Below are 42,111 nucleotides of genomic sequence, written 5' to 3'. Positions count from 1 at the left end.
CCACCCCTCCTCCCGTATGGGGGGCACCACCGCTCCCCAGGCGAAGATGAGCCCGAACGGCAGCGGAAGCAGCAGACCTGCCACCACTGTGCGCGCTGCCGGTCGCCTGGGCGCCGCTCTGGCGGCCCCCGCCTGGGGGTGGTTCAGCTCGCGCCCGTCAGTTCCGCCGCACGCCGCAGGTGCAGCGCATCCAGCGCAGCCAGGACTTCAGGTTGGCTCCAGAGCTCGTGCCCGGCCCGGGCGGCAGAGATTCGCCTGACCAGCCGCTGGGCTTCTGAAGGCTGCCAGCCGACCGCCGCCAGCGTCTTCTCCAGCTGAATTGTGTGCTCGGCCAGATGTCCCGCGAATCTCGCCAGGCGGAAGCGGACATCCACGTCGAAACCTACCCACACGGTGGGCCTGTGCAGGAGCGTCTCAGCGCCAGTGATCGCCGCCGCCGTCTCCCGCCGTTCTGCAGCCAGGCGCTCGATCCAGGCCAGGACGCCGCCCTGCTGCTCCGCTTCACTCACTTGCGACTCAAGCTTCTGATAAAGCGGCTGGTCGTCCCCCCTCTCCAACGCGTAGGCAGTCTGAGCCCGATAGCGCCGCTCCACGAGCAGGAGATGGGCAAGAGCCTGGCGCAGCGTCCATTCCTGCCCGCCCGGCTGGGCGTCCAGCAGCTGGTCAGGCACGCCTGCCAGAAGACCGCGCAGCTCGCCGAAGGCCCGCTGGCCTTCCGTGATCAGCCGCTGCGCCTGGCCGCGCAGCTGCACCTCAGCGGCCAGCTCGGCCTCATGCGACAGCAGCAGCGCGTCCCGACCACGCAGTTCTTCACCCTCTTGCTCACGCCAGGTCCAGGGAGCCTCGCACCGCTCAGCGCTGACCTGAGCCAACTGCAGGAGCGCGGTGACGAACTGGTGGCTCATGGCCAGAGCTTAGTGCGCGTCGAGAGATGGAGGCCAAGCTGCCCACACGTCGATGGTGATCCTGACGAAGGGTCCAGCCGGTGCCTGCGCTGCGTACTGCGGGTACTTGGCTTGGAGCAATTGCAGCGCGCTAGCCTGCTCCGGCCCCGCTTCGAGGACCGTGGCGCGGCCCTGGATGCGAACCCACCAGAGGCGGTCCCAGTCGGCCTCATAGTGGTCGACGAGCAGGCTGACGCGGGGGTCCCTGAGCAGGTTGGCGAGGCGGCGGAGCTGCCGAGTCCGCTTCGGCTTCTGATCGACTGCCCAATAGATTCGAGCTTGAGCGAGCACGAAGCAGAGCGGCACGACATGGGCTGAGCCGTCGGGATTGAGGGTGGCCAGCCGGCCCACCGGCGCAGCCAGGACCTCCGCCTCGCGCTGCCTTTCGCGCATGAGGAAGCAGGCTACGACCGGAAAGGCGACAGGGCGCGTTCTCTAGACAGGATGCATGGATGGCGCTGATCTGGATAGCCGTCGCTCTGGTGCTGGCGGTGTCGGAGGTGGCGACGGTGGCGCTGTTTGCCGGCTTCCTCGCGCTGGGTGCTTTCGCAGCGGCCGTTGCCGCCTATCTCGGCGCCGGAGTCCCGCTCCAGGTGGGGGTCTTCGGCGCGGTCTCGATGCTCGGCATCATCGCCGTGCGGCCCGGGCTGCTGCGCTATTTGAAGCGCCGCAGCGAGCCTTCCCAGCAGTCCGGCGCCTGGGGCATGGTGGGGCAGACTGCGCTGGTGATTGACGCCATCAAAGGCCCTGATGAGCGCGGTCACGTGGAGATAGCCGGGGAGAGCTGGCCGGCTCTGGCTGTCGACGGCTCCGCAGTTGCCGAGGGTCGAAGAGTGTTGATAGTGGACATTCACCGGACCACACTGGTGGTGGATCCGAAGGTTAGAGGTTGAACCAATGAACCTAGTTCTTGCCGTCATAGTCGGACTGGCGCTGCTCTTCGTGGTGGTGGCGATCATCCGCACGATCCGGGTGATCCAGCAGGGCTACGTGGGGGTCGTGAAACGCCTCGGCCAGCTGCATTCCGTGCGCAATCCCGGCGTCGCCTTTCTCGTCCCCTTCGTTGACGTCATGGAGTTGGTGGACGTGCGGGAGGTGCCCCGCACGGGCGACCGTCAGGACGTGATCAGCAAGGACAACGTGTCGCTCCAGGTCAACGCCACGATCTTCAGCCAGGTGGTCGATCCCCGGCTGGCGCTGTTCGGCGTCAGCAACTACTTCGTGGCGGTTGATCAGCTCGCCCGAGCGTCGCTGCGCGCGGTCTTGGGTGAGATGAGCCTGGACGACGCCTTGAGCCAGCGGGAGGCGATCAACGCCCGCCTCCAGGAGCGGATGGAGCGCGAGACCGACAAGTGGGGCGTCAGGATCAATCGGGTCGAGATCATCGACATCGTGCCGCCTGCGCCAGTGCTGCAGGCGATGGCACTGCAGAAGCAGGCAGATCAGGAAAAGCGGGCGGCCATCCTGCAGTCGGAGGGCCAGCAAACGTCGGCCATCAATGTCGCCGAAGGCCAGAAGCAGTCGCAGATCAAGCAGGCGGAAGGCCAGAAGACGGCGGCCATCCTTTACGCCGAAGGTCAGCGCCAGGCGCAGATCCTGGAGGCTGAGGGCCGGGCGCAGGCGGTCAGCACCGTCTACTCCGCCATCAAGGCCGGCGCCCCCACGCCCGAGCTGCTGGCGGTGCTGCAGCTGGACACGCTCTCCCGCTTTGCCAACAGCCCCAACGCGAAGATTGTGGTACCGGTGGAGACCGCCGGACTGCTGGGGGCGGCCCAGGCACTGCGCAGCGTGCTCGACGGCGTCCCAGCAGCCGGCGCCGGCAGGTGAGACCCGGCAGCAGGCGGTAGCCGAGCTGGCGGCTAGCTAGGGCGTCGCCGGCAGGACGTCGAGCTGCTCGAAGCCCGACGCGGACCGGGTGGCTCCGGGACGCCAGCGGACCTCGTGCGAGAACACAGGGCCTTGGAACGCGAATGAGTGGTACTCGCCGTTTTCGCCACAGGGATCGATCCCGGTGGCGCCAATCTCCTCGAGGAAGCGCTCATCGATGATGCGGCCCAGCCAGGCAGCATCCAGCCGGCTCAGGTCCACGCAGGTGATGACTGCGCGGCCGCCGCTCTCGACGAATTCTCGGACCAGCTCCATCGGCGACCGGCCCCAGATGGGCTCTACGTGCTTCAACCCGGCGGCCGTCACGCGCTCCTCGTACCAGGCGCGAACGTCGGCCAGGTGGATGTCACCCAGCACGACGCCGGCGAAGCCCTCCTGCCGACACTGATCGAGCTGTTGGAGCAGCCGTCCCTCCATCTCTGACCAGCTGCTGCCGATCCCGCGCAGCTCGATCCCCATAGCGTCCGCTTGGGCCTGCAGCATCGCGATTCGCGTCGCATGGAACCGGACCCGGCCGGTCGCGGCGTCGTGGAAGTTGAGCAGACGATCGACCGCGATGCCTGAGCTGGTCGCTCGATCCAGGGCCAGGGCGCTGTCCTTACCGCCCGACCACATCAGGACATAGCGGTCCGCCACACGGTAAGAATGACCGGCGCCTTTGTGGTCTGCTTGATGCGATGAGGATCGTATCCCTGCTGCCGAGCGCAACCGAGGCGCTTTTCGCCCTGGGCCTCGGCGACCAGCTGGTGGCGGTGACTCACGAGTGCGACCACCCACCGGCGGCGGCGGCGCTGCCGGTGGTGACTCGGCCCAGCCTCCACCTGGAGGCGGAGGACAGCGGCGGCATCGAGATGGCTGTGTCACTGGCCGCAACGGAGGGGCGCTCCCTCTACGAGATCGACACCGAAGCCATTCGGGCGTTGCAACCCGACCTGGTGGTGGCGCAGGATGTCTGCCGCGTCTGCGCGGTGTCGGCCGCTGAGGTCGCGCCAGACCTGGAGGACATCTGGTTGCTCCGCCAGCACCCGCATTCGCTGGAGGACGTCCTGGGCGACATCGAGCGCTTGGCAGTCGCCTGTGGCAGCGACCCAAAGCCGCTGCTGGGCCGCCTCCGCGCCCGCCTGGAGGCCGCCTCGGAGACTGCGCGGCGACTGCCAAGGGTTCGTGGGGTCTTCCTGGAATGGCTCGATCCGCCCTACCTGGCCGGCCACTGGACCCCTGACCTGCTGGCGCTGGCCGGCATCGAAGACCCTCTGGCTCGCCCCGGCGTGCCCTCAATCGCTGGCTCTTGGACCGAGGTGGCCGCCAGCCGGCCCGAGGTCCTGATCCTGGCGCCCTGCGGGTTCAATCGCGATCGAGCGGCCACGGAGGCCGCCAGGCTCCGCCCTCAGATCGACTCAGTGGGTGCCGCCCGCGTGGTAGTCCTCGACGGCTCCGCGTACTTCAACCGGCCTGGGCCTCGACTCGTCGATTCGCTGGAGGTGCTGGTCGCCAATCGCTGAGGAAGTGGCCGGACAGCACAGTCGCCTGGGCCACCAGCCGGCTTCACGCTCCGAACGAGGTCCACAGTCGATTCCGGCCGGACGACTCGGGCGACGAGACGTCAAAGCCGGCGGAGCCGGACTTCGCTGACTGAATGGTCGGGCTGTTGGCGCAGCACGAGCCGGGCGCGGTCGCGCGTCGGCACTATGTTCTCGCGCAAGTTAGGGCCGTTGATGTCCGCCCAGACCTGCCGCGCAAAGTTGACAGCCTCTTCCTCCGAGAGGGCGGCGAACTGGCGGAAGAAGGAGCTGGGATCCCTGAACGCGGTCTCGCGCAGCTTCAAGAAGCGCTCGGTGAACCAGGCGAGGATGTCCTCCTCTTCGGCGTCGACGTAGATGGAGAAGTCGAAGAAGTCCGAAACGAAGGGGGCGCTACTGCGCTCCGCCCCCGGCGTCTGCAGCACATTGAGGCCTTCCAGCAGCACTATGTCAGGCTGATTCAAAACCGTCTCCTCGCCGGGCAGGATGTCGTAGATGAGGTGCGAGTAGACAGGCGCCCGCACCTCCGCCGCTCCCGACTTCAGATCCGAGAGAAAGCCGAGCAGGCGGCGCAGATCGTAGCTCTCGGGAAAGCCCTTGCGGTTCATCAGGCCGCGCGCTTCGAGCACCCGGTTGGGGAAGAGGAAGCCATCGGTGGTGACCAAGTCCACCTTGGGGTGGTTCGGCCAGCGCGCCAGCAGCGCCCGCAGGATGCGGGCGAAGGTGCTCTTGCCGACGGCGACGCTGCCGCCGATGCCTATCACATAGGGCACCGGTGTGGCGGGCTGGCCGAGGAAGAGATCAGCCACTACGTGGAGGCTCTGCGCGGCGCCCACGTAGAGGTTGAGCAGCCTGGATAGAGGCAGGTAGACGTCGCGCACCTCGTCCAGCGAGACATAGTCGTTCACTCCCCGGAGCTGGACCAGGTCTTGGTCGGTGAGGGTCAGAGGGGTTGCCGCGCGCAGCCGCGCCCACTCCTCCCGCGTGAAGCACACATAGGGTGAAGAGTCGGAGGGCGGCTCACGCATGGGCACCCGCAAGCTAATCAGATTTCAGGCACCCGACGCCAAAAGCCGGTGCAGCGGGCCCAGTCGGCCCGCTCTACCTTCGGAGGTGCGCCGCTTAGGTTGAACAGCGCACAAGATCCCGCGACAGCAGCGGCTCATCGGGGGCGCATCTTCCGAGCACCATAAACCAGCTCGGTGGGGGTGCGGCCGGCGTCGCGGCGGCCGGTGTGGGCGCGCTCGAAGTTGTAGTAGCGCAGGTACTGCTCCAAGTCTCGTTTGAGGGCGGTGTAGCGCGCCACCAACGGAGCGGGCGAAGGTCGGTCGCCAGCACTCTTCCAGGATTGAACTCAGAGCCGGACGGCCTCGACCTGGAGGGCGTGGTTCGCGAGGTGCTGCGCCGGCTGAGCCCAAGGTCTTGATCCACGCCGTGCTCGACACCGGAGCCCGCTCGACCGGCCCTTCGGGGCGCCTGATCGCCAGGCGCTGGACCGCGGCTTTCGAGAGAGGTCTCAAGCGGACAGCGGCGGGCCGAGGAAGGTGATCCCATATTTGGCCGCCATAGCCCCCAAGACGTCTTCGTCAGGAGGGCCGGCCAGGGAGGCGAAGTACTGCTCCTGCTCCTCGAAGAACCTCTCCACATCCGGTGGCAGGAACACCCCGAATGCCCACGCGGGCGTGGTGGACAGGTTGGAGAACGAGTGAGGACGCTCTCTCGGCATCCAGACGAAAGCCCCTGGGCCCGCCTCGAACCGCCGCCCGTCAACGTCGAACGTCAATGTGCCCTCGATGACATAGATCGCCTCATCCTCGTTCTTGTGAACATGACGCGGCGGCCCGGGGACCTTGGGGCCCATCTTCGCGTCACCGAAGAGGGCCTGACCACCGGTTCTGTCACCACCGGCCAGGACTTTGAAGGGCCCCGTTCGTGGGCCAGGCTCGACGACGAAGGGCTCGCTGAGGGTCATCTCTTCACTCCTTGGTTGTCGCACGAGGGTGGGGAGGACACCATTCCCCCTTCCCTTACCTTCAGGTATCCTGAAGTTCATGCATCCTTACCTTATGGGAATATAGGAGCATTGTCAAGCATGTGCGAGCCGCGCGAGCTTCAGCCTCCGGAGCACAACACAACCGCACTCCTGGGCCAGGCTTACAGCCGCCTCGGCCACCGGATCGTCGAAGGAGTGGTGGCGGCCGGCTACCCGCAGCGGCCGGCCCACTCGGGTGTCTTCGCCCACATAGACATGGCTGGTACGCGATTGACCGACCTCGCCGCCCGCGCCAACATGACGCCTCAGGCGATGGGCGAGCTCGTCGACGATCTGGAGCAGCGGGGCTACCTCAGCCGGCACCCGGACCCCGCCGACCGCCGAGCCAAGCTGATCGTCCTCAGTGAGACCGGTCGGGGCTGCATGCAGGCTGCCTTCGACACGATCGGCCGCCTCGAAGGCGACCTCGAAGCGCTCCTCGGCGCTCGCGCGCTGAACCAGCTTCGGCGCTCGTTGCAACGCATCCTCGCGGAGCCCTGGGAACGCCCGGCGAGAGGCCGCGCCCTGGGCGGCGAGCCGTGAGCCGGAGCTCATTCATGGCCGCGGCTGCATAGTGCGACCTCCGACGACGCGTGGGCCGGGGCCTTTGTCGGTGCTAACCGCGGTCAGCTTCCAGCCCGCCTCGGCGAGCTCGCGGGCGACTCGACGAACCAGCCGTCAAGCACCCAAAGGATGGGCCGCCGCTCTTACGTCTGGGAGGACCCCAGTTGTCTACAGATCCTGTGAGCCGTTCAGCTTAGGTGGCGGCCGGCGGGGCAGCCTCGGCCGCGGTAGAGGACTGGAGGGCTGACTTCACCCGCTGGGCCAGGCCGTCGGGGTCGAGGCCGTGCTGAGAGAGGATCGCCGCCTGCTTGCCATGGGCCAGGAACCCATCTGGGAGCGCAGCCACGCGCACCTTGCCAGCCAGCCCGTGGGGGGCCAGCGCCTCCAGCACACCGGCGCCGAAGCCTCCCGTGCCCAGGTTGTCCTCGACGGTGACCAGCAGTGGATAGCGTTGGGCCCATTCACTGATGAGTCGGGGATCCATCGGCTTCAGCCAGCGTGAGTTCACCACTCCGCAGGAGATGCCCTCGACTGCCAGCTGGTCAGCAGCCACAGTCGCGACCTCCACCATTCGGCCCGTCGCCAGCAGGCAGGCGTCACTCCCCCGCCGCAGCTCCTCCCAGCGGCCGACCGGAATCGGCTCGACCGGCAGGTCGGGAGTCGCTGGCACCGTCCCGCGCGGATAGCGGATGGCGATCGGCCCATCCGCCGCCAGCGCGGTGGCGAGCAGCGCGCACAGCTCAGTGGCGTCGGACGCCGCCGCCACCTTGAGGTTGGGGATGAGGCGCAGGTAGGAGAGATCAAAGATGCCGTGGTGCGAGGAGCCGTCAGGCCCGGTGACGCCTGCGCGGTCCAGGATGAAGACGACAGGCAGCTTGTGCATCGCCACGTCGGTGATCATCTGATCGAACGCCCGCTGCAGGAAAGTCGAGTAGATGCACACCACAGGCCGCATGCCGGCCAGGGCCAGGCCGGCGGCAAAGGTAACCGCGTGCTGCTCGCAGATGCCGACGTCGAAGAAGCGCTCGGGGAACTCCAGCGCAAACGGGAGCAGGCCGGTGGACGAGCCCATGGCGGCCGTGATGGCCACCACTTTGGGATCGCGCGCCGCTGCCGCCAGGAGGGCCTCGCCGAAGACGTCGGTGTAGGTGAGCTCGGTGCTGCGTGGGCGGCCGGTGAGCGGGTCGCTCTGGGCGCTGACTGCGTGGAGGCGGTCGATCTCGTCCTCGGCCGCGGGTCCGTAGCCCCTGCCCTTCTCGGTCACGGCGTGAAGAACCGTCGGCGCGCGCAGCCGCTTGGCCCGGCGAAGAAGGTCTTCCAGCGCCCGAATGTCGTGGCCGTCGACAGGCCCGGCGTACTTGAGCCCCAGGCTGTCGAACACAGTGTTGGGTTGGAGCAGCTGCTTCATCGACTCCTTCAGCCGGAAGGCCGCCTGATCGGCTCGCGAGCCCACGGCTGGCAGCTGCTTCAGGGCGTGGCTGACCTCTCCCTTGAGGCGCTCATAGCGGGGGTCGATCTGCAGCTGAGCCAGATGCCGGGCCAGACCGCCCACAGTGGGCGCGTAGGAACGGCCGTTGTCGTTCAGCACCAGCACCAGGTTGGGCGGCTGCAGATGCGCTATCTGGTTCAGCGCCTCCCAGGCCATGCCGCCGGTCAGGGCCCCGTCGCCGATGACCGCCACTACGTGGCCGGGCGTTCCGGACTGCAAGCGGGCCTGGGCCAAGCCCAGGGCGTAGGAGAGCGAGGTGGAGGCGTGGCTGTTCTCGATGACGTCGTGCGGTGACTCAGCCCGGCTGGGGTATCCGGAGAGGCCGCCGGGCTGGCGCAGGGTGTCGAACGCCGCCGCCCGCCCGGTGAGGAGCTTGTGCACGTAAGCCTGGTGGCCGGTGTCCCAGACGATCGCGTCAGCCGGGCTGTGGAAGACTCGATGCAGGGCGATTGTCAGCTCGACCACGCCGAGGTTCGGCGAAAGGTGGCCGCCTGTGCGGGCGACCTTCTCGATCAGAAAGCTCCTGATCTCCGCCGCCAGCGACTCGAGTTCGGGCGGCTTCAGTCGGCGCAGGTCGGCCGGTGAGGTGAGCGACTCCAGCACTGCCTAACCTAACTGTCGCCGGCGGCCAGGAGTTCCGCCAGCTTCACGACCAGCCGGGCGCCGCTGCCCAGCGGGCCTCGAGGGATGCTCGTCAGCTCGTCGTTGTCGTTCCAGCTGCTGGCGGCTATGTCGAGATGGACCCAGGGCCGATTCTCCACGAACTGCTCCAGGAACATGCCTGCGCAGATGGCGCCGGCCTCGCCATAGCCGGAGTTTCGCAGGTCGGCTATCCGGCTTCGCAGCAGCCCCCTGTACTCCGGGTAGAGCGGCAGCCGCCAGGCGCGGTCGCCGGCCAGCTCGGCGGCCCGCTCGGTCAGGCTCCAGAGCTGGTCGTCGTTGCTCATGGCGACAGTGCCAGCGTGCCCGAGCGCGACGCCTGCAGCACCTGTCAGTGTGGCCAGGTCAACCAAATGGGTGGCGCCGCGGCGGAGGGCGAGCGTCAGGGCGTCAGCCAGGACCAGGCGGCCCTCGGCGTCGGTGTTGGTGATCTCGACCGACTTGCCGCCGGCGCCGACCACCACGTCACCGGGCCGCTGGGCCGCCGGGCCTGTCATGTTCTCGGTCGCCGCGACCACCGCCATAACGTCCAGCGGCAGGCGGCGCGCGGCAATGACGTCCAACGCGGAGAGCACCACTGCGGCTCCCGCCATATCGGCCTTCATGTCCTCCATGCCCGTCGCCGTCTTGAGCGAAAGGCCGCCCGAGTCGAAAGTGATTCCCTTGCCAACCAGCGCCAGGCGCGGACCGCTGCCGCCCGCTCCGCGATGTTCCAACCGCAGTAAACGGGGCGGCTGGGCCGAACCGGCGGCCACACCGAGCAGGAGCCGGTAACCACCGGCGCGGAGCTCGTCGGGGCCAAGCACCTCCAGGTCCAGTCCATGCCTGCCGGCGACCTCGCGCCCAATGCCGGCCAGCGCTTCCGGCGTCAGCTCGTTGGGCGGCAGGTTCTGCCATTCGCGGACTCGGTTGGTCGCCTCGCCCATCTGCAAGGCTGCGGCCACATCGTCTTCTCGACCGGCTCCGAAGCCGGTCACCTGGAGCTCGTCCAGGCTGGTTGCGCGGCTGCCTGTCTGCCGGCTGCGGCGCTCCCAGGCGCCCATGACGCAGCCTTCAACCACCGCACCCAGTTGGCCGGCGCTGAGCGGTGGCGCGCAGACCACGCCGAGCCGGCGGTAACCATAATTGCGGGCCGCCCGCACCATCTCATGGTGGGCGTACCGCAGTCGCTGGCCGTCCAAGTCGGACCCCGAGCCGACGCCGTAGAGCAGCAGCCGGCGGGCGCTGATCCGTCCGCCGGTGGGCAAGGGCAGCACCTCGTTCGGGCGCCCTCGATGCTCGCCCGCGCCGAGAACCTCCGAGATCAGCCCCCCGAGGAGCCGGTCCAGCTCCAGCGCGGCGCCGCCGAGCGGCTGGCCGCCCGCAAGGGGCATTGCCACCGCGTCCACTCCGAGCTGCTGGGCGGGGACGTCTAGGGCCAGCGCTCTCATCGGCCAACCAGGCTACAGGCTGGCCCGGCCAGCCTGTCCGACTAAGGCTGGCTGATCACCGTGTCGCCGATCTGAACCCAGTCGTACAGCTTGTTGATGGCGTAGCTGGGGACGTGCACGCAGCCGTGGCTGGAGTAGCCAGCGTTCTGTGAGCCGGGGCCGTACGCCGAGTCAGGCTCCCAGGGTGCGTCGTGCAGGAAGGTCCCGTCGGAGACGAACTCCATGACGTGGGGCACCATCGTCGTCGGGTACCAGTAGGGGCTGCCCTTGGGCCAGGGGGAGATCATCTTGTAGTTGGTGGTCTTGTAGAAAACATGGAAAGTGCCCTGGTCGGTTGGCAGCGCCGGTCGACCGCTGGTGATGGGAATCGACATGAACAGGCAGCCGTTGTCGTAGGCGTCAAGATGCTGCGTCGCCAGGTGGATGATGATCACGTGGCCGGCGCTCAGGTCGGCCAGGCAGCCGCCCGTGGCGGCCGGCGGCGGCGGGGTGTCGGCGGCCTTGATCTTCTTCTGTAGCGAGGCGCTCTGAGCGTCGATGCTCGCCCCTACCGCCGCTGCCTGCTGCCCGGCCTGATCGGGCGGCAGGTCCTTCAACGCGTCGTAGGCGGCGACTGCCTTCTGGGCGTCGTCGACAGCGATGTTCTTGGCCTTGGCTTTGACGATCAGCGCTGCCAGCGCATCACGCTTGGTGTGCAGGTCGGCCAAAGTCTGTCGGCCTCCCAGGCTGGCAGTTTCGGCGTCGAGCTCCTGGCCGACCGCGGCTGGACGCTGGCCGATCTGGTCGGCCGGCAGCGCGGCCAGGGCGTCGTAATCGGCCACCGCTTTTTGGGCAGCGTCAACCTGCAGGCCGCGGCCCTTCGCCTTCTCAATGGCGGCGGCGAGGGCGTCGCGCTTGGGCTGCAGGTCGCTCACGCTCTTGCGGGCGGCCGTGGCGAAGTTGGCCTTGTCGCGCAGCTCGGAGGCGAGCTGGACCAGAGCCGCCGGGCTGGCCGCTCCGTCGATGCGCTGCTGGTAGGAAGCCTTGGTGGCGGCCTGGAGGTTGGGGTCCGCCTGGGCCAGGGCCTGCAGCGACGCCGCGGCTAGCGGCCGGTCCTGCGCGATCGTGCGGTCCCAAATTGCGCGTGCGTCCCGGGCCACCGCGTCTATCTGGGCACTGGGGCTGCCGTAGGGGAGCCAGCCGGCGGGGACAGGCCCGAAGCGGGCCTGCTCGATCCCGTGCAGCTTGTCACGAAGAGGGCTGAGAGCCTCCGCCGGCACGCCGCCCTGCTGCTCCTGGTCCAGCTGGTGCTGGGTGGCGGCGACCTTGACCTGAAAGCCAGTCTCCGCGGCGTGGGCGGTTACGCCGCCGGCGGCGAACACGACTGCCACCACGCCCACCAGGAGCGCGAATCGCCTCAAATGATAGGTCCCCCGTGGAGGCCATTCGAGCAGCCAGGCCCGGACCGCCCGCAGGCGGATGGAAGCGCTGGTCCGAGGACCCCCGCGCACATGGTACGGATTACCTATGCCGGCTGGCAAGTCGCGGGTGCTGTAAATCGTCCCAGTTGCCTTGCGCCGGCTGGGTGGCTATGGGCTCTGGCTTTCCAACCTCTCCGCGACAAGCTCGAGCACGTGGGCGACGCGCAACTCCAGGCCGCGCTTCTTGGCAGCGGCGGCGATGTGCATGAGGCAGCCAGGGTTGTCCGAGGCGAGCACAGTGCAGCCGGTCTTGGCCACTGCGTCCAGCTTCCACTCGGCCAGGCGGTCGGCGACCTGGGGCCAGTCCATCATGAAGGTGCCGCCGAAGCCACAGCAGTTGGCGATGTCGGGAAGACCGATGACCTCGTATCCGGCCAGCTCCAGCACCCGGCGCGGCTCCTCAACCAAGCCGAGCTGGCGCTTGCTCTGACAGGAATCGTGGTAGGCGACCTGCAGCCTTTCTTCAGGCGAGCTGGCGACCAGCTCCGGTCGCTCCTCCAGCAGCTGCAGCACGAAGCGCGTGGAGTCGCGCATCCGCTCGGCCACCTGCTCCGCCTGGGGCGATCTTTCGCCCCACTCACCCGCGTCCATGGTGAAGGCGCCATAGCAGGAGGCGGAGGGGGTGATGATCGGTCCCTCGGACTCTGCCAGAGCCCGTGTCAGCTGCCGGTCGAGCCGGCTGCCCTTGACGAAGTCACCCGCATTGGCGCAGATGAGTCCGCAGCACCACTGCTTCTTCGGGAACTCGACCCGGTAGCCGGCCGCTCGCAGGATGCGGTTCAGCGCCAGCCCCGCTTCCGGCAGAACGCGGTCGACCAGGCAGGAGGCGAAGATGGTGGCCGGCGCCGCTGCTTCGGGGCCGCCCGGAAGAAGGCGGCGACGCAGCGGCGGGCTGGCCAGCTGGACAGGGCCGGCCGGCACCAGATGGCTGAGCGGCGCCGCCAGCCCGATCGACGCCTGACCCAGGGCACCGGCCGCCCAGGTGGTGAGGAGCGCGCGCTTGGTCATCGTTTTCCGATGCGTGTGGCGGCGATGCTCCAGGATCTGGCGCGGCAGGGGGATGTCGACAGGGCAGATCTCCTGGCAGGCGTTGCACTGGGTGCAGAGCGACTGCGGCAGCTCGTCAGCTTCCAGGCCGTGATGAAAGGGGGTGAGCACCAGTCCGATCGGCCCGTTGTAGATGTGGCCGAACTGGTGGCCGCCGACTGCCATGAAGCTGGGGCAGGCGTTGGAGCAGGCGCCGCAGCGGACACACGTCAGCGCCGTCGCGAACAGAGGGTCCGCCAGCATCTCGCTGCGGCCGTTGTCGATGACAACGCAATGCATCTCGTGGGGACCATGGGCGCCGGTCTGGAGGATGCCGCCGATGTCGGCGGAGCGGGAGGGACCTGTCACCCAGTTGACGTAGCTCGTCATCTTCTGACCGGTCCCCGAACGGGGCAGCATGCGGAGCATGGCGACCGCGTCGTCCAAGCTGGCGGTCAGCTTGTCAAGGCCGAAAACCGCTATGTGAACGCGAGGCAGCGTGATGGTGAGATCGGCGTTGCCCTCGTTGGTGACGATCATCACGGTGCCGGTCTCCGCGATGGCCGCGTTGGCACCGGAGATGCCGACTGCCGCGTCGATGAACTTCTGCCGCAGCAGCGTCCGGGCCTCCCTCAGGATGGCCGCCTTGTCAGGCTCGGTGCCCAGCTCGTCCGCCCAGTCCTGCACAGTCAGGTGCAGCGCGGGAGCGATGAGGTGGGAGGGGTGCTGGTGGAGCCGCTGGACTATGAACTCACCCAGGTCTGTCTCCACCACCTCCATGCCCAGCGCTTCCAGGTGTTGGTTGAGCTGGATCTCTTCTGTCGCCATCGACTTGGACTTGGTGACGATCCCGGCTCCGGCCGCCTGGCAGATGCGGGCGATGGTCGCGCGCGCCTCCGCCGCGTCGCGGGCTCGATGGTAGACGCCGCCGACCGCCTCCAGGTTCTCCCGAAACTCGCGCGCCAGCTCCTCCAACCGGGGCAGGTTGGCGCGGCGGCGCGCCTTGAGATCGGCCCGCCCAGCCTCGAAGTCCTGGGAGAGGAAGCCGACGTCCCGCCGGTCGCGCATCCGGGGCAGGGAGCCGGTCAGCGCCTCCTGCAGACGCGGGTTCTCCAGCGCTTGCTCCACCCGCTGCCGGAAATGCCGCCGGCTCTCGCGCTTGTAGGTCGACCGGCCGACGTCGCTAGCCAACTGGGGAGCCGATCTGGGCGAGGCGTTCGTTCAGTTCCGCCACCGTCGAGGCAGGTGGCAGGCAGCGGCTACCGACGCAAACCACCGCGCCTTCCGCCTCACCTGATGCGAGCATCGCGTAGGGGTAGGCGTTGAGAGCTGCCCGAGCCAACTCCGGGCGGGAAGTGCTGACCTTGACAACCTCCCGGCCAAGACGGTCAAGGGCCCGCGCGAACACTGCGGACATCAGGCCGTACTGGCGGGAGAGCGCGGCAACCGACTCCAGCGCCTGGCGCGCAAGGTCGCCTTCGCCCATCTCCGCCAACGCCAGGGCAGCAATCGCGTTCTCGCCCAGTGGCTTCTGGCGCTGCGCCAGGCGGGCTGTGCTGTCGACAGCCGCGTGGTCAAAGTAGCCGCCCAGCTCGGCGTCGGCGTAACGCGCCCGCAGGACCTGAAGCAGCTGGCTCGCGCGCTCCGCCTGACTGGCCCGCACGCAGGCGAGCAGGCCCCAGACTTGGTCGCCCAGCTGGCCGCCCACCCCGTCGGTGTGCAGGAGGCCGCCGGCAGGGTCGCTGAAACGCTGGAAAACGGTGTCGAGCACCTGCAGCGCGCGCTCCCGCAACCGCGGTCGGTCGAGGCGCGCGTCAGCATCCAGGTAGGCGACCGCGAGCGCGCAGTTCCAGGCGACGTAGACCCGGTGGTCGACGTAGGGAGGCCGCAGCTCCTGGCGGCCCGCCGCATCCCGGGCGTAGTAGTCCTCGTCGGCGTCCTGGCTGCCGGCGTAGAGACCGGTCTGCTCGTCGCGCAGCACAGCCTCCAGGTAGCGGACGGCGTCGTCCAGGATCTCGGCCTGGCCGGTCAGCGCCAGCGCGGAGAGGAGGCCCGTGTGGTCCTCCAGCATCTTCTCGAAGTGGGGCACCGACCAATCTCGCGTCGTCGAGTAGCGAAAGAAGCCGCCCTCCACGTGGTCGTAGGTGCCGCCACCGGCCATCTGCGCCAGGGTGTGGCGGGCCATCGCCAGCAGCCCCGGCTCGGCCCGCAGCAGCGACTGCTCCGCGAGCAGCGCGAGGGCGTCGGTCTGGGGGAACTTGGGCGCGTCGCCGAAGCCGCCGTACTCCGGATCGTAGGCCTGTTCCACGTTGCCCAGGATCCGGTCGACCAGCCCAGGCTGCAGCTTGCCGGCGCTGGTCGCCGCCGCCTGCTGCGCTTTTTCGCGACCCCTGATCACCTGCGCATCGATCTCGGCCCGGTTGTCCCGGTAATAGCCGGAGAGCTTGCTCAGAGCTGAAGTCATCTGCTCCGGCGGTAGATAGGTCGCGCCGGTCAGGATGTCACCCTCCGGCGTGAGGAAGGCGGTGGTCGGCCAGCCGCCCATGTTGTAGCGCTGGTTCACATCGGGCCTGACGTCGTTGTCGACGCGGATTGGGACGTACTCACGATTGATGAGGCCGATGACGCGGTCATCGGAATAGCTGGTCTCGTCCATCACGTGGCACCAGTGGCACCAGACGGCTGAGATGGAGAGCAGCACAGGTTTGTCCGCTCGCTGGGCCTCCCGAAACGCCTCCTCACTCCACGGTCGCCACTCGATCTCTGCGGCGCGGTTGGGTCGCGGCGAGAAGTGAAACTCCATGGCCCTCTGGCTAGAGCCTACCGGTGCCACTCTCCGACCGCCATTGCCGCCAAAGCGGGTTGACGGGGCCGTGCCCGGCACCTATCTCGAGCGCATTCTCCACCGCGCCTTGGATGTACTCCTTGGCCTCCCGCGCAGCCGCGAGCGGGGAGCTTCCCAGCGCCAGGCGGGCGGCTACGGCGGCGGCGAAAGCGCAGCCGCTGCCGTGCGTGTTTGCCGTCGATACGCGGCGGCCGGGCAGCTCGACGAGCTGTTCTCCATCGCAGTAGAGGTCGAGCGCATCCTGCGCATGACCGCCTTTCAGCACGACCGCCCGGCAGCCGAGCCGGAGCAGGTCGCAAGCGGCCAGCCGTCGATCGGCCACGTCCTGCCCCAGCGGCCGGCCCAGCAACACCTCGGCCTCGGGGAGATTTGGTGTGAGCACCATAGTGAGGGGGATGAGCAGCTTTGTGAGCGCGGCGACCGCGTCGTCCTGGAGCAGCTTCGAGCCGCCCTTGGCCACCATGACCGGATCGACCACCAGTGGCTGCAGAGACCTCTGCGCCAGCTCCCCCGCCACCAGCTCGATGATCGCGGCGCTGGCCAGCATGCCGGTCTTGACGGTGGCCGGCCGCAGGTCTTCCGCCACCGCCATCAGTTGGCTTCGAATCAGGTCAAGCCCGACCTCCTCGTAGCCGGCCACGCCTTTGGTGTTCTGGGCGGTGACAGCCGTGATGACGCTGGTGCCATGCAGACCGAAGGCTGCGAAGGTCTTGAGGTCGGCCTGGATGCCGGCGCCGCCGCCTGAGTCGGAGCCGGCGATGGTCAGGGCTATGAGCGCCTTCAAGCCTGCACCGCTCGGCGCCCGACCCAGAAGCACGCTGCTGCCACGGCCACGCTGACGGCGCCGGAGAGATCGGCCCCGTGCAGCGCTGAGATCACCTGGTAGTTGAAGGCTTGGGCGCCGGGGTAGATGTTGCCGTAGTTCACGAAGCCGAAGCTGACGGCGGTGCCGAGCGCCCAGGCGCCCACGGCGAGAGCCGGGCGCGGGCGGCCCAGGTTCAGGCCCAGCAATACGATCGCCGCCCAGGCCGGCGCCCACAGGTAGGTGAGGGTCAGGAACTGCTGATAGGCGTTGTGAAAGTCGCTCACTGTGACGGCGTAGGCCGCCAGCGCCGCTCCCAACAGTCCGCAGCCAAGCGCTGTCTGCCAGCGGGGCAGCCTGAGCCCCAACGTCTGGGTGACGAGCCCCGCGGTGTAGACGTCGAGGTAGTTGGAGAGCAGCTCACCGGCCACAACCAGCAGGAAGAAGAGCAGAGCCAGCCAGGCCGGCGCGTGTTTGCTGATCACTGCGAGCACGCCGCCGTTCGGGTCTGCCGCCAGCTTGGCGTCGATGCCCGGCAGCAGGAGACCCAATAGGCCGAGCAAAACCATCGGCACGGCGACTCCCACCACCGGCCACCAGGTGAGGCCGCGCGAAGGTATGTCCGGGCGGAGGTAGCGGGAGTAGTCGCTGGCGAACGGATACCAGGAGGCGACCAGCGCGAAGCAGGTCATGAAGCCGAGCACGAAGGCGCCCGGATAAGCGGCGCCGGACACGGTCGGGCCAGCAGTGAACTTGAACTGGGGTGCTAGCGCGATGACCAGCACCAGAACGAGACCGCCGAACACCAGCGCTCCCCACTTCTCCAGGACTCGGATCGTGCCGTGGCCGTAGATGGCGACCACCACCGAGAGTCCGGCGATGAAGAGCACCAGCGGCAGGGTGAGCTTCTGGGCCAGCTCGCCGATGCCGGCGACCTGGAGCAGCTGGGCGCCGGCTTGGGCCGCGATCACCGTGTCGACGGCAAACCAGCCGACCGCCAGAAAGAGCGTGAGCAGGGCCGCCAGCTTCATGCCGGCCCTGCCGAAGATGCGCTCGGTGAAGGCGACCTGGGGCAGGCCCGAGCGAGCGCCGCTGTGGCTCAGGAGGCCCAAGAGCACTGCGCCCGAGACGGTTCCCAGCACCAGGGCCAGCAGGCCGTCCCAGACGCCCAGGCCAAAACTGGCGGTCAGATAGCTGGCGGTAAGGACGCTGACGAAGTCGAAGAAGGCGCCTGCCCAGATGAAGGCCAGATCCCGAGAGCCGCCCCGACGCTCTGAGCGGGGGATCGGATCGATGCCGTGCTCCTCGACCTGGAGGAAGCCGTCGCGGGCTCCAACTGTTTCGATCGTCGCCATCTTTTTCCCTCCGCCGGCATTACCCGGATCAGGTATTGCGGTCGGACTTCTCAGGAGAAGTCCCTCTCAGCCCTGGCGAGCTCCCGCTGGTCGGCGCTGATTCTACCGGCGGCCAAGCGCGCGCCGATAGCTCGACTAGACTGGGCGCCGTGACCGAAAAGCTGACCGACAAGCTGTTCAAGAACCGCTATGTGGAAGACAGCGGCCACCCTCACATCGAGATCGCCAATCAGGACGTTTGTCGGGACAAGTGCTCAGGCAAGTACTGCAACTATTTCTGTCCGGCCGGCGTCTATGAGTGGGACGAAGAGAAGCAGCAGACGATAGTCAGCTTCGGCAACTGCATCGAGTGCGGCGCCTGTGCGATCGGCTGTCCGTACGACAACATCCTCTGCCAGACGCCCCGCGGCGGTTATGGGGTGCAGTTCCAGCTCGGTTAGCGCCTGCGGGGCGACGGGGAATCGCTGTCAGGACTGGGTGGTTGGAATAAGCGTGACCGAAGATTTCGACCTCGCCATCGTTGGCGGTGGCCCGGCAGGGCTCGCCGCCGGCCTCTATGCGGCCCGCATGAACCTCCGCACAGTGCTGCTGGATCGCGGCCCGCTGGGCGGTCAGCTTCTCAACACTGAGCTGATCGAGGACTACCCAGGCTTCGAGTCGATCCTCGGCCATGAGCTGGCGGCCAAGATGGGTGAGCACGCGCGCAAGTTCGGTCTGGACCTGCGCGAGTTCCAGCAGGTCACCGAAGTCGATGTGGAAGGTGAGCGCAAGATCGTCCGCCTGGAGGATGGCGGCCAGGTTCGAGCGCCCGCGTTGATCCTGGCCTCCGGCGGTCTGCCCCGCAAGCTCGAGGTCCCGGGCGAGGCGGAGTTCGCCGGCCGCGGCGTCTCCTACTGCGCGGTCTGCGACGGCGCCTTCTTCAAGGGCCAGGAACTGGCGGTGGTGGGCGGCGGCGACGCGGCGCTGGAGGAGGCTGACTTTCTCACCCGCTACGCCTCCAAGGTGTATGTCATCCACCGCCGGTCTGAATTCCGCGCTCAGCCAGTACTGCAGGACCGCGCCCGCTCGAATCCCAAGATCGAGTTCATCCTGGAAGCTCAGCTGCAGGAGATCATCGGCGAGGCCCAGGTGACCGGGGTGCGCTACCTCCAGAACGGCGAGCGCAAGGAACTGCCGGTTGGCGGCGTGTTCATCTTCGTAGGCTTTCTGCCCAACTCAGATCTCCTGAGACCGCACGCCGAGCACGATGAGATCGGCTACTTCATCACCAACCGGGATCTGGAGACCTCGATCCCGGGCATCTGGGCGGTGGGCGACGTGCGCGCCCAGCTCACCAAGCAGATCGCCACGGCAGTGGGTGACGGGACCACCGCCGCCGTCGGCGCGTCCCAGTACCTGGACCGCCTCCGGGACCGCGCCACCGCGACCGCCTGACGCGCCTGGGGCTGGCCGGCTACACGCCTATGGGCCCGGGGCCAATGAGCGCAGGTGCCGGAACGTGTAGATGCCTGTCGCGTGGCCGCTGGCGAAGCCGAGCTGCAGCGCGTAGTGGCCGACCAGCTCCACACTGCTCAGCCGCATCTCATCTGCTGGTAGGTCCTGGATCCGGTCGAGACGGCCGGGCAGCCCCGCCTCGCCCCGGCAGTCGGCGCAGGGGCAGGCCCAGCGCAGCGCGGCCCCCGCGTAGGCGCTGCGGGCCCCGTCCTCCCAGCTGATCTCCAGCCGGTTGTCAGCCCGGATTAGATCGACGCTGACGGGATACGGATCAGGTGAGTTCAGGCCCAGAAGCCTAGAACTAGCGGACGTTGAGGACGGGCAGCTTGCGGAAGGACTGAACTGATGTGCGGGCCGCGATCTGGGAGGCCATCGCACTGAAAGCTCGGGCACCCACCGAATCCGGCTGGGCGACCACGATCGGAGCGCCGCGGTCGGCCTCCTCGCGAATCTGGCCGTCGAGTGGGATGGAGCCCAGATAGGGCACGCTCAACCGCTCCGCCGCCCGTTCGGCCCCGCCGTGACCGAAGGGGTGATGCTCATGGCCGCAGCTGGGGCAGACGTACCAGCTCATGTTTTCGATCAGGCCGAGTGGGGCCACGTTGAGCGTGCGGAACATCTGCAGCGCCTTCACGGCTATGTCGAGAGCCAGGTCCTGCGGTGTCGCCACTATGGCGACGCCGCTCAAGGGGATGCGCTGCGCCACAGTGAGGGAGGCGTCGCCGGTGCCTGGCGGAAGGTCGATGATCAGGTAGTCGAGCTGGCCCCAGTGCACATCGGACATGAACTGCTCGATGGCGCGCGAGACCATCGGCCCGCGCCAGACCATCGCCTTGTCCGAGCCCGCGAGGACGCCCATCGACATCAGCTTCAGCCCCCAGGCCTCGAGCGGCTTCAGCTTCTGCTGCATTTCTCCGTCGGGCCCGAGAACCTGCACGAGTTGGGGCTGCTCCAGGGCGCCGGTCAGCCCGGGAACCGAGGGACCGTAGATGTCCGCGTCCAGCAGCCCCACCGCGGCCCCTGACTTGGCGAGGGCCGCGGCCAGGTTCACAGCGACCGTGGACTTGCCGACGCCGCCCTTTCCGCTGGCCACGGCTATCGTCTGCTTCACGCCGGGCAAGAGCTGCTGCCCCTGCCGGTCCCGAACCGGGGAGCGGACGTTGGCGGTCATCTTGACGCCGACTCCTGACACGCCCGGCAGAGCGCCGACTCGTTCTTCAGCCATGGTCTTGAAGCGGTCGCGCACCGGGCAGGCGGGAGTCGTGAGTTCAAAGACGAAGTCGACCCGACCTGAGTCCTGGATCTGGAGATCCTTGATCATCCCCAGCGTCACCACGTCCCGACCGAGATCCGGGTCGATGATGGTGGCTAGAGCTGATAGGACCTGTTGCTGGCTGGGGATGGGCATACGCCTCTCGATTGTAGGAAGGGCCTGTCAGGTGGCCGCCGCGGTTGCCTCCTGAGCAGCCGTGTCCGAGCCAGTCTGCGGTCAGGCGAGCTTGACCACTTTCCGCTTCAGCTCCGCGGTGCCGGCCTGCAAGGTGAGGATGCCCAGCGTGCGCTCCTGGCTGAAGCTCGCGGTGGGAGTGGCGACGTTGATGAAGCGGGTGCGCCCTGCCATCTCGTCTCGCCAGCGGTGAGTATGGCCGTGGATGACGATGTCACACTCCTCCACCCAGGCATCACCAGGCTTGGGCGGGCGGTGCACCATGCCCAGCTCCAATCCTTCCAGGCGGCGCCTGACGATCATGGGGAAACGCGGATCGTCGGGCGCATTGCCGTTGACGACTTCCAGCGGCTTGGCGAGCGCCCGCAGGCCTTCGAGAATCCGCTCCTCCTGCCAGTCACCGACATGCCAGATCTCGTCGACGTCCTGAAACTGCCTGGCCACGAAGCCGAGCAGCCGATCCACGCTGTACCTTCCCTGGGTGTCCCCGATCAGCCCCAAGCGGACCATGACTGACGAGCTTAGCGATCTCCAGGCTGCCTGCTCAACCTGCCGGATCTGCGCCGATCAGGGCCTCGTCGCCGAGGCGAAACCAATCTTCGAGGGCCGGCGCGATGCGGAGTTCTTCCTCATCGGCCAGGCGCCCGGTCCTGTGGAGCACGGTCTGCATCGGCCCTTCATGGGTCGCGCTGGCCGGGAGCTGGAGCGCTGGATGCTGCGCGCCCGCTTCAGCTCCGGCGAGGAGTTCCGCCGGCACACCTATATCGCCGCCATCATGCGTTGCTTCCCCGGCCCCAACGCCTCCGGCAGCGGCGACCGGCCACCTCCCGCGGCAGCCATCCGCAACTGTTCCCATTGGCTCGAGGCGGAGCTGAAGCTGGTCCGCCCGCGAGCTGTGCTCTTGGTCGGGCAGCTGGCGGCTGGGCGCTTTCTGGGACCTGCGCCTCTGGACGAAAGGGTCGGTCAGGCGTTTGGCTCCAATCCTGTGCTGCTGCCGCTGCCGCATCCCTCTGGAACCTCGCGCTGGCTTAACGACCCCGCCAACCGCGAGCGTCTGACAAGAGCGCTCGACACGTTGTCCCGCTTGCGAGAGCGCTGCATCGGCGGCTGATGCCCCACTTCTTCGCCGAGCGCGACGGCGACCAGGTGAGCATCAGTGGAGCCGACGCTCGGCACCTGGCAACCTCGCTTCGCGCCCGCCCCGGACAGGTGATCGCAGTAGTGGAGCCGGTGGGGCGCCTGCTGCAAGTCCGCCTTGAAGCCGTCACTGCAACCCTGGTCACCGGTTGGGTGGAGGAGGAGCGGCCGCACCGACCGGAGCCTGAGCGGCAAATCACACTCGCCGTCGCGGTGCTGCCGGCCAGCAGCCTCGATCTGGTGCTGTCCCGCTGCACGGAGGCGGGGGCGAGCGCCTTCCGTCTTGTCGCCGCGTTGAGGAGCATGGGGAGGGGCGGGCGTCCTGAGCGGTGGGCGTCCGTCTGCCGTGAGGCGGCCATGCTCGCGGGCCGGCTCCGGGTGCCGGAGGTGAGCGCACCCGTCCGCCTCGCCGCCGCCTGGCGGGAAGCTGCCGAGCCCTACCTGCTCGACATGTCCGGTGAACCGATGCACGGTCTACCAGACGGCGCGACGCTCTTCATCGGACCGGAGGGCGGCTGGACCCCGGAAGAGCGGCAGGTGGCCGCCGGCCGCACGCTGTCACTGGGACCGCGCAACCTCAGAGCGGACACCGCGGCGCTGGTTGGCCTGACGCTGGCGCTGAGCTGACGGGGAGGAGGCGGTGGGCGTGGTCGGCGTCAGTGGCTGTTATAGCGGTAGGCGGCGCGGGCGATGTCGCGGATCGCCTGGATGCCTGTCGGCTGGTCGGCCGTCCGGGTGAAGACGCAGATGGTGAACGCGCCAGTGGCGGCGTACACGATGCCGCAATCGTTGATCACGTTGCCGTCGATGCCTATCTTGTGCGCGATGCTGACGCCGCTCAGGTAGTAGTTGATCCGATCGTTGAAGACTGTCGTCTCCAGCAGCTGGATCAGGCGGTCGGTGGAATCACCGCTCAGCAGGCCGCCCCGGCCAAGCTTGCTCAGCAGCTGGCCGGCCTGCCGGGCTGTGCACTGGTCGCTGAGTTGATGGCAGTCAGGCGCGCCCTGGGCAGCGGCAAAGCCGTCGATCTTGGCCGGGTCCAGCACCCGCTGCAGCGCCTGCCAGGCTGTGTTGTCGCTCTGCCGGACGAGGTCGGCGAGTAGGTCCTGATAGGGGATCTCGTCGCCTGCCTTGGCTGACCCATACAGAATGCCTGTACCACCCATGAAGTCCTTGGCCTCGAGCTTGACCTTGTCGCTCAGCTTCACCTGACCTGCGTCGACTTGGCTCAGAAGGTAGAGAGCCACGGGAATCTTGATGACGCTGGCGGCCTCCATGCTGGCGTCCTGGTCGATTGCGAGCGTCCGCCCGCTGCTCAGCTGCTCGAGGTAAACGCCGAAGGTTCCCCCGGTGGCCGTCAGGTAGGCCTGCAGCTCGGTCAGGAAGGTGCCTGAGTCCCCAGGAGTCACGGGATGCGGCCCCAGCGTCACCTCGGTCGCCTGCTGCCACTGCACCTGGACGTCCGCGCGGTAGGGCCAGGTGGCCGCTGAGCGGTACGTGAGTGTGTGCTGGCCAGTGACGACATCCGCGTTGAAAGCCCCTGTGCCGATCTGACTGCCGTCCAACGCCAGCTCGCCGGTGCCTGGCACGTTCACCTTCAGCCGGCCGAGCCTGCGGACCAGGGTGGCGGCCACGTTCACGGCGCCGTCCTTCGCCAGCCTGGCGCTCGCCAACCAGGGCACAAAGACCGGATCGTCAACTGACACCGTGTGGTAGCCGACGGGCAGCGAAACCTGACAGGGCGTTGCCTTGCAGGAATCGAGATGCCGGGTGTCGATCAGGGGGTTGACGCCGGCGGGATCGGTAATGATGGTCAACGTGCCCAGCTGCCGCGCCAGCTTCGGCGCGAGCGTCGCTTCCCGGTCGAGCTGGAGGACGGCGCTGCCTGACCAGCCCTCATGGCCTAGGGCTCCGACCGTCGCCTGCACGCTGTCCCCACTGATCGGCAGGAAGAGGGCGAAGCGACCCTCGCTGTCGGCGCTTGTGCGCCAGCTGCGGCCCTGAGCCGTGAGGGTCAGGTCGGCATCCGGCACTGGGTCGCCGATCTCGTCCACGACCACACCCATCAACTGGGGCCAGCGGTGCAGAACCACCTCTCCGCCCCGGGTCTCGGCTGGCTGAAAGCCGTCGGCCCGAACCTGCGCGGGCAGGCCGAGAGGCCATGCGTGGGTGCCGGCGCGGTACGTGCCGCCGGAATCGCTGCGAGCCAGGTCCGCGGCCGGTCCGTGGGGCGTTATCGATGCTCCTGCGATGGGTTTGCCCTCAGCGTCCCGGACCCGGCCCGAGAACGGTACAGGCACTGCCAGCCAAGCGGTCAGCAGTGAGCTTGCAGCCACGAGGCCGACGAGCCAGCGGAGGCGGTGACCCAGGCTCAGCCGCGTTGGCTGGGACCGGTCCGGGGCTGACCCGCCGAGAGGGGGGTTCTTGCTAATGTGTCGCTCGTGGCCGAAATCAGTTCTCACGGCGTGCTGAGCGTCATGATGCCTATTTACAACGAGGAGCGCACCTTGGAGACCGTTTTCAAGCACGTGCTGAAGCGGCCTGAGGTCGGTGAAGTGATAGCTGTCGACGATGGCTCCCAGGACCGGAGCTGGCAGCTCCTACAGCAGATCGCCAGTCATGATTCCCGGGTGAAGGCGTTGCGGCAGGAGGTCAATGGCGGCAAGGGCCTGGCCCTTCGGCGTGCCATCTCCGAGCTGCGTCTGCCGTTCGCGCTGGTCCAAGATGCCGATCTGGAATACGACCCGCGCGACTACGGTGAGCTCCTGGCGCCGCTGGTGGAGGGGCGAGCGGACGTGGTGTACGGTGTGCGCGGTTTCGGCGCCCACACGGCCTACAGCTACTGGTTCGTGATGGGCAACCGGCTCGTCACACTGGCCTCGAATCTTCTGTTCGACGCCTACATCGGCGATATGGAGACCGGCTACAAGGTGCTCCGCACCGAGTTGTGGAAGCGGCTGAATTTGAGCGGCCATCGCTTCGACATCGAGCCTGACATAACCGCTCGGGTGCTGCGTCTGGGCTATCGCATTCATGAGGTGCCCATCCGCTACTACGCTCGGAGCCGGGAGGAGGGCAAGAAGCTGACCTGGAAAGACGGCGTGCACGCGCTGACGACGCTGGCACGGCTGAGGGTGGCCAGGGATGAGCGCCTTTTCGGGTCGGCCCTTGACGCTGACTATCATCGCGAGCGGCAGGTGGAACTGGCCCGCGTCCACCCGCTCCTCGAAGAGTGCTAGCCGAGGGCCTCCCATCGCGGGAAGGGCTGGCGCTCAGACGCCGAGGATGCGGTGGAGGATGTCACTGCCGCGGGCTTCGGCGGCCGGCATCTCGGCCACGATGCGGCCCTTCTCGATGAATGCGGCACGGTCGGCCACCCGGAGTGCGAGGCGGTGGTTCTGCTCCGCCAGGAGGATTCCCATGCCCGTTCGCTTCAGGTCGAGCAAGAGGCTGCCCAGCCCCTGAACGACAACCGGCGCCAGCCCTTCGGTGGGCTCGTCGAGCAGCAGTACTGTCGGGTTGCTCATGAGACCCCGGCCCACCGCCAGCATCTGGCGCTCACCGCCGGAGAGTCCGCCAGCCTGGTTCGAGCGCAGCTCTCTTAGCTTTGGGAAGCGCTCGAACACGCGAGCGAGCGTCCAGCCCCCCGCCGCAGGCCGGGCGGTCAGCTCCAGGTTCTCCTGAACCGTGAGGTTGGGGAAGCAACGGGCTCCCGACGGCACGTAGGCCACGTGGCCTTTGGTCCGGCGGTAGCTGGGCAGTTTGGAGACTGAGCGGCCGGAGACGTAGACCGAGCCCGAGGCGCCCGGCACGAGGCCGACGATGCCCAGGATGGCGGTGGTCTTGCCGGCTCCGTTGCGGCCGAGCAAGGCGAGGAGTTCGCCGCGGGCCACCTCCACGGCGAGATCGAACACCACGTGGCTCTTGCCGTAGCGGACGTCGAGCTGGCGGACCTGCAGCGCCGGCATGGTCGCGCCCGCCGTCGCTGGTGGCGCCGGGGCCGGGTCCACGATCACGCCGTTTCCTCCAGCTCACCCAAGTAGACGCGCTTCACCTCCGGGTCGTTGCGGATCTCCTCCGGCCGCCCCTGGGTCAAGACCTGCCCCTGGTTCATGACAGTCACCGTTTGCGCCGTGCCGAAGACGACCTCCATGTCGTGCTCGCAGAAGAGCAGTGTCAGGCTCTTCTCCTGCGCCACCCGCCGGACAAGCTCCATGGCCTTCTGCGTCTCGAAGGCGGACATGCCCGCCGTTGGCTCGTCCAGCAGCACCAGCCGGGAACCGAGGGCGAGGGAGATGGCCAGCTCGATGGCGCGCTGGTCACCATGGGAGAGAAGGCCTGCCGGCAGTTCGGCGTAGGGGCCCAGGCCCACGGCGGCAAGCAGGTCTAGAGCTTCATCGCGGTACATGCGATCCGCCCGCCCGAACGGGCGCACGGTGCGGCCCCGGTGAGCCAGCATCGCGTACTGCAGGTTTTGCAGCACCGTCAGCTTCGGGAAGATCATGGTGATCTGGAAGGTTCGGCCGATGCCCGCTTTGGCGATCATGTGCGGCGGCTTGCCGGTGATGTCCCGGCCGCCGAACCTGACCCGGCCGGTGGTGGGCTTGAGATGCCCGGTGATGAGATTGAACAGGGTCGACTTGCCGGCGCCGTTGGGGCCGATGATGGCGTGGCGGTCGCGCGCGTGAACAGTGAGGTTCACCCCTGAGACGGCACGCAAGCCACCAAAGTGGCGGGAGAGCCCTTCGATGACGAGCAGCGGCTCGCGCGTGTCGGCTGGTAAGCGATCTGCCTGGATCGCCTTGATGCGGGCCGCCCGCCCGGGATCGCTGGCTTCGATCGCGTGACCGGAGCTCTCAGCAACGGCGCTTTCGGCCTGGCGCGAGAAGCGTCGGCGGAGCTGGCCGATGAGATCGGGCACGGAGGCAAAGCCGCCTGGGGCCAGCAGCACCACGGCCAGCACGATGCCGCCCAGGAGAATGTCGAACTGATACGCGAAGTTCTTGCTCAGCTGGTTGTCGAGCTCCGTGTAAATGAAGGCGCCCAGCGCCGGACCCAAGAACGAGCCGATGCCACCCAGGAGCGCGATCACCACCGGCTGAGCGTTGGCCGTCCAGTACAACTGCTCCGGATAGGCCTGCTGCTCGAACAGAGCGTAGAGGCCGCCCGCCATGCCGGCGAACGCGGCCGCGATCGTGAAGACGGCCAGTTCGTAGGCGCGCACGTTGATGCCGACCGAGCGGGCGCGCTCGCGGTTCTCGCGGATCGCCAGCAGCGCCGCACCAAAGGGGGAGCGGACCAGGCTGAACATCAGCACCAAGCAGACACCGACGGCGGCCGCGACGAAGTAGTAGAGGATCGAGTAGTCGCTCAGGAAGTCAGGCAGCTCCAAACCGTGGATGCCGTTGTCACCACCTGTCACCGAGTACCAGTTGAAGGCGATGGCGTAGAGCAGTTGCGAGATGGCCAGCGTCAGCAGGGAGAAGTACAGGCGCACCGCGCGGAGCGCGACCAGGCCGCTCAAGAAGCCGACCAGCGCCGCCACCACCGGCGCCAGGGCGAGCCCGGCCAGCACCGGCACGTGATAGCGCTGAAACAGGATTGCCACGGTGTAGGCGCCCACGCCGTAGTAGGCGGCGTGGGCGAAGGAGACGATCCCCGCATAGCCAAGCATCAGGTTGTAGGAGATCGCCCAGAGCGACAGGACCAGCGCCGAGGTGCCCAGGAAGATGGGGAACTTGGCGCTCGAGTCGGGGTTGAGCTGCTCGCCCAGGCCGGCCAGAGGCGGCACGAGGAGCGCCCCCACGATCAGGATGCCGGCAGCCGGCCAGCGCCAGTGGCGGCGCTCCAGGACCCGCATCAGGTCTGCTCGGCCTTACCGAAGAGACCCCAGGGGCGGATGGTCAGGACGATGACCATGATGATGAAGACGAAAGCGATGGCGTAGGGATTCGTGTACTGGTTCTGAAGCCCGAACGACAGCACCTCGCCCACGATCAGCGCTCCCACCAGCGAGCCGATGATGCTGCCCAGGCCGCCGATCACGCTGATAGCAAAGGCCAGGACCAGCACATCGGTGTCCATGCTGGCGTTGACCGCCTGGCTGGGCGCCACGATCGCGCCGCCCAGCGCCGCCAGCGCCGCTCCGATGACAAAGACGACTGTGTAGAGCCGGGCCACGTTCACTCCCGAAGCGCTCAGCAGCTCGGGATCGGAGACGGCCGCCCGAATGTTGCGGCCGAGGGTCGTCCGGTACATCAGGACGTAGACGCCGGTTCCGATCACAACGGCGGCGCCGATCATGAAGAAGGAGTAGGCGGCGTAGCTGTTGCCCGCCAGCGTGACTGAGAAGTTGATGGCGGCGGGTGGTTTGACAGTTCGGTAGTTTGCGCCGAAGACCGTCCGCACCACTCCGGCGATGACCAGAGTCAGCGCGTACGTGGCCAGCAGCTGGACCAGGTGTTCCTCCCCATAGACGCGGCGCAGGACCACCACCTCGATCAGCGCGCCGACGAGGCCCGTCACTATCACCGCCACGACCAGCCCGCCCCAGAAGCCAAGGGTGAGGCCGAGCTGGTTGGCGACCACCACCGTCACGAAGGCAGCGATCATGTAGAGCGAGCCGTGGGCCATGTTGATGACCCGCAGCGCTCCGAAGACTAGGGAGAGCCCGGCGGCCACGATGAAGAGGTAGGCGGCGTTCGACAGCCCGCCCACCACGAAGAGGAGGAGCTGACCGCCGCTCACGCGCCTACCTCCCTTCGGCGATCGCTGTTAGCCCTGCTTCCACGAAGGGCAGAGTGCGAAGTCGGTGGTCGTGGGGTTGCCGTCCTTCTCGCACTTGCCGTCGCGCAGCTCTTGCATCAGCTGCTTGGGCATGATGAGATCCGAGCCCTTGAGGTTCTGAGTGTCCTTCAGAATGGGGAACTTGTACTTGCCCCCGCTGTCGGCGGTGGTGCCGATCGTCTCCCCGACGTCCGCCTGCTGATCGCCGGCGCGGATTGTGAAGCTGTAGCCGCGCAGGCTCTGGAACGAGTGGCCCACGATCTGCTTGATCACCTTGTCGGCGTCGAAGCTCTTGGCCGCGTTGGCGGCCTGCCCCCACATCATGGCCGCGTCGTAGTCCAGCACCGCCCAATCCGAGGGCTCCTCGTTGAAGCGCTCCTTGTAGCGCTTCACGAAGTCGTTCATGCGCTGGTTGTTGATGGCGAAGAACGGTGCCCGCATGTAGAGGTGCATGCCGAGGGGGTAGGCGTTGCCGAGGGCCCGCAGCTCATCCACGCTTGAAAGGTCGACGAAGGGATACTTCTTGAAGAAGTCTGGGTCCACCTGCTGCGCCTGCTGGACGAAGTTGATCTCATCGGCGGCGAAGATGTTCGTGTAGATCAGGTCGGGCTTGAAGGACTGGATGGCGTTGATCGTCGAGTCCCAGCGCGGGTTGGTGGGGAAGGGGACGTACCAGGTGCTTTCGGGGTTGACGATCTGCGCGCTGGGGTTGGCGCGCTTCAGGGAGGCAACGAAGGCGTTCGTCTCAGAAACGCCGAACAGGTACTTGGGCGAGACGATGAAGATGCGCTTCGAGCCCAGCTTGGCCACGAAGCGACCGGCGGCCGTCCCCTCCATGTAGGTGTTCGGCACGACCGAGACGTAGTAGGGATTAATGAGGTCTGGCTCGGTGGTCAGCTGGTAGGTGTTGCAGGTGGCGGCCAGGAACAGGGTCTTGTTCTGCTTTGCGATCGGCGAGGCGGCCTGGCACTGAGCGGAGGTGACCGGTCCGAACAGGGCTTGGACGTTGTCCTGCAGGATGAGCTGCCGGGCATTGGCCGTAGCCTTGTCGACGGTGGTGCCGTCGTCGTAGATGACCGGCTCCATCTTGTACCCGTTGACACCGCCCTTGGCGTTGAGGTCGTCCATCGCAAGCTTGAGCGTCTGGCTCACGGCCTTGCCGTAGAGGGCGGACTGGCCTGTCAACGCGCCGGAGTAGCCGACCTTCTTGGTCCCCTTGAAGCCGCCGCCGCTGTTCTGCTGACCGCCGCCCCCGCCGCAGGCCGCGGCCAGGACCAAGGCCGCCAGAGAGAACGTGAGAATTGAAGGGATCCGTCCCAGTCGAGGGGAATTTCGTGTCATGTCTCTTCCTGAGTGATGGATTTGCCGATTTGGAGGCGCGAGAGGCCGCTCCTTGGTGGCCGAGATACTAACACCGCAGGATGGACTTAAGGAGCGCCCCAACCGCTGCCGCCCAAACGGCGTCGGGTCGTCCGGCCGGCACAGCCCTTTCCCACAGCGCGTCAGCTGCGTGACGGCCGACCAACCGGCCGCACTGTCAGCATGAGGTCCATTGACTGGTAGACAGGTCTGAAGGGCAGGGGAGGCGCGCCTCCCCTGCCGGCCGATCTACTTCTTGGCTCTCCTGCTTGCAGGCTTAGCTGCTGTCTTGGGCGATCGTGTCTTCGCAGGTGAAGCGTCCCGCTGGATCCAGTCCCGAGTGCGCTGCACGGCTCGCTGCCAGTTGGCATAGCCGCTCTCCCGCCGGTCCTTGCTCCAGCGAGGCTCCCAGGTCTTGTCAGCTTTCCAGTTCTTACGCAGCTCGTCAAGGTTGGCCTGGCAGACAGGTCTGAAGGGCAGGGGAGGCGCGCCTCCCCTGCCGGCCGATCTACTTCTTGGCTCTCCTGCTTGCAGGCTTGGCTGCTGTCTTGCGCGATCGTGTCTTCGCAGGTGAAGCGTCCCGCTGGACCCAATCCCGAGTGCGCTGCACGGCTCGCTGCCAGTTGGCATAGCCGCTCTCCCGCTGGTCCTTGCTCCAGCGAGGCTCCCAGGTCTTGTCAGCTTTCCAGTTCTTACGCAGCTCGTCGAGGTTGGCCCAGAACCCGGTCGCCAGGCCGGCACCGTAAGCCGCCCCCAGCGCGGTCGTCTCGTTCACTGTCGGCCTGACTACAGGCGTGCCCAGGATGTCAGCCTGCAGCTGCATCAGTGGCTCACTCTTGGTGGCCCCGCCGTCGGCCTTCAGGGTTGTGAGCTTGACGCCTGAGTCCTTCTCCATCGCGTCGGCCACATCCCGGCTCTGGTAGCAGATCGACTCCAGCGTGGCGCGGGCGATATGGCGCTTGTCGACGTAGCCGGTCAGCCCGACCAAAGCGCCGCGGGCGTACATGTCCCAATGGGGAGCGAAGAGACCAGAGAAGGCGGGCACGAAGTAAGCGCCGCCGGAATCCTCGACCTGCTCTGCGAGCCTGTCGCACTCCGGAGCGTTCTTGATCAGCCCGAGATTGTCGCGGAGCCACTGGATGGCGGCGCCGGTGACGGCGATCGACCCCTCCAGCGCGTAGACAGCCTTGCCCTTGCCCAGGCCGTAGGCGGGCGTGGTGAGGAGGCCGCTCTTCGAGGGGACCGGCTTGGTCCCTGTGTTGAGCAGCAGGAAATTGCCAGTGCCATAGGTGTTCTTGGCCTCGCCGACGTTGTAGCAGGTCTGGCCGAACACAGCCGCCTGCTGGTCGCCCAGGTCTGCGGCCACCGGGACCTCGCCGCCGACCGGGCCGTCGGCTCGCGTCATGCCGTAGGTCTCGGGATCGCTGGAGGGCCGGATCTCCGGCAGCATGGCGCGCGGGACCCCGAGCTTGCCCAGCAGCTCATCGTCCCAGTCCAGCTTCCTCAGGTCCATCAGCATCGTGCGGGAGGCGTTGGTGTAGTCGGTGATGTGGACGCCCCCATTGGGGCCGCCGGTCAGCCACCAGATGACCCAGCTGTCCATGGTGCCGAAGGCCAGCTCGCCATTCTCCGCCCGCTTGCGGGCCCCCTTCACTTTGTCGAGCATCCAGCTCACCTTGGGACCTGAGAAGTAGGTGGCCACCACCAGCCCTGTCCTCTGCTTGACCAGCGGCTCGACGCCCGCGTCGATCAGCTTTTCGCAGAGCTGGCGGGTGCGAGTGTCCTGCCAGACGATGGCGTTGTGGATGGGCTCGCCCGTCTTCCGATCCCAGACGACGGCCGTCTCCCGCTGGTTGGTGATGCCGATGGCGGCCAGATCGGACGCCTTGAGCTTGGCGCTGCTGAGCGCCTTCTTGGTCACCTGTTGGGTGTTGCGCCAGACCTCCATCGGGTCGTGCTCCACCCAGCCCGGCTCGGGGGTGATCTGCTTGTGCTCGGCATAGGCGCTGGCGACGACGCCGCCTCCGTGGTCGAACACCATGAACCGGGTCCCGGTGGTCCCCTGATCGACAGCGCCGACGTACTTAGGCATGGTCCGCCTCCCTTCCCGCGTATTGGCTGCCGGGCGAGCTTTGGAGCGCACTGGCATCAGTCGGTCGCCTCCAGCACACCGCGGGCGACGAGAACCCGCCGGATCAGGAACTCGTAGGCGAAGATCCCCACCGGACCGCCGATGAGCGGACCGACTATCGGGATCCAGAAGTAGCCGTTGACGCCGGGAAAGGCGCTGTCGCCCCAGCCGGCGACGAAGGCCAGAAGACGGGGACCGAAGTCACGCGCCGGGTTGATCGCGTAGCCGGCGTTGGGACCGTAAGACATGCCGATGGCGGCCACTGCCAGACCCACCAGCAATGGAGTGAGGTTGCTCTTGGGGGCCAGGTTGCGCCGGTCGCCCAGGGCGGCGACGAAGATTAGCAGGAAAGCAGTGCCGACTATCTGATCGACCAGCGGTCCGAACCAACCGCCGTTGAAGTAGGGAGCGGGGGAGGTGGCGAAGATGCCGAAAGTCCCCGCGTGACCGACATGCTTGGCGTTCTCGAAGCTGGAGATGGCGTCGTGGTAGACCAGCAACACCAGCGCCGCGCCGACGAACGCGCCGGCCACCTGGGCCAGCCAGTAGATCGGCAGCTTGGACCAGGGCGAGTCACCACGAAGAGTGAAGGCGAGGGTGACTGCAGGATTGATGTGGGCACCTGTCACGCCGCCGGCAACGTAGACGCCGAAGGTCACCGCCAGGGCCCAACCCCAGGTGATCAGGAGCCAGTCGCCGGCGGAGAGAAAGTTGTTGGCGCCACGGCCCGACTGGTTCAATGCGGCGACTGCCACCGCGACAACGCCGTCGCCGAACGCGATCAGGCAGAGGGTGCCGAAGAACTCGGCCAGCGCATCGCCGAAGATGCCACTGAGGAGCCCGCCGGGTGCGTGCGTGGCCCTACCCGCCGATCGCACCCCTGCCTCATCGACAGACGCCGCTGCTGCCCGCCCGGGCGGCACCTCAAGCTGTGACGATCTCGCCCCAACGTCTCCCGAGAGTGGCTCGCGCTGCTCACCGGGCGTGCCTCCCAGATGCCCTGCGGGTGTCTCGCCGGTGGTGGCAGGTTCGGCGCCTACGCCCGGGAGTGACTCCGGCCGCTCGCCCGGCGTGCCTCCCAGGTGCCCAGCGAGTGGTTCGTCCCGCTCTGTGTTTCCGCGTTCGTCCATCAGCGATCCTCCCTTACTTGGTGTCGACCTGCACAGCTGTCGGCAAAACCGGTCTCTCCGTTCTAGGCGTTCACACTAGTGCTTGTCAACTCGGTCGCGCTCAAGATGACGCTCGACTCTGACCGGGCACTGGCAGAAGTTCCTGGATACTTATTGCACAGCTTCGGCAGCATTCATGACCTCCTCGAGCCAAGGTTGAAGGTGCGCCAAGAACTAGCTGGCGGCCGGCGCGGCGCTGAGCGAGAACCAAGGATACTGGCCCCCGACCTGCGCGGCCACGGGCGGACGCTGCTCTACGGCCACCCGGCCCGGATTAACGATCACCAGCGCTATCTCGATACCTTTCTCCGCGATGTGGCGGGCGCGCCGGCAATGGCGGCGAGCAACTCGATGGGCGCCGTCGGGCCCGTCCTGCAGGCGGCTCCGGAGCAAGTGGCTGCGGACGCCGGCTTTCCGGTCAGCCTAGGCCGCTCAACGCCGGCCGCTATTAAGGCAGCCTGGGACCGGTAGGCTGGGGCCAGGAATCGTGGCCGAAGATGCAAAGCTCAGCGCGCCTTCCGCGACGCGGGTCACCCGCGGCCACGGCCTCCTGGAGGGCTTCCTGGCTCGCCAGCGCATGCGGCGCGCAGAGCGTCTAATCTCGCCCGCCCACCGCCGGGGCAGGATTCTGGACATCGGCTGCGGCACCTATCCCCTCTTCCTGAGCTTGGCCAAGTTCGGCGATCGGGTCGGCTTGGACCGCATCCCGGCGGAGGTGCAAGCAGAGTGGGCGGCACACGGAGTGTGCCTCTTGGACCACGACGTGGAGCAGGATGCGCGGCTGCCCTATGCCGACCATTCGTACGAGGTGGTGACCATGCTGGCTGTGTTCGAGCACCTCTCAGACGACACCCTGCTCAAGGTGCTACGCGAGGTGCATCGCCTGCTCAAGCCGAGCGGTCAGTACATCATGACGACGCCAGCGCGCAGGACGTTTCACCTTCTCAACTGGATGGCTCGGGTGGGCCTGCTCAGCAAGGACGAGATCGACGAACACCACAAGACCTACGGTCACCGAGAGATCCGGGAGATCCTGGTCCAGGCCGGCTTTCCGACGGACTGCATCCGCCTCGGCTACTTCGAGGCGGGGCTCAATAACTGGGCGGTGGCCACGAAACCAGCGAGCCTGACGCCGGCATAGAGCCGCAAGGCGAACGAGCCCTGGCGGCACTGTGCCGTCCCGGCTCTGTGGGTTGGAACCGAGCGAGTTGAAGTTCCCGGGCACATATAGCGCAGCTTTAGGCAGCATGCATGACCTCCTCGAGCCAAGGTTGAGTTGCGCCAAGGCGGGGATGCTGGAAGCCGAGATCGGTGAACGGCGTTCCGTTGTAGCGCTCGGTTGGGGTGAGCCAACGAGCACGCCGCTCGGACGGTGATAGTTGATACTCCGCGGGTCCGAAGGAGTCGTGTTGTGGATGGCGTTCGTCATCGCCGAACCGTGTCGCTGGCCGTGCCATATGTATCCATGAATCTCAACTAGCATGGAGCCGGTGCCGCAGTCCCTGACCCGCAACTTCTGCATCATCGCGCACATCGACCATGGCAAGTCCACGCTGGCCGATCGACTCTTAGAGAAGACGGGGGCTGTCAGTCGCAGGGAGCTCACCGATCAACATCTGGACACGCTCGACCTGGAACGCGAGCGCGGTATCACCATCAAGCTGCAGGCCGTCAGGATGGGCTACAAGGCCGCCGACGGCCAGGTTTACGAGCTGAACCTGATTGACACGCCGGGTCACGTGGATTTTTCCTATGAGGTCTCTCGCTCACTGGCCGCCTGTGAAGGCGCGCTCCTGGTGGTGGATGCCGCTCAGGGCATTGAGGCCCAAACGCTGGCCACCCTCTACCAGGCTGTGGAGGCAGACCTGCACATAGTCCCGGTGGTGAATAAGATCGACCTCGCCGCCGCTCAGCCGGACCTGGTGGCGGAGGAGGTCGTCCAGGTCACCGGTATCGAGCGCGCAAACGTTATCTTCGCCTCCGCCAAGCAGGGCATAGGCATCGACGACATCCTGGAGGCGATAGTCTCGCAGGTGCCGCCACCTGTTGGCGAATCGGCGAAGCCGCTGCGCGCGCTCGTCTTCGACTCTCACTACGACGCCTACAGGGGCGTCATCGTCTATGTGCGAGTTGTCGACGGTGAGATCCGACCGGGCATGAAGGTTCGCATGATGAACACGGGCACTGTGCACGAGGTGGACGAGGTGGGCTGGTTCACTCCCGGCATGCACGCCGGCCGGGTGCTGACGACCGGCGAGGTCGGCTACCTGACAGCCGCCATCAAGAACGTCAACTCAGCCCGGGTGGGCGACACGGTCACCGACGAGCGTCACCCGGCCGCGGGGCCTCTGCCCGGCTACCGGGCGGTGAAGCCCATGGTCTACGCGGGCATTTTTCCGACTGAGTCTGATGGCTATCAAGATTTGAAGGAGGCGCTGGATAAGTTCCAGCTGAACGACGCATCTCTGGTCTTCGAGGCCGAGAACTCCGCCGCCCTGGGCTTCGGCTTCCGCTGCGGTTTCCTCGGGCTGCTGCACATGGAGATCGTGCAGGAGCGGCTGGAGCGCGAGTTCACGCTGGATCTGGTCACCACGGTTCCGAGCGTGGAATATCATGTGAAGCACACCGACGGTGAGATCGAACTCATCGAGAATCCGTCGCGCATGCCGCCGGCCGCGGTGATCGAATGGGTGGATGAGCCGTACGTCAAGGCACGCATCGTTACGCCGAGTGAGTACATCGGGCCGATCATGACGCTTGGCACGGAGCGGCGTGGCGTGTACAAGAACATGTCGTACATCGATCAGGCTCGTGTGGAATTCGATTGGGAGTTCCCGTTGGCGGAGATCATCCTCGATTTCTTCGATCGGCTCAAGACCGTGAGCCGCGGCTACGCGTCGCTCGATTACGAGATGCTGGAGTACCGGCGCAGTGATCTGGTGAAGCTGGACATGCTGATCAACGGTGAGCCGGTGGACGCGTTCTCCGTCATCATCCATCGCGACAAGGCGTACGACTGGGGGCGCAAGATCGCGGACAAGCTCAAGGATCTCATTCCGCGGCAACTGTTCGAGGTCGCGATCCAGGCTGCCATCGGCGCCAAGGTCGTCGCGCGCACGACGGTCAAGCCGCTGCGCAAGGATGTGCTGGCCAAGTGCTACGGCGGCGACATCAGCCGTAAGCGCAAGCTGCTGGAAAAGCAGAAGGAAGGAAAGAAGCGGATGAAGCAGGTCGGATCGGTCGAGATCCCGCAGGAGGCGTTCCTGGCCGTACTGCAGGTCGACTGATCCGTGCGGTCGCTCGTTGTGCAGACGAGCTTCATCGGTGACGTAATTCTCACCACGCCACTGCTGGCGCGGCTGGCAGCGGACGGCGACGTGGATGTGGTCACAACGCCCGTTGGCGCGACACTGCTCGCGTCGCACCCGGCGGTGGCGAGACTAATCGTGTACGACAAGCGCCAGGATGATACCGGTCCGGCTGGCTTTCTCCGCGTCGCGCGCGCCGCTCGGGCCGCTGGTGCTGTTACGCGCGCTTACCTCGCGCAGGGATCCACACGGAGCGCCGCGCTCGCTATTGCGGCAGGGTGCTCCACTCGTGTTGGCTTTGCCAGCTCTGCAGGCGCCTGGTTGTGTAGCGAGCGCGTGGAATACCGCGATGACTGGCATCATGCGCGACGGCTCTTATCGCTGGCGGGCGATTGCGTAACGGCAACGGCGCAGAACGCGATCGCATCCGGAGAGGGCGACCGCCGGTCGCCCCTACATGATCATCACCGAAACGGTGACGACGCGATCCGGCCGCGGTTGTATCCGACGGCCGACGACATTGCTGCGGTCGATGCGTTACTACTCGGGCAGGAGCGGCCATTCGTCGCGGTCGCGCCGGGGAGTGTCTGGGCGACCAAGCGTTGGCCCAAGTTTGGTGAATTATGTGGGCTCCTAGGCGAAGATTACGATATCGCGATTATTGGCGGGCCTGGCGATGCTGACGCCGCGGCCGACATCAAGCGGTTCGTCGCACCCGCGCGAGTCATTGACGGTGCTGGTAACTTGTCTCTACTGGGGTCCGCGGAGATCATCCGGCGATCTCTGGCGCTGGTCACAAACGACTCGTCACCGCAGCACCTCGCATCCGCGATGGGAACGCCGACGGTTGCCATCTTCGGTCCAACGGTCCCTTCGTTCGGTTTTGGGCCGCTGGCGCCGGGCTCGCGCACCGTTGGTCTCGATGACCTCGCGTGCAGGCCCTGTGATCGGCACGGACCCCGGAGCTGTCCGCTCCGGCACTGGCGCTGCATGAACGACATTACACCCAAAGAGGTGAACGACATGGTGAGATCGGTTATCACCGCGGGGATGGTGCAGGGCGCGTTGCAGGAACGGGATCGATGAGTCGCGAGCAATTCATCGTCGGCGTCGATCTGGGCGGCACCAACATCGTTGTTGGTGCCATGCCGGTAGACGGCAGCCGCGAGATCGGGATGCGCACACTTCCGACCCTGTCGGGCGGGGGCGCGGATAGTGTGACCGACCGCATTGCCAGCATGGTCGAGGCGGTCGTCGCCGACATCATGCGTGACACAGGAGCGGAGCGAGACGACATCCTGGGCGTCGGGATCGGCTCACCCGGTCCGCTGGATCGCGAGCGCGGCGTGGTGATCGTTACGCCCAACCTCGGCTGGCGTGACTATCCGCTGCGCGACGAGGTCAGCAGCCGCGTCTCCATGCGCGCAACGCTGGACAACGACGCGAATTGCGCCACACTGGGAGAATGGTGGTGCGGTGCGGCCCGCGGCGGCCGCAACGTGATCGGTATGACCCTCGGCACCGGGATCGGTGGTGGCCTCATTCTGGATGGGCGGCTGTATCACGGCGCGTCCGATGCGGCGGGTGAGATTGGGCACACTTCAATTGAATCGAACGGCCGTAGGTGCAAGTGCGGCAATGACGGCTGCTTGGAAGCGTACTGCTCGGGGCCAGCCATCGCCGAACGCGCGCGCGAGGCGATGGAGAGCGAGCCGAGTCCGGGGATACTCGCGCTCGTCAACGGCGACATGTCGGCGCTCACCGCGCATGTGGTGTACGAGGCCGCGCGGCAGGGCGATCCCGTTGCTCGTGGCGTGGTGCGCGACACCGCGCGCTTCCTCGGAACCGGCATCTCCAATCTGATCAACATCTTCAACCCCGACACCGTGGTACTCGCCGGTGGCGTGACGCAGGCAGGGGAGGCGTTGATGGACCCGCTCTGCGCAGAGGTGAAGCGACGCGCGTTCAAACCGGCGGTCGAGGCATGCCGTATCGTGCTGGGCCAGCTCCCCGTCTCGGCCGGCGTGGTTGGAGCGGTCGCAACGTTCAAGCAGCAGGTGTTGGGATCAATTTGATAGCCTCGCGCCAACGTCCACGCGGGTGACCGCGCCCCAGCGGCGCCGCGTCGGCGTGATCGGTACGTTTGTGTGGGACGAGATCCACGGTCGCGATCCATCCCAGGCTCCGGTCGAGGAGTGGGGCGGCATCACGTACGCGCTCGCGGCGCTGGATGCAGCACTGGAAGATGATTGGGAGATCGTTCCGGTCATTAAGGTGGGCAGCGATCTGGCACAGCCCGCACGTGAGTGGCTGCGGAACTTGAAGCGCATCGCACCGGATGCAGCGCTGATCGAGGTGGCGTATCCCAACAACCGCGTGACGCTGCGATATATGAGCAGCGATCGCCGGACGGAGCAGCTCACCGGCGGCATTCCAGGTTGGCACTGGCTGGGCCTCAAACCTCTGCTCCGCAATCTGGATGCCCTGTACATCAACCTCATCAGCGGCTTCGAGCTGGATCTCGAAACCGTACAGCTGGTGCGGCAGCACTTCAGCGGTCCCATCTACTGCGACTTGCACTCTCTGGTGCTCGCGGTGAATTCCGAGGGGCTGCGCGTTCCCGCGCCAATTCTTAACGTAGCGGGGTGGATGCACTGCTTCGATCTGCTGCAAGTGAATGAGGATGAGATGCAGCTGCTCGCCCCCGACTCGCTCGCGCTCGCCGCCACGGCGATGGCGGGTGGAGTGAGTGTGATAAACGTGACCATGGGACCGCAAGGAATTGTCTATTTCGCCGCGCCGGGCTTCGAACAGCTGTCCGATGTGAAGCAGATGCTATTGCAGGCGGCCGGAGCAATTGGGGGCGCCATCCGCACCGCGCGCGTGCCGGCGGAGCCAATCAGGAACGGCGCAGGCGGAGATCCCACGGGCTGCGGCGATGTTTGGGGCGCGACCTACTTCGCGCGGCTACTCGCAGGTGATATGTTAGGCAACGCGACTACTGCCGCGATGCGCGCCGCGGCGCGAAACGTTGATCACCGCGGGGCCACCGGCCTCGCCAGCTATCTCAGGGGAGAGCTCACTCTAGCGTGACGACCGTAATAACCGTCCCACCTTCGTTGGACGACGCCACGTTTGAGCAGATCCTCGAGCCGCTGTCACGGCTCCAGCCAGACGACAAAGTTCTCCTGGACGCCCGGCACACGCGCTGGGCTTCGCCGTACGGCCTCACCGCCCTGCTCACGCTGGCGCAGACGAGAATGAGCCGGCCAGGGCTCGCGGTACCCGAAGCAGACGATACGGCCTCGTACTGGGGACGCACCGGTTTCTTCAAGCACGCGGCCGACCTGTTCGATCTCAAGGGGAGCGTGCCCCGTACACGCCAGAACGAGTCCACGGTCCTGCTCGAGATCACCCCTGTCGCGGGGAGCGATGACGTTCATATCGTGGTAGACCGCGTTCAGCAAAAGGCGCAGGCCATTCTGATGAACGAGCTCAAGCTGGATGCAGCCGCCACGATGCGATTTACTATGGCGCTTTCCGAGACATGCCAGAACATTGTTGAGCATGCGGGTCGCGGTGGTTGGGTTGCGGTGCAGACGTACCGATGGCAGAAGCGTCTTGGACGCCGCGTGGTGGTGATCGCCGTTTGTGACGCGGGGATCGGCTTCAGGAAGTCACTGGAATCGGCCCAGGGACGCCCAGCGCGCTCCGACCGGTGGGACGACGGCATGGCCCTGGAAGAGGCGGTAATGCGCGGTGTGAGCCGTTTCAGAGATCCGGGCCGCGGTCAGGGACTCGCCGGTGTGCGCCGCTTCATCGCGAAGTGGGATGGCAAGTTTTCGGTTCGAAGTGGCACCGCGCGTCTCGCGATCGTCCCAGGTTGGGACGAGGACGTTCCGCTGCGTGAGAAGCTGCCGCAGTTCCCAGGCTCACAGATTCAGGTCACCATTCCGGAGCGGGTCGACGGATGATGAAAAACCATATCGATGTGAGCAGCGTACTTCGCCAGGCTGTATCTGAGAGATTTTCAAACCTTGTCACGAGACCGACGGGAGTGGCTGTGCGCTCGTTCATTGAAGCACAGATCGAGAGCAGCGGCGACGCCGTGGTGACAGTGATCGACTTCTCCCGCGTGGGGATGATGGACTTCTCCTGCGCGGACGAGATCGTGGCCAAGCTGGTGATGCAGCGTATCAGCACCGCACCGGGGTTCGTCTTCAGCGGGCTGAGCGAGTCGCACATCGAAGCAATTGACGTCGTTTTGGAACGGCACGGGATGTCGCTCGTCTCCCACGAGGCCGATACCAACTCATACATCGCAGTCACGCACTAATGCGCTTTTTCAAATCGGCGGCTCCGCCGAGCCTTGCCAGCTTTCAGCCGGAGTTGCGCGTAATCGAGTATGTCGGCACGCGCCGCGGAGAGCCGGAGCGCGGTCCACAGATACGTATATGCAGCGCGGATGCCAAGCTGCGTCTGCTCACCGACGGCGAACTCGCATGGATTCAGGCACCTCGCGGACAGACGCTGGCTGAACTGATGATCGACGACTCGATCCCGGAGTACTCCTGCGCGCTGCGCGACGTTGCGGGTGTCGTCCTGTCCGAACAGATCCGGGTCGTGAAGCCGGACCTCGACTCCCCAAAACGTACGCTCGCATGAGACGTCCCACCATTCCGGTACACGGCGGCGCGCCACACCTCTCGCCGGGCGACCCTGTAGTCACGCCGATCACGCAGTCGGTAAGCTTTGTCCAGGAAATCGGGACCTCTGAGGGTCTCAAGTACACCCGCTACGGCAACACGCCTAACATCGAGCTGGTGGAGCGCCGGCTGGCGATGTTGGAAGGTGCGGAGGCCGCCGTCGCGCTGTCCAGCGGGATGGGTGCCACGGCGTGCGCCATGCTCGCGCTCCTCCGGCCGGGTGATCACCTGCTCTCCAGCTCGTGGATCTACGGCGGCACGCACAAGCTCTTCACGCAGGAGCTTGCCGGGATGGGGATCGAAGTCACACTCATCGATCCGCTGTCGCCGCGCACCTGGCGCCGCGCGCTCCGGCAGACCACGCGCGCAATTTTCGTGGAGTCGCCGGTGAATCCCACCTGCCGCGTGCTGGACCTGAGCTCCCTCGCCAATCTGGCCAAGAGCGAGGGGGTCGCGCTGGTGGTGGACTCTACTTTCGCGAGCCCGGTGAACTTCCGGCCGCTGGAGCACGGAGCGGACGTGGTGATCCACTCCACGACCAAGTATCTCAACGGACATCA

Annotated in this window: 42 protein-coding genes; 19 read left to right on the top strand and 23 right to left on the bottom strand. The window is 66.7% G+C overall.

Annotation, left to right across the window (positions count from 1 at the left end; translation table 11 throughout):
* Positions 1 to 143: 143 nt before the first annotated feature.
* The gene (locus ACR2MZ_RS04095; RefSeq protein ID WP_434003796.1) at positions 144 to 905 is read right to left on the bottom strand and encodes a DinB family protein; all 762 of its coding nucleotides are present in this window, start codon (positions 903 to 905) and stop codon (positions 144 to 146) included.
* 9 nt (positions 906 to 914) lie between these two features.
* Positions 915 to 1,337, bottom strand: coding sequence for a TIGR03668 family PPOX class F420-dependent oxidoreductase (locus ACR2MZ_RS04090; protein WP_434003795.1), 423 nt, complete (start codon positions 1,335 to 1,337; stop codon positions 915 to 917).
* A gap of 59 nt (positions 1,338 to 1,396) precedes the next feature.
* Here ACR2MZ_RS04090 and ACR2MZ_RS04085 point away from each other — a divergent pair, with 59 nt between their 5' ends.
* Positions 1,397 to 1,837, top strand: a complete 441-nt coding sequence (locus ACR2MZ_RS04085; RefSeq protein WP_434003794.1) for an NfeD family protein — start codon at positions 1,397 to 1,399, stop codon at positions 1,835 to 1,837.
* 4 nt (positions 1,838 to 1,841) lie between these two features.
* A complete protein-coding gene (locus tag ACR2MZ_RS04080) occupies positions 1,842 to 2,771 on the top strand; it encodes an SPFH domain-containing protein (RefSeq protein ID WP_434003793.1) in 930 nt (309 codons plus the stop codon).
* A 36-nt stretch (positions 2,772 to 2,807) separates the two neighbouring features.
* Here ACR2MZ_RS04080 and ACR2MZ_RS04075 read toward each other — a convergent pair whose 3' ends face one another.
* Positions 2,808 to 3,467 (bottom strand): Dph6-related ATP pyrophosphatase, encoded by a 660-nt coding sequence (locus ACR2MZ_RS04075; protein WP_434003792.1) that lies wholly within the window; start codon positions 3,465 to 3,467, stop codon positions 2,808 to 2,810.
* Between the two features lie 41 nt (positions 3,468 to 3,508).
* Here ACR2MZ_RS04075 and ACR2MZ_RS04070 point away from each other — a divergent pair, with 41 nt between their 5' ends.
* Entirely contained in the window at positions 3,509 to 4,333 is an 825-nt protein-coding gene (locus ACR2MZ_RS04070; protein ID WP_434003791.1) for a cobalamin-binding protein, read from the top strand.
* A gap of 101 nt (positions 4,334 to 4,434) precedes the next feature.
* Here ACR2MZ_RS04070 and coaA read toward each other — a convergent pair whose 3' ends face one another.
* From coaA to ACR2MZ_RS04055, 3 genes are all read right to left on the bottom strand, one after another.
* Positions 4,435 to 5,379 carry a type I pantothenate kinase gene (gene coaA / locus ACR2MZ_RS04065; protein WP_434003790.1) on the bottom strand — a complete coding sequence of 315 codons (945 nt, stop codon included), beginning with the start codon at positions 5,377 to 5,379 and terminating at the stop codon, positions 4,435 to 4,437.
* A 134-nt stretch (positions 5,380 to 5,513) separates the two neighbouring features.
* Positions 5,514 to 5,657 carry a hypothetical protein gene (locus tag ACR2MZ_RS04060; RefSeq protein WP_434003789.1) on the bottom strand — a complete coding sequence of 48 codons (144 nt, stop codon included), beginning with the start codon at positions 5,655 to 5,657 and terminating at the stop codon, positions 5,514 to 5,516.
* 210 nt (positions 5,658 to 5,867) lie between these two features.
* Positions 5,868 to 6,323 carry a cupin domain-containing protein gene (locus ACR2MZ_RS04055; protein WP_434003788.1) on the bottom strand — a complete coding sequence of 152 codons (456 nt, stop codon included), beginning with the start codon at positions 6,321 to 6,323 and terminating at the stop codon, positions 5,868 to 5,870.
* Between the two features lie 120 nt (positions 6,324 to 6,443).
* On the opposite strand from ACR2MZ_RS04055, the gene ACR2MZ_RS04050 reads away from it, so the two are divergent.
* Positions 6,444 to 6,926: a MarR family winged helix-turn-helix transcriptional regulator gene (locus ACR2MZ_RS04050; protein ID WP_434003787.1), complete on the top strand. Its 483-nt coding sequence runs from the start codon at positions 6,444 to 6,446 to the stop codon at positions 6,924 to 6,926.
* A 214-nt stretch (positions 6,927 to 7,140) separates the two neighbouring features.
* On the opposite strand, the gene dxs is transcribed toward ACR2MZ_RS04050, so the two are convergent.
* From dxs to ACR2MZ_RS04015, 7 genes are all read right to left on the bottom strand, one after another.
* Positions 7,141 to 9,039, bottom strand: coding sequence for a 1-deoxy-D-xylulose-5-phosphate synthase (dxs, locus tag ACR2MZ_RS04045; RefSeq protein ID WP_434003786.1), 1,899 nt, complete (start codon positions 9,037 to 9,039; stop codon positions 7,141 to 7,143).
* 8 nt (positions 9,040 to 9,047) lie between these two features.
* Positions 9,048 to 10,526, bottom strand: coding sequence for a leucyl aminopeptidase family protein (locus ACR2MZ_RS04040; RefSeq protein ID WP_434003785.1), 1,479 nt, complete (start codon positions 10,524 to 10,526; stop codon positions 9,048 to 9,050).
* Between the two features lie 41 nt (positions 10,527 to 10,567).
* Complete coding sequence (locus ACR2MZ_RS04035) at positions 10,568 to 11,926, bottom strand: L,D-transpeptidase (protein ID WP_434003784.1); 1,359 nt, start codon at positions 11,924 to 11,926, stop codon at positions 10,568 to 10,570.
* Between the two features lie 168 nt (positions 11,927 to 12,094).
* Positions 12,095 to 14,203, bottom strand: coding sequence for an LUD domain-containing protein (locus ACR2MZ_RS04030; protein WP_434003783.1), 2,109 nt, complete (start codon positions 14,201 to 14,203; stop codon positions 12,095 to 12,097).
* On the bottom strand, positions 14,196 to 15,815 hold the full coding sequence (locus ACR2MZ_RS04025) for a thioredoxin domain-containing protein (protein WP_434003782.1): 1,620 nt from the start codon (positions 15,813 to 15,815) through the stop codon (positions 14,196 to 14,198). Before ACR2MZ_RS04025 ends, ACR2MZ_RS04030 begins: the two co-directional genes overlap by 8 nt.
* Positions 15,816 to 15,825: 10 nt before the next feature.
* Positions 15,826 to 16,641: a bifunctional hydroxymethylpyrimidine kinase/phosphomethylpyrimidine kinase gene (thiD, locus tag ACR2MZ_RS04020; protein WP_434003781.1), complete on the bottom strand. Its 816-nt coding sequence runs from the start codon at positions 16,639 to 16,641 to the stop codon at positions 15,826 to 15,828.
* Entirely contained in the window at positions 16,638 to 18,014 is a 1,377-nt protein-coding gene (locus tag ACR2MZ_RS04015; protein ID WP_434003780.1) for a purine-cytosine permease family protein, read from the bottom strand. The genes thiD and ACR2MZ_RS04015 overlap by 4 nt, the downstream gene beginning before the upstream one ends.
* 149 nt (positions 18,015 to 18,163) lie before the next feature.
* On the opposite strand from ACR2MZ_RS04015, the gene ACR2MZ_RS04010 reads away from it, so the two are divergent.
* Positions 18,164 to 18,454, top strand: a complete 291-nt coding sequence (locus ACR2MZ_RS04010) for a ferredoxin family protein (protein WP_434003779.1) — start codon at positions 18,164 to 18,166, stop codon at positions 18,452 to 18,454.
* Positions 18,455 to 18,506: 52 nt separating this feature from the next.
* Entirely contained in the window at positions 18,507 to 19,448 is a 942-nt protein-coding gene (trxB, locus tag ACR2MZ_RS04005) for a thioredoxin-disulfide reductase (RefSeq protein WP_434003778.1), read from the top strand.
* 27 nt (positions 19,449 to 19,475) lie between these two features.
* On the opposite strand, the gene ACR2MZ_RS04000 is transcribed toward trxB, so the two are convergent.
* The 3 genes from ACR2MZ_RS04000 to ACR2MZ_RS03990 form a co-directional block, all read right to left on the bottom strand.
* Positions 19,476 to 19,886: a gamma-butyrobetaine hydroxylase-like domain-containing protein gene (locus tag ACR2MZ_RS04000; protein ID WP_434003777.1), complete on the bottom strand. Its 411-nt coding sequence runs from the start codon at positions 19,884 to 19,886 to the stop codon at positions 19,476 to 19,478.
* A complete protein-coding gene (locus tag ACR2MZ_RS03995; protein ID WP_434003776.1) occupies positions 19,810 to 20,916 on the bottom strand; it encodes an Mrp/NBP35 family ATP-binding protein in 1,107 nt (368 codons plus the stop codon). The genes ACR2MZ_RS04000 and ACR2MZ_RS03995 overlap by 77 nt, the downstream gene beginning before the upstream one ends.
* 81 nt (positions 20,917 to 20,997) lie before the next feature.
* Entirely contained in the window at positions 20,998 to 21,465 is a 468-nt protein-coding gene (locus tag ACR2MZ_RS03990) for a metallophosphoesterase family protein (RefSeq protein WP_434003775.1), read from the bottom strand.
* Between ACR2MZ_RS03990 and ACR2MZ_RS03985 the strand changes: the two genes are divergently transcribed.
* Both ACR2MZ_RS03985 and ACR2MZ_RS03980 read left to right on the top strand, forming a co-directional pair.
* The gene (locus ACR2MZ_RS03985; protein WP_434003774.1) at positions 21,464 to 22,066 is read left to right on the top strand and encodes a uracil-DNA glycosylase family protein; all 603 of its coding nucleotides are present in this window, start codon (positions 21,464 to 21,466) and stop codon (positions 22,064 to 22,066) included. The two genes, ACR2MZ_RS03990 and ACR2MZ_RS03985, sit on opposite strands and share 2 nt — an antisense overlap.
* Entirely contained in the window at positions 22,066 to 22,719 is a 654-nt protein-coding gene (locus tag ACR2MZ_RS03980) for an RsmE family RNA methyltransferase (protein WP_434003773.1), read from the top strand. Before ACR2MZ_RS03985 ends, ACR2MZ_RS03980 begins: the two co-directional genes overlap by 1 nt.
* A 29-nt stretch (positions 22,720 to 22,748) precedes the next feature.
* Here the strand turns inward: ACR2MZ_RS03980 and ACR2MZ_RS03975 are convergent, their stop codons facing one another.
* Entirely contained in the window at positions 22,749 to 24,428 is a 1,680-nt protein-coding gene (locus tag ACR2MZ_RS03975) for a serine hydrolase (protein WP_434003772.1), read from the bottom strand.
* Positions 24,429 to 24,533: 105 nt separating this feature from the next.
* Between ACR2MZ_RS03975 and ACR2MZ_RS03970 the strand changes: the two genes are divergently transcribed.
* Positions 24,534 to 25,331, top strand: coding sequence for a glycosyltransferase family 2 protein (locus ACR2MZ_RS03970; protein WP_434003771.1), 798 nt, complete (start codon positions 24,534 to 24,536; stop codon positions 25,329 to 25,331).
* 33 nt (positions 25,332 to 25,364) lie between these two features.
* Here the strand turns inward: ACR2MZ_RS03970 and ACR2MZ_RS03965 are convergent, their stop codons facing one another.
* The 6 genes from ACR2MZ_RS03965 to ACR2MZ_RS03940 form a co-directional block, all read right to left on the bottom strand.
* Positions 25,365 to 26,108, bottom strand: coding sequence for an ABC transporter ATP-binding protein (locus ACR2MZ_RS03965; protein WP_434003770.1), 744 nt, complete (start codon positions 26,106 to 26,108; stop codon positions 25,365 to 25,367).
* The gene (locus ACR2MZ_RS03960; RefSeq protein ID WP_434003769.1) at positions 26,105 to 27,952 is read right to left on the bottom strand and encodes a branched-chain amino acid ABC transporter ATP-binding protein/permease; all 1,848 of its coding nucleotides are present in this window, start codon (positions 27,950 to 27,952) and stop codon (positions 26,105 to 26,107) included. Before ACR2MZ_RS03960 ends, ACR2MZ_RS03965 begins: the two co-directional genes overlap by 4 nt.
* Positions 27,952 to 28,839 (bottom strand): branched-chain amino acid ABC transporter permease, encoded by an 888-nt coding sequence (locus ACR2MZ_RS03955; protein WP_434003768.1) that lies wholly within the window; start codon positions 28,837 to 28,839, stop codon positions 27,952 to 27,954. The genes ACR2MZ_RS03960 and ACR2MZ_RS03955 overlap by 1 nt, the downstream gene beginning before the upstream one ends.
* Positions 28,840 to 28,866: 27 nt before the next feature.
* Positions 28,867 to 30,219 carry an ABC transporter substrate-binding protein gene (locus ACR2MZ_RS03950; protein WP_434003767.1) on the bottom strand — a complete coding sequence of 451 codons (1,353 nt, stop codon included), beginning with the start codon at positions 30,217 to 30,219 and terminating at the stop codon, positions 28,867 to 28,869.
* A 526-nt stretch (positions 30,220 to 30,745) separates the two neighbouring features.
* Complete coding sequence (glpK, locus tag ACR2MZ_RS03945) at positions 30,746 to 32,329, bottom strand: glycerol kinase GlpK (RefSeq protein WP_434003766.1); 1,584 nt, start codon at positions 32,327 to 32,329, stop codon at positions 30,746 to 30,748.
* 56 nt (positions 32,330 to 32,385) lie between these two features.
* On the bottom strand, positions 32,386 to 33,246 hold the full coding sequence (locus ACR2MZ_RS03940) for an MIP/aquaporin family protein (RefSeq protein ID WP_434003797.1): 861 nt from the start codon (positions 33,244 to 33,246) through the stop codon (positions 32,386 to 32,388).
* 330 nt (positions 33,247 to 33,576) lie between these two features.
* Here ACR2MZ_RS03940 and ACR2MZ_RS03935 point away from each other — a divergent pair, with 330 nt between their 5' ends.
* The 10 genes from ACR2MZ_RS03935 to ACR2MZ_RS03890 all read left to right on the top strand — a co-directional run.
* Positions 33,577 to 34,008, top strand: coding sequence for an alpha/beta fold hydrolase (locus ACR2MZ_RS03935; protein WP_434003765.1), 432 nt, complete (start codon positions 33,577 to 33,579; stop codon positions 34,006 to 34,008).
* 16 nt (positions 34,009 to 34,024) lie between these two features.
* Positions 34,025 to 34,678 (top strand): class I SAM-dependent methyltransferase, encoded by a 654-nt coding sequence (locus tag ACR2MZ_RS03930; protein ID WP_434003764.1) that lies wholly within the window; start codon positions 34,025 to 34,027, stop codon positions 34,676 to 34,678.
* A 340-nt stretch (positions 34,679 to 35,018) separates the two neighbouring features.
* Positions 35,019 to 36,824, top strand: a complete 1,806-nt coding sequence (gene lepA / locus ACR2MZ_RS03925; protein ID WP_434003763.1) for a translation elongation factor 4 — start codon at positions 35,019 to 35,021, stop codon at positions 36,822 to 36,824.
* Positions 36,825 to 36,842: 18 nt separating this feature from the next.
* Entirely contained in the window at positions 36,843 to 37,931 is a 1,089-nt protein-coding gene (locus tag ACR2MZ_RS03920) for a glycosyltransferase family 9 protein (RefSeq protein ID WP_434003762.1), read from the top strand.
* The gene (locus ACR2MZ_RS03915) at positions 37,928 to 38,920 is read left to right on the top strand and encodes an ROK family protein (RefSeq protein ID WP_434003761.1); all 993 of its coding nucleotides are present in this window, start codon (positions 37,928 to 37,930) and stop codon (positions 38,918 to 38,920) included. The genes ACR2MZ_RS03920 and ACR2MZ_RS03915 overlap by 4 nt, the downstream gene beginning before the upstream one ends.
* Positions 38,921 to 38,945: 25 nt before the next feature.
* A complete protein-coding gene (locus ACR2MZ_RS03910) occupies positions 38,946 to 39,938 on the top strand; it encodes a hypothetical protein (protein WP_434003760.1) in 993 nt (330 codons plus the stop codon).
* Between the two features lie 26 nt (positions 39,939 to 39,964).
* Positions 39,965 to 40,819, top strand: a complete 855-nt coding sequence (locus ACR2MZ_RS03905; protein ID WP_434003759.1) for an ATP-binding protein — start codon at positions 39,965 to 39,967, stop codon at positions 40,817 to 40,819.
* Positions 40,820 to 40,902: 83 nt separating this feature from the next.
* Positions 40,903 to 41,181 carry a hypothetical protein gene (locus tag ACR2MZ_RS03900; protein ID WP_434003758.1) on the top strand — a complete coding sequence of 93 codons (279 nt, stop codon included), beginning with the start codon at positions 40,903 to 40,905 and terminating at the stop codon, positions 41,179 to 41,181.
* Positions 41,181 to 41,510: a molybdopterin dinucleotide binding domain-containing protein gene (locus tag ACR2MZ_RS03895; protein ID WP_434003757.1), complete on the top strand. Its 330-nt coding sequence runs from the start codon at positions 41,181 to 41,183 to the stop codon at positions 41,508 to 41,510. The genes ACR2MZ_RS03900 and ACR2MZ_RS03895 overlap by 1 nt, the downstream gene beginning before the upstream one ends.
* On the top strand, positions 41,507 to 42,111 hold a 605-nt coding region (locus ACR2MZ_RS03890), incomplete at its 3' end, for a trans-sulfuration enzyme family protein (protein ID WP_434003756.1). The genes ACR2MZ_RS03895 and ACR2MZ_RS03890, both read left to right, overlap by 4 nt.

It is taken from the genome of Candidatus Dormiibacter sp. (genome assembly GCF_050999135.1).
In the GTDB taxonomy this organism is placed as follows: Bacteria; Chloroflexota; Dormibacteria; order Dormibacterales; family Dormibacteraceae; genus Dormiibacter; species Dormiibacter spiritus.
This window is presented reverse-complemented; position numbering and strand designations above follow the sequence as displayed.

Bases quoted from the DNA above. Each gene is read 5' to 3' on its own strand.
- ACR2MZ_RS04095 (WP_434003796.1), bottom strand. From the start codon at position 905: ATGAGCCACCAGTTCGTCACCGCGCTCCTGCAGTTGGCTCAGGTCAGC.
- ACR2MZ_RS04090 (WP_434003795.1), bottom strand. From the start codon at position 1,337: ATGCGCGAAAGGCAGCGCGAGGCGGAGGTCCTGGCTGCGCCGGTGGGC.
- ACR2MZ_RS04085 (WP_434003794.1), top strand. From the start codon at position 1,397: ATGGCGCTGATCTGGATAGCCGTCGCTCTGGTGCTGGCGGTGTCGGAG.
- ACR2MZ_RS04080 (WP_434003793.1), top strand. From the start codon at position 1,842: ATGAACCTAGTTCTTGCCGTCATAGTCGGACTGGCGCTGCTCTTCGTG.
- ACR2MZ_RS04070 (WP_434003791.1), top strand. From the start codon at position 3,509: ATGAGGATCGTATCCCTGCTGCCGAGCGCAACCGAGGCGCTTTTCGCC.
- coaA (WP_434003790.1), bottom strand. From the start codon at position 5,379: ATGCGTGAGCCGCCCTCCGACTCTTCACCCTATGTGTGCTTCACGCGG.
- ACR2MZ_RS04055 (WP_434003788.1), bottom strand. From the start codon at position 6,323: ATGACCCTCAGCGAGCCCTTCGTCGTCGAGCCTGGCCCACGAACGGGG.
- ACR2MZ_RS04050 (WP_434003787.1), top strand. From the start codon at position 6,444: ATGTGCGAGCCGCGCGAGCTTCAGCCTCCGGAGCACAACACAACCGCA.
- ACR2MZ_RS04040 (WP_434003785.1), bottom strand. From the start codon at position 10,526: ATGAGAGCGCTGGCCCTAGACGTCCCCGCCCAGCAGCTCGGAGTGGAC.
- ACR2MZ_RS04025 (WP_434003782.1), bottom strand. From the start codon at position 15,815: ATGGAGTTTCACTTCTCGCCGCGACCCAACCGCGCCGCAGAGATCGAG.
- ACR2MZ_RS04015 (WP_434003780.1), bottom strand. From the start codon at position 18,014: ATGGCGACGATCGAAACAGTTGGAGCCCGCGACGGCTTCCTCCAGGTC.
- ACR2MZ_RS03995 (WP_434003776.1), bottom strand. From the start codon at position 20,916: ATGCCCATCCCCAGCCAGCAACAGGTCCTATCAGCTCTAGCCACCATC.
- ACR2MZ_RS03985 (WP_434003774.1), top strand. From the start codon at position 21,464: ATGACTGACGAGCTTAGCGATCTCCAGGCTGCCTGCTCAACCTGCCGG.
- ACR2MZ_RS03990 (WP_434003775.1), bottom strand. From the start codon at position 21,465: ATGGTCCGCTTGGGGCTGATCGGGGACACCCAGGGAAGGTACAGCGTG.
- ACR2MZ_RS03980 (WP_434003773.1), top strand. From the start codon at position 22,066: ATGCCCCACTTCTTCGCCGAGCGCGACGGCGACCAGGTGAGCATCAGT.
- ACR2MZ_RS03960 (WP_434003769.1), bottom strand. From the start codon at position 27,952: ATGCGGGTCCTGGAGCGCCGCCACTGGCGCTGGCCGGCTGCCGGCATC.
- ACR2MZ_RS03950 (WP_434003767.1), bottom strand. From the start codon at position 30,219: ATGACACGAAATTCCCCTCGACTGGGACGGATCCCTTCAATTCTCACG.
- glpK (WP_434003766.1), bottom strand. From the start codon at position 32,329: ATGCCTAAGTACGTCGGCGCTGTCGATCAGGGGACCACCGGGACCCGG.
- lepA (WP_434003763.1), top strand. From the start codon at position 35,019: ATGGAGCCGGTGCCGCAGTCCCTGACCCGCAACTTCTGCATCATCGCG.
- ACR2MZ_RS03915 (WP_434003761.1), top strand. From the start codon at position 37,928: ATGAGTCGCGAGCAATTCATCGTCGGCGTCGATCTGGGCGGCACCAAC.
- ACR2MZ_RS03895 (WP_434003757.1), top strand. From the start codon at position 41,181: ATGCGCTTTTTCAAATCGGCGGCTCCGCCGAGCCTTGCCAGCTTTCAG.